Source organism: Maribacter sp. 4G9, from assembly GCF_002742265.1.
In the GTDB taxonomy this organism is placed as follows: domain Bacteria; phylum Bacteroidota; class Bacteroidia; order Flavobacteriales; family Flavobacteriaceae; genus Maribacter.
This window is the reverse complement of the sequence record NZ_MDGL01000020.1, coordinates 1-57,671: the sequence shown is the minus strand read 5'-3', so window position 1 is coordinate 57,671 and position 57,671 is coordinate 1. Positions and strand designations below refer to the sequence as shown.

Sequence of the window (57,671 nt, the reverse complement as noted above, 5' to 3'; positions counted from 1 at the left end):
TGGGAATGGGCATAGACGAAATCATTACACTTCATACGGAATCCGTTTATACGGTATATGGAATTGGATTTGTTCCAGGTTTTATGTATTTGGGAGGTGTGCCCCAAGAATTGGAAATTCCCAGAAAGGCGACCCCAAGATTAAAAGTGAAAAAAGGGGCCGTAGGTATTGCTGGAAAGCAAACCGGCATCTATCCGCAGGAATCCCCTGGTGGCTGGAACATCATTGGCAATTGCCCGATACCTTTGTTCGATAGGAACAAAAAAAATCCCTGTTTTGTGAATGTTGGTGACAAAATACAGTTTCAAAAAGTTTCCTTGGGCGAGTATGAACTCCATAAAATAGAGGCCGAGGTAGGAATTTACAAACCAGAAAAAATGTTATTGGATGCTTAAGGTATTAAAATCTGGATTTTTCACGAGTGTACAGGATTTGGGTCGGTTTCACCACAGGAAGAAAGGTGTACCCGTTTCTGGTTGCATGGACCAGCAATCGGTTTATAAGGTAAATACGTTGTTGGAGAACGACGATCGAAGCGCCGTTCTGGAGATTACCATGACAGGTCCCACCTTGGAATTTGAAAAGGAAACCTCTATTGTGCTGGGAGGGGCCTTGATATCCGTTACCTTGAACAATAAGCCTATTCAAAATTATAAGGTATACCAGGTGAAGGCCGGGGATATTTTGTCTTACGGAAGTTTTAAAAAAGGCTTCAGAGCCTATTTGGCGATTAAGGGAGGTTTCAGGTCAAAGGAAATTTTAGGTAGCCGATCTTTTTATGTCCCCATAACGGATAAGAATAGATTGGAGGCTGGTGACGAAGTACCCTATGAGGAACACCAGGGATTTACGCCCAAGATTTCAGAACTCAAAGTGGATAGTTTATTGGATGAAACGGTTTTGGAGGTGTATAAGGCCCCAGAATTCGAGTTGCTGACCGATAGACAATTGGAAAACCTGTTTTCAAGGGAATTTACGGTGTCCAAGGAAAATAACAGAATGGCATACCAATTATCCGAAACCTTGGAGGGGCATCAACATAGTATATTGACTTCAGCTACCTTGCCCGGGACCGTTCAATTCACTCCTGCAGGAAAATTGATAATTCTTATGAAGGACGGACAGACCACAGGGGGGTATCCAAGAATTCTACAACTTTCGGACAAATCCATTTCAGTGCTGGCCCAAAAAAGGGAGGGCAATACCATTTCCTTTAAGTTTATTTAATTTTTGATCTGTTTTTAAAACTATGTTTTTGCCTTGCAAAAAATTTACGTACTATTGCCCTATGATTACAAAAAGCATTATAGTCAGTGAAATCGTCATTATTTCCCACAGGGAATGATATAGATTTTTCATCGACGTAAAAACCTGTATCAGAGCCATCCGATACAGGTTTTTTTATACTATTACCTGTAATCCCAAAGTAATGAATATGGTATAAATACAAATACTAAGTTATTGAAATACAGTTTATTAAATCAATTTTGGTAAAATTGAATTTGAACCAAGATTACAGGATAAAAATTGAACGCATTTTAAACTTATATCTTTGATATGAGCCAACTTTAAATTTACGCAAGAAGACGAAAAAATGGAATTGAACAAGTACAGTAAAAGTGTAACCCAAGACCCAACATTACCAGCGGCACAGGCCATGTTACATGCCATTGGACTAACAGATAATGATTTAAAAAAGCCTTTGATCGGTATAGCCAGTACCGGTTACGAGGGAAATCCATGTAATATGCACTTGAATGATTTGGCCGTTCATGTAAAAAAGGGCGCGGACAATGCAGGATTGGTGGGCTTGATATTCAATACCATCGGCGTTAGTGACGGTATAGCCAATGGAACACCGGGTATGCGTTATTCGTTGGTCTCAAGGGATATCATCGCAGATTCCATGGAAACGGTCGTGGAAGCTATGGCCTATGACGGACTGATAACTGTGGTAGGTTGTGATAAGAATATGCCGGGTGCCCTTATGGCCATGTTGCGTTTGAACCGACCTTCTATATTGGTATATGGCGGAACTATCGCTTCAGGGTGCCATAATGGCAAAAAATTGGATATTATTTCCGCTTTTGAAGCCTACGGACAAAAAGTAGCCGGAAATATCGATGAGGAAGAATATAAGGAAGTCATACACAAGGCATGTCCCGGTGCGGGTGCTTGCGGCGGTATGTATACGGCCAATACCATGGCTTCGGCCATTGAGGCATTGGGAATGTCGTTGCCCTTCAATTCTTCCAATCCGGCCATAAGTGATGGCAACCTTAAGGAACAAGAATCCGTTAAGGCGGGAGAGGCTTTGCGACTGTTGTTGGAGAGAGATATAAAACCATCGGATATCGTTTCCAAAAAATCCTTGGAGAACGCTTTTAGATTGGTAACCGTTCTAGGAGGTTCTACGAATGCGGTGCTTCACTTCTTGGCGATTGCCAAGGCCGCCCAGATAGAATTCACTTTGGAGGACTTTAAGAAAATCAGTGACAACACACCGTTGTTGGCCGATTTAAAACCGAGCGGAAAATATTCCATGGAAGACCTACATGGAGTAGGTGGTATACCCGGGGTTTTAAAATACATGTTGGATAATAATATGTTGCACGGCGATTGTTTAACGGTTACCGGTAAAACGCTTGCAGAGAATTTGAAGGATGTTCCCAATTTGATAGAGGGACAGTCAATCGTACATACCTTGGACAAACCCATTAAGGAAACCGGACATATACGTATTTTGTTCGGAAACCTGGCCACGGAAGGTGCGGTCGCTAAGATTACAGGTAAGGAAGGTCTTTCCTTTAAGGGTACGGCCAATGTATTTGATAGCGAGACTGCGGTAAACGAAGGCATCAAGAACGGAAAGGTAAAGAAGGGCGATGTTGTGATCATTCGGTATGAAGGGCCCAAAGGGGCACCCGGAATGCCAGAAATGTTGAAACCAACCTCTTCCATCATGGGAGCGGGATTGGGCAAGGATGTTGCATTGATTACCGATGGCCGTTTTTCTGGCGGGTCCCACGGTTTTGTAGTGGGCCATGTTTCCCCGGAAGCCCAAGTGGGCGGGAATATCGCGTTGGTGGAGAATGGGGATATTATTTCCATTGATGCCGAAAATAATACCATTGATATTGAGATTTCCGATGCGGAATTGGAAGCGAGAAGATCAAAGTGGGTGGCTCCAGAATTAAAGGCCAAAAGAGGAATGTTATACAAATACGCCAAAAGTGTGTCGTCTGCAGCCAAAGGCTGTGTTACCGATGAATTTTAAGCTAAAGGGTATTTCTAATTGTTTGATATGGAAACATTGAAAGAAAAAAAGACAGTGCAGGAACAGCAAAAATCGGTTAAGATCAGTGGGGCGGAAGCCATTATCCATTGTTTGCTGGCCGAAGGGGTCGATTTAATCTACGGCTATCCTGGTGGGGCCATAATGCCTGTCTATGACGAACTATATAAGTTTCAGGATAAGCTTACGCATATCCTAACAAGACATGAGCAAGGAGCGACCCATGCCGCCCAAGGATATGCCCGTGTTTCCGGTAGGGTAGGTGTTGCCATTGCCACCTCGGGTCCGGGGGCGACCAATTTGGTCACCGGATTGGCAGATGCACAGATCGATTCTACGCCCTTGGTCTGTATTACGGGGCAGGTTCCTAGACATTTATTGGGCTCCGATGCCTTTCAGGAAACGGATATTATTGGTATTTCAACACCTGTCACAAAATGGAACTATCAAGTGACCAAGGCTTCCGAAATTCCTGAAATTATGGCCAAAGCGTTCTATATTGCAAAATCTGGCCGGCCAGGTCCAGTGTTGGTGGATATTACCAAAAACGCCCAGTTTGACGAATTGGATTTTAGCTATACCAAATGCACCGGGGTCCGCAGTTATAAGCCGGCACCCAAGCCGGATGCGGAAGCCTTAAAGCAGGCCGCCGATCTTATAAACAACGCAAAAAAGCCACTGATCGTATGGGGCCAGGGTGTTATTCTTGGCAAAGCAGAGGAGGAACTGAAGGCGTTGGTGGAGAAGGCGGGGATTCCTGCGGCATGGACCATTATGGGTGCTTCGGCACTGGATACAGACCATCCTTTAAACGTGGGTATGGTGGGAATGCACGGAAATTACGGTCCCAACATTTTGACGAATGAGTGCGATGTGTTGATTGCCATAGGAATGCGCTTTGACGATAGGGTCACAGGACGTTTGGAAGATTATGCAAAGCAGGCAAAAGTGATCCATTTTGAGATCGATCCTGCCGAAGTCAATAAGAATGTACATGCGGATGTTGCCGTACTTGGAAATTCCAAGGAAACCTTGAGCTTGATCTTATCTTTGATTAATCCAAACACCCATAAGGAGTGGCTTCAGTTGTTCGCGGAAAAGTACCAGATAGAATATGATACGGTCATTAAGAACGATATCCACCCTACCAAGGAAGGCCTTACCATGGGGGAGGTAATCGAGGAAATAAACCTGGCTTCTGATCAAAAGGCGGTTATCGTTACCGATGTGGGCCAGCACCAAATGATCGGCTGTCGCTATGCAAAATTTAAGCAATCCAAAAGTAATATTACTTCAGGCGGATTAGGAACTATGGGCTTTGCCCTTCCTGCGGCCATAGGTGCAAAAATGGGCGCCATGGATAGGGAAGTAGTCGCCATTATAGGCGATGGCGGTTACCAAATGACCATTCAGGAATTAGGGGTCATCTTCCAGCACAATGTTCCCGTAAAGATCGTGGTGCTTAACAATGACCATTTGGGAATGGTGCGCCAATGGCAGGAATTGTTCTTTGACCGCAGGTATGCCTCTACGGTAATGACCAATCCAGATTTTGTAAAAATCGCGGAAGGCTATCACATTGAAGCAAAAAGGGTAACCGAAAGAAAGGATTTAAAGAGTACCGTTCAAGAGATGATGGCTTCAAAAAATCCATATTTTTTGGAGGTAAAGGTAGAGAAGGAAGATAACGTTTTCCCAATGATACCATCCGGTGCGGCGGTATCCGAAATCAGATTGAAATAATCCATGGACCATTCCAACGTGCAGGATTTCCCAAAGGTGTATAACGCGATACAGAATAAATCAGACGAGATTGGGTTTACCATGCCCTCGGATGTATATGTTGGCACCTTGTTAAAAACCTTGGTCAGCTCCAAACCCAAAGGGAGGTTCTTGGAACTGGGAACGGGTATTGGGTTGAGTTTATCCTGGATGATCGATGGGTTGGATGCGAAATCAAAATTGATAACCGTAGACAATGATGCCGAATTAATTGAAATCGCAGCATCTTTCTTTGGCGCGGATGAACGGGTAGAGATTGTATGTAAGGACGGAGCGGAATGGATCAATAATTATGATGGTGAAAAGTTCGATTTGATTTTTGCCGATGCATGGCCAGGAAAATATGGCCAATTGGAAGAAACCTTGGCCTTGTTGAAAGTAGGTGGTTTTTATGTGATCGACGATATGTTGGCGCAACCAAATTGGCCCCAAGGACATGAAAAAAATGTAGCCGACCTGATGGAATTTTTGGAAAACAGGGAGGATTTGAATTTGACTAAAATGAACTGGTCAACGGGTATTGTGTTGGCCGCAAAAGTTGCATAAGGAAGGACCAAAAGTCCATTTTAACAATTAACCGCCACAAAAAGGTGGCTTAGAATTTAAGGGTTACGTAATGAAAAATGAATGGTTTACCATATCGGTGTATTCCGAAAACAATGTAGGTTTGCTCAATAGAATATCGGGTATATTCCTCAAAAGACATATCAATATAGAAAGTTTGAACGTGTCAAAATCGGAAATAGACCATGTATCCAAATTTACCATTGTTGTCAATACCACTGAAAAATGGGTGCACAATATTGTTGGGCAAATAGAAAAGCAGATAGAGGTCATAAAGGCCTTTTACCATACAGATGATGAAACGATTTATCAGGAATCGGCCCTATTTAAAATAGCGTCCAACCTTTTGTTCGATGAGCGTCAGATCCAGAACATCATCAAGGAAAGCAATTCGCAGATCGTTACGGTTTCAAGGGAGTTTTTTGTTTTGGCAAAAAGCGGCAGAAGGTTTGAGATCGATGAGATGTACGAACAATTGAAACCCTTTGGCATCATGCAGTTCGTGCGTTCTGGCCGAATTTCGGTTTCCAAGGACGAAATGCAGATATCTTCTCTATTGCGGGAGTTTCAGCATAATTAACACTTTAGACTACTTATTAACCAAATTCCTTCGGGAGTAATCTCACTTAAAAACTAAAAATAAAATGTCAAACTACTTTAATACGCTGTCGTTAAGAGACCAATTAACACAATTGGGAAAATGTAGATTTATGGATGCCACGGAATTTTCCGATGGTGTAACTGCGTTAAAAGGAAAGAAAATTGTAATTGTTGGTTGCGGGGCCCAAGGGTTGAACCAAGGGTTGAACATGAGGGATTCCGGATTGGATATCGCATATACCCTAAGGGATGCGGCCATAAAGGAAAAAAGACAATCATATCTCAACGCTTCCGAGAACGGGTTCACGGTAGGTACGTATGAGGAACTGATTCCTAGTGCGGATCTGGTCATCAACCTTACCCCGGACAAGCAACATACCCAAGTGGTAGGTGCAGTAATGCCCCTAATGAAAAAAGGAGCGACCTTGTCCTATTCGCACGGTTTCAATATTGTGGAAGAAGGAACGAAAATTAGGGAAGACCTTACCGTAATCATGGTGGCGCCCAAGAGTCCTGGTTCTGAGGTACGTGAGGAATATAAAAGAGGTTTTGGGGTTCCTACCTTGATTGCCGTTCATCCGGAGAACGATCCGGAAGGTAAAGGATTGGAGCAGGCAAAGGCCTATGCCGCGGCCACAGGTGGTCATAAGGCAGGGGTGTTGGAATCCTCGTTCGTTGCGGAGGTGAAATCGGACTTAATGGGCGAGCAGACCATTCTTTGTGGCTTGTTGCAAACAGGATCCATTCTTTGTTTCGACAAAATGATCGAAAAGGGCATTGAACCCGGTTATGCTTCCAAATTGATTCAGTATGGTTGGGAAACCATTACGGAAGGCATGAAATATGGTGGAATTACGAACATGATGGATCGTTTATCGAATCCCGCCAAAATAAAGGCCTTTGAACTTTCCGAAGAATTAAAGGACATCATGAGACCTTTGTTCCAAAAGCATATGGACGATATCATGACGGGACATTTCTCCAAGACCATGATGGAAGATTGGGCAAATGACGATAAGAATCTTTTGACCTGGAGGGCAGAAACCGGCGAAACGGCTTTTGAAAAAACACCTGCGGGGGACGTTTCAATCTCTGAACAGGAATATTATGACAATGGCGTTTTGATGGTGGCCATGGTGCGGGCCGGGGTCGAGCTTGCCTATGAGTCCATGACCGAATCTGGTATCATTGGTGAATCCGCGTATTACGAATCCCTGCATGAAACCCCGTTGATTGCCAACACCATCGCAAGAAAGAAACTGTTCGAGATGAACCGAGTTATTTCAGATACGGCGGAATATGGCTGTTACTTGTTCGATCATGCCTGTAAACCTTTGTTGGCCGACTTCATGAAGAAAATAGACACCGATGTGATTGGAAAACATTACGGTGAAAACAAGGGCAATGGAGTGGACAATGCGAAGCTTATCGCCGTGAACAAAAAATTACGGGAACACCCTGTGGAAGTGGTTGGAGCCAGACTAAGGGAGTCTATGACCGCTATGAAACCTATTGTTTAATACTTGATAAAACAAACCTTTACCGTTCATCGTATGGAGTATTTCCCAAAGGTAGAGGATATAGAAAAAGCGGCGTTGACCATTCGGCAAGTATCGGAGGTGACGCCGCTTACTCCTAGTATTCGTTTGTCCAAACAATTTGGTGCAAACATATATTTAAAAAGGGAAGACCTTCAGCGGGTTAGGTCTTACAAAATCAGGGGTGCCTATAACAAGATCAATTCACTATCCCAGGAAGAACGTAAAAATGGCGTAGTTTGTGCCAGTGCCGGCAACCATGCGCAAGGTGTGGCCTTTGCCTGTAAGCATTTAAAAATCGAGGCAACGATATACATGCCTTCCGTCACGCCCAGACAAAAGGTGGAACAAACACAGATGTTTGGGGAGGAATGGGTGACCGTGGTTTTGGAAGGCGATACCTTCGACGATTCCTTCAATGCTGCAATGAAATATAGCAAGGAGCGAAACAAAACATTTATACACCCTTTTGACGATCCCAAGGTTATCGAGGGCCAAGGCACGGTTGGTTTGGAACTCTTGGAACAGACCAAGAATCCGATCGATTACATTTTCGTTGCCATAGGGGGTGGCGGACTGGCATCGGGGCTTTCGGCTGTTTTCAAAAACCTTTCGCCACAGACCAAAATTATTGGCGTGGAGCCTTTGGGAGCACCTTCCATGAAAACATCGGTAGAGAACAATCGGAATACGGAACTTGAACATATCGATAAGTTCATTGATGGTGCCGCGGTAAAAAAGGTAGGGGATTTCACTTTTGCCATTTGCAGGGAACATCTTTACGATATCGTAACGGTTCATGAAGGGAAGGTTTGTCAAACTATATTAGATTTGTACAACAGGGACGCCATTGTTGTGGAACCAGCAGGAGCTTTGAGCATCGCGGCGTTGGACGCTTTTGCAGATCAAATCAAGGGAAAGAACGTGGTCTGTATCGTAAGCGGTAGCAATAACGATATTACAAGAACTGCGGAAATTAAGGAGCGTGCCCTTTTATATGGGAAATTAAAACACTACTTTATTGTCCGATTTCCCCAGCGCCCGGGAGCCCTTAAGCAGTTTGTAGCGGAAATTTTGGGACCTACGGATGACATTACACATTTTGAGTATTCCAAAAAATCCAGTAAGGAAAATGCACCCGCCGTAGTTGGGATAGAACTTAAAAAACCGGAAGATTTGCAGCCTTTAATGGATAGAATGAAGGCCAATAATTTTTTTGGGGATTATATTAATGACAAACCAGATTTATTTCAATATTTGGTATAAAATTGAAACTATGAGCAAAAAGAATAGCAACATACCTAAGGAATTTGCAATTGAACAACCTATACATCAGACCAAATATTTAATAGATGGAAAATTAACGGAGTGGTCAGGTCCTATGACCGATGTATATTCCACCATTTCATCCACCCAGGAATATAAACCCACTTTGTTGGGAAGTGTTCCGGATTTACAGGAACCGCAGGCCTTGGAAGCCTTAAATGCGGCTCTAACAGCCTATGATAGAGGTCAGGGTGTTTGGCCAACCATGCATGTGCGAGACCGAATCATCTGTATGGAGAATTTTGTGAAACAGATGAAAACCAAAAGGGATATCGTTGTAAAGTATCTTATGTGGGAAATTGGAAAATCCCTGCCCGATTCCCAAAAGGAGTTCGATAGAACAGTCGAATATGTGGAGGACACCATTGAGGACTATAAGAACCTGGATAGAAATGCGGCCAAATTCCAGAAACATGATGGGGTTTATGCACATATCAAGCGCGGACCTTTGGGCGTAGTGCTCTGTTTGGGGCCCTATAACTATCCTCTGAACGAGACATTTGCCCTACTGATTCCTGCCATTATTATGGGGAATACTACCATATTTAAGCCCGCTAAACATGGGGTTCTTTTGATTACCCCATTGTTGGAAGCTTTCCAAACCTGTTTTCCAAAAGGTGTAGTAAACATCCTTTTTGGAAGGGGACGTACGGTTGCCGCACCTATAATGCAAACAGGAAAAGTGGACGTTTTGGCATTGATTGGCAACAGTAAATCGGCAAATGCCCTACAAGATCAGCATCCCAAAAGCAACCGATTGAGATTGGTATTGGGGCTGGAAGCCAAAAACCCGGCTATCATTTTACCGGATGCCGATATGGACCTGACCATCAACGAATGTTTGGCAGGTACCCTATCTTTTAATGGTCAGCGATGTACGGCTTTAAAGGTTATATATGTGCATGAGGATGTACGGGAAAATTTCCTTAAGAAATTTGCCGAAGAAGTGGATAAATTGAAGTTTGGGAATCCATGGGACGATGGGGTAAAATTGACACCTTTGCCAGAACCAGGTAAGCCGGCGTATATTCAGGAACTCATTGATGATGCCGTTGCCAAGGGAGCCAAGATTCTGAACAAAAAAGGAGGAAAGCATTTTGACAATTATATTTGGCCAGCAGTTTTGTATCCAGTTACCAAGGAAATGCGGGTATACCAGGAAGAACAATTTGGACCAATAATTCCCGTATTGTCCTTTTCTGACATTGAACAGCCTTTGGATGATATGGCGGAAAGCAACTATGGTCAGCAAGTGAGTCTATTTGGTAAAGATGTATATACGCTTTCCCCATTGATCGATACTTTGGTCAATTTAGTGTGTAGGGTGAACCTGAACAGCTCTTGCCAGCGAGGACCCGATGTGTATCCGTTCACCGGAAGGAAGGACTCCGCACAGGCCACACTTAGTGTGCACGATGCCTTACGTTCATTTTCTATACGGACGTTTGTTGCCTTTAAGGACAATGATTTGAATACTGAAACGGTTCAACAATTGTTGGAGGCCAAAGTCTCCAATTTCGTGAGTACGGATTACATTCTTTAAGCGCCTTAAGAACCTATTTAGGCCGAAACCTATGTTTTCGGCCTTTTTTTATGGATGGCACCCCAAATATGTCATTTTATCAAAAATTAACACATTTTGAGCATATTGGGTTAATATTGAATATAAATTGGTTAATACTCTGATGAATTGCGGTGTGAATGTTCCGTAATTTTGTATTCAAATAGAAACGAAAACAATCGCCACATAAAATAGAATAAGCAGTATGAATGTCAATCCATCGAACAAAAAAGCACTTTTCTCATTGGCCATAGGGGGTTTTGGCATTGGGCTTACTGAGTTCGTGATCATGGGTATACTAACGGAAGTGTCCACGGCCCTGGACATTACAATTTCCCAGGCAGGGCATTTTATTGCGGCCTATGCCTTTGGTGTCGTAGTTGGAGCTCCTTTGTTGACAAGTTTAGGATCTAAATTGTCCCCAAAACGAATGCTGTTTCTATTAATGATATGGTTTACCGTATTCAATTCCCTATCCGGTCTAGCCTCCAATTATGGAATCCTGCTGACATTGCGATTTTTATCGGGGATACCCCATGGTGCATTTTTTGGGATTGGAGCTGTTGTAGCCATGAAATTGGCAAAAAAGGGAAAATCGGCACGAGCGATAGCCATAATGTTCTCAGGATTAACGGTGGCAAACGTCATCGGAGTTCCGGTAGGAACGTATATTGGTCAGGAATTTGGTTGGAGCACCTCTTTCTTTTTAGTGGGCATTATCGGTATATTGACGTTGACAACCTTGCAGTTTTGGATGCCCCGAATGGAGGCCTCTGGTAATTCTCCCCAAGTAAAGTTATCGGACGCTTTAAAAAATAAGCAGCTATGGGCCATGATTGCCCTTACAACCATTGGTACGGGAGGCTTTTTTGCATGGTACAGTTATATTGCGCCTTTGATTACTGATGTAGCCGGACTGGATGACCATTTTGTGGGGTATGCCATGATGCTCGCTGGATTGGGAATGGTGCTTGGAAATTTTGTGGGAGCGAAAATGGCCGAACTATTTTCTCCCTTAAAGGCCGTAATCATCAGTTTGTCCGTGATGTCCGTGGTATTGGTCATGAACATGTTTATTGCTGCCAATCCGTACATGCTTATGGCTTTTACCTTTTTAATCGGCGCCATTGCCTTTACGGTTTCCACTCCCATTCAAATGGCCATTATAAATACGGCCAAGGGTTCAGAAATGTTGGGTTCTTCCATGAACCAGAGCGCTTTTAACATGGGAAATGCATCGGGGGCCTACCTTGCTGGGTTACCCATGGTCTTTGGATTTGATGTAATATACTCTAGTTTGGTTGGGGGGATCTTGGCCGCTTCCGGAGTTATATTGGCAGTTGCCATTTTTCTATACCGAAAACAAAGACTAAGAAAATCAAATGCAGTGGCTTTAAGTTCCTAGTTGACATCGGAATTCAGTATTTTCACAACTTTACGATTTTGGCCGTAATGAATTTCTAATTTCTACGTTAGAAATAATATGTAAATCCTACTGAATAGTGCATCGATTTAAACTCATTGTTGGCGCCATATTATTGGTTGTCATTCTTGTCATATTTTCTGCGGCATCCCTTGATATTCAAACTGAGGAAGTTCCCAAAGTCGATTTTCCGAACCAATTGGCGATTCAAAAAGAAGCCAGAATCTATGAAACGAGAAAAAAGGCTTTGAAACTGGCTATCAATGAATACTTTAACGAGGCATTAATATTGGGGGAAATTGCAGGTGCCGGCGTGAGTATTGTCAAAGGAGATTCCATTATATTGGCAGAAGGATTTGGAAAACGCAATATTGATGAAGGTACTCCGGTTAATGCGGAAACTGTATTTCGTTTAGGGTCTTTATCCAAAGGATTTACGGGTGTTTTGGCTGCAAAATTAGTGGAGGAAGGTGCGTTTGATTTTATGGACAGGGTTACCGATTATCTACCGGAATTTGTTTTTGGGGATAGTACAAATACCAAGCGCATAAAAATCGCCCATTTACTCTCCCATACTTCCGGGGCTCCATATCATAGCTACACGAATTTGGTGGAAGCAGGTTTGGCCATGAACAAAATTGCCGTGCAATTTGGGGAAGTGGAACCGCTAAATGAACCAGGAGTTCAATATAGTTATCAAAATGCCTTGTTCGCGCTTTCGCAGGAAGTGATGTTCCGGGTAACAGGCCAAAATATCAATTCATTATTGATGCAACGTTTTTTCGGTCCTTTGGGGATGTCACGTACATCAATGGACCATGCGTCTTTTTTAAAAATGGGGAACATTGCAGAGCCCCATGTAAAAAGAGGCAATAGTTGGCGGATTTTACCGTTAAAGGACAATTATTACAACGCGGTGGCTGCGGGCGGCATCGATGCCAGTGCGGATGATATGGGTAAATGGATGCGCTTTTTATTGGGACATAATACTGCCGTTATGGCAAAAAGTACCTTGGAAAAAGCTTTTGAGCCTTTTATCGAATTGAATGAGAACAATAAGTATTATCAACGTTGGGAAGGACACTTAAAATCAGCTTATGCTTTTGGATGGAGGGTTCATACATTGCAAAATAGAACATCCAATATGGAGGAAACCATGGTACATCACGGAGGCAGTGTCAATAGTTACAGAAATGAAATTGCCCTATTCCCGGATGCCGATTTGGGAATTTGTGTACTTATGAACAACCATTCAAGTTTGGCGAAACATGTTATACCGGACCTTAGGGCCATTGTTAAACATATATACGAATTATCACCCGATGCTTTGGCGAGCTTATAATTGTGTAAGTGATATTCAAAAGAAAACCCTCAATGGATTCATTGAGGGTTTTTCATTTTTGAATTTGGGTTGTCTAGATATTTTTGGCCAACCAATCCCCAACCTCACTGGTTTTATAGGATGTACCTCCTTCGGCCAAATCTTCGGTCACAATACCCTCAGCGAGGGATTTATTGACAACCCTTCTGATTTCTTCGGCCTCCTTGGTCAATGCAAGATCCTCAAACAACATGGCTGCGGATAAAACCGTTGCCAAAGGGTTGGCGATATCCTTACCGGCGGCTTGCGGATAGGAACCATGAATTGGTTCGTACAAGGATACCTTGCTACCAACGGAAGAAGACGGCATTAATCCCATTGATCCAGAAATTACGGAAGCCTCATCGGTTAAGATATCCCCAAAAAGGTTCGCTGTGATAATTACATCATATCCCTTGGGCCATTGGATTAAACGCATGGCAGTAGCATCCACAAATTCATAGGAAACGGTTACTTCCGGAAAATCCTTTTCCATAGCTTGTACGGTCTCCCTCCACAATCTAGAGGATTCCAGAACATTGGCCTTATCTACACAACATAATTTTTTGGAACGCTTCATGGCCATTTCAAAACCTTTTCTAGCAAGACGCTCAATTTCGAACCTTTGATAGGTCATGGTGTCAAAGGCGGTATGATTATCATCCTTTCTTCCTCTTTCCCCAAAGTAAATACCTCCGGTGAGTTCACGGAGAATTATAAGGTCGGTACCTTCGATTCTATCTCTTTTCAAAGGGGATTTATCTATCAAGGAAGGAAAAGTAAATGTAGGACGCACATTGGCAAACAACCCTAATTTCTGTCTCATTTTTAAAAGCCCTTGTTCCGGGCGGACCTTTGCCGTAGGATCGTTGTCAAACCTTGGATGACCTATAGCACCAAAAAGAACGGCATCTGAACTGGCGCAGATTTCATGGGTCTCATCCGGATACGGTTCGCCAACTGCGTCAATGGCAGCTGCACCGGTCAATGCTGGTTTCCAGGTAATTTCATGATCGTATTTACTTGCTATGGCATCACACACTTTTACTGCTTGATCTATAACTTCCGGGCCTATTCCATCTCCCGCCAATAGTGCTATGTTTAGTTTCATTTTTGTTTTTAGTTTCTAGTTCTTAGTTTCTAGTTTTAAGTTGATTAAATCTAAAATCTTCTATCTCAAATCTTATATCTATAAACCAATAACTATATAAGATTTAACATCTTTTCAGTGGCCTTAATGGCGGATACGGTTTGGTCTGAGTCCAACCCACGTGACGTGAATTCCTTCCCGTCAATATCCCAACTAATGACCGTTTCACACAGGGCATCCGAAGCACTTCCTGGCGGTATTCTTACGGCATAGTCCGTCAATCTGGGCAATACCATATTTTGGGATTTGTATATTTTTCTCAAGGCATTCATGAAAGCGTCGTATTGACCATCCCCAGAGGCATTTTCCTCAAAAGTCTTTCCGTCAATTTCAAGGGATAGGGTAGTAGAAGGCTTCAATCCCTTTGAATGTGTCAGAACATAGGATTTTACAAAAACCTTTTGTTGGTAGTCCGAATCCAGAACGTCTGAAATAATGTAGGGTAAATCATCCTTGGTTACACGTTCCTTTTTATCCCCGAGTTCAATGATCCTGGCCGTCACCTTTTTCAGATCGTCATCGTTGAGGGTCAAACCAAGTTCTTGAAGGTTTTTCTGAATATTAGCCTTTCCGGACATTTTACCCAAGGCATACTTTCGTTTTCTGCCGAACCGCTCCGGCATCAAATCACTAAAGTAAAGATTTTTCTTACTATCCCCATCTGCATGAATACCAGCGGTTTGCGTAAAAACGTTATCCCCAACAATGGGTTTGTTCGCTGGTATGCTGATACCTGTAAACGCTGATACCAGTTTACTTACTTTGTAAAGTGCCTTCTCATTCAAATTTATTTTTACATCCGGTAGAAAATCATTGATAACGGCAATCGCACTCGCCATAGGGGCATTGCCTGCTCGTTCCCCCATACCATTGATGGTCAGGTGAAGTCCATGGCATCCCGCTTTGATGGCTTCCATAACATTGGCCACACCCAAATCGTAGTCGTTATGGCCATGAAAATCGATATGTAGCTGGGGATATTTATGAACGATTTGCGAAATAAATTCGGAAGTTTCGGTATGGGTGAGTATTCCCAACGTATCCGGCAACAACACACGTTTAATAGGTTGCGTGGTTAAGAAATCCAAAAATTGAAAAACATATTCCTTGGAATTGCGCATGCCATTACTCCAATCCTCTAGATAAATGTTATTGATAAAACCTCTTTTTGAAGCAGCCTGGAAAATCTTTGAGATTTCGTTAAAATGCTGTTCTGGTGTTTTTTTTAACTGATGTGTTAAGTGGTTTAGAGAGCCCTTTGTCAATAAATTTTGTGAAATAGCCCCCGCTTTTTCCATCCATTCCAAAGAGACCCCATCATCAACGAAAGTCAAAACCTCCACTTTATCCAAGTAATTATTAGGTTTTGCCCATTCCGTAATTTGTTGTACCGCCTGCAATTCACCATCCGAAACACGGGCAGAGGCCACCTCAATACGATCAACCTTGAGTTCTTCCAAAAGCAATTTGGCCAAGGTAAGTTTTTCGGAGGCGGAAAAGGATACTCCAGAGGTTTGTTCACCATCCCTTAGGGTGGTATCCATAATTTCCAACATTCTTTTCATGTGTTTTTTCTATTGATTTTCAATGGTCACATGTAACCTTTGATGTTAAAAATAATTTTAGCCTCGTCAATCTGAATATTATTTTGAACATATCGGTTTCATCCTAGTGTCCTGGAGTATAACTAGAGCGGTGTGTTGGCAGCGAACGTCTCAATGTCCTTTTTAATATTCAACAAGTAATCGATATCATCAAATCCGTTCATCATGTTGTTCTTTTTGTATCCGTTAATGTCAAAGCTTTCGCTTTCACCTGTCGGCAACAAGGTTATTTTTTGCTCTGGTAAACTAACTTCTAATTGGGTATTGGGGTCAGCTTCAACGGCATCAAATATTTTTTGCAAGAATTCCGCACTTACCTGAACAGGCAGTACCCCAATATTTAAACAGTTATTTCTAAAGATATCGGCAAAAAAACTGGATACTACGCAACGAAATCCGTAATCGTAAACGGCCCATGCCGCATGCTCACGGGATGATCCCGAGCCAAAGTTTTTACCTCCTACCAATATTTTACCACTGTAGGTTGGGTCGTTCAGTACAAAATCCTTTTTAGGACTATTGTCCTGATTGTATCTCCAATCCCTAAAAAGGTTGTCTCCAAAACCTTTTCTTTCCGTCGCCTTTAAGAATCGGGCTGGGATAATTTGGTCCGTATCCACATTCTCTATGGGTAACGGAACTGCTGTTGATGTTAATATGTTGAATTTATCGTAAGCCATTTTATAATAGTTGTTAGTGTGTTAGTTAGTGAACTAGTGTATAGCAACCTCCTCCATGAGTTCACGAGGATCCGTGACCTTGCCAGTAACAGCTGCTGCCGCGGCAACCAGCGGACTTGCAAGAATGGTTCTGGCACCTGGGCCTTGTCTTCCTTCAAAATTTCGATTGGAAGTACTTACGGCCAATTTACCTGCCGGAATTTTATCCTCGTTCATGGCCAAACATGCGGAACACCCAGGTTCCCTTAGTTCAAATCCAGCTTCGGTCAATATATCCAACAAACCTTCTTCCTTAATGGCTGCTTCTACCTTATGTGAGCCTGGCACCAACCACGCCGTGACGTTGTCCGCCTTTTTTCTACCCTTGACCAAAGAAGTGAATGCCCTAAAGTCCTCTATTCTTCCGTTCGTACAACTCCCCAAGAACACATAATCGATGGTTTTACCCATCATGCTTTCTCCTTCGTTGAACTTCATATACTCCAAGGACTTTTTATAGCTGCTGGCCCCACCTTGGGTGGCCGTAGCCAATGGAATGTCTTTTGATATGCCCATGCCCATGCCTGGGTTGGTACCGTATGTTATCATAGGTTCTATAAGTGAACCGTCAAAAGTCAATTCCTTGTCAAAGATGGCATCTTTATCGGTGTAAAGGGTTTCCCAGTAGGCCATGGCCTTGTCCCAGTCCGCACCTGTTGGCGTAAATTCACGTCCCTTTATATATTCGAAGGTTTTTTCATCCGGAGCGATCATTCCCCCACGGGCACCCATTTCAATACTTAAGTTACACACGGTCATTCTACCTTCCATACTCATATTTCGGAAGATATCCCCTGCATATTCCACAAAATATCCAGTGGCTCCTGAGGTCGTTAATTGACTAATTATAAACAATGCGACATCTTTTGGCGTCACCCCTTTACTAAGTTCACCGTTGATATTGATACGCATTCTTTTTGGTTTGGGCTGCATGATACACTGGGTGGCCAAAACCATTTCCACCTCAGAGGTACCAATACCAAACGCAATAGCGCCAAAGGCACCATGGGTAGATGTATGGGAATCCCCACATACAATGGTAGCCCCGGGTTGTGTAATTCCGTATTCCGGTCCAACAACATGGACAATTCCATTTTTTTCGTGGCCCAATCCCCAATAGGAAATACCGTGTTCATTGGCGTTCTCTTCCAACATTTTCAATTGGTTTGCGGAAAGAGGGTCCGCTACAGGCAGGTGTTGGTTGATTGTTGGGGTATTGTGATCGGCTGTTGCAAAAGTTCTTTCATTATATAAAACCCCGATACCTCTGTTTTTAAGGCCAAGAAAGGCTACCGGGCTCGTTACTTCATGAATCATGTGACGGTCGATGAACAGGACATCTGGACCGTTCTCAATTTTATGTACTACGTGGGAATCCCACACCTTATCAAATAACGTTTTTGTTGCGCTCATAATCTTTATAATGTAAGAGTGTAAAAGTATTAAAAACAAGGATTTTTAGGAAATCGGGACCTGTTTAAATTACGATGTTCAAAATTGAAATCTGTTAAAAATGGCCATCAACTAATATAATTCCAAATGTTTTTGAACCTTACCAATTCAGCATAAAAATGTCTAATTACTAGATGCTCCGGTTTTTCTAAAGAAGGGTCGTCCTTTAATAATTGCATGGCGTAATATCTGGCTGATTTTAAAATAGCATTGTCCTTTACGATATCGGCAATTTTCAAGTTTAGCATGCCACTTTGTTGGGTTCCCATGATATCTCCCGGACCACGCAGTTTTAAATCTACCTCTGCTATCTCAAAACCATCATTGGTTTGTACCATCGTTTCCAATCGGGTCTTGGCCTCTGAGCTTAGCTTGTAGCTTGTCATTAGAATACAAAAACTTTGGTCGGCTCCTCTACCCACTCTACCACGCAATTGATGCAGCTGTGAAAGCCCAAACCGTTCTGCGCTTTCTATGATCATTACCGAGGCATTGGGAACGTTTACGCCGACCTCAATGACCGTGGTAGCAACCATAATTTGGGTTTCTCCTTTTACAAAGCGCTCCATTTCGTAATCTTTATCCTCAGGTTTCATTTGCCCATGAACAATGGAAATTTGATATTCAGGTTGTGGAAAATCACGAACAATACTTTCATAACCATCCATCAGGTCCTTGTAATCCAACGCTTCGGATTCCTGGATTAAAGGGTAGACCACATACACTTGTCGTCCTTTTCTAATTTCATCCCGAATGAACTGAAAAACTTTTAAACGGTTAGAGTCATATCGGTGTACCGTTTTTACGGGTTTTCTTCCCGGCGGTAATTCATCAATGACCGAAATATCCAAATCCCCATAAAGGCTCATGGCCAATGTTCGTGGAATGGGTGTTGCCGTCATAACTAGAATATGTGGGGGAATTTGGTTTTTATGCCATAACTTGGACCGTTGCGCTACCCCAAACCGATGCTGTTCATCAATTATCGCCAAACCTAGATTCTTGAATATTACCTTGTCCTCGAGTACGGCATGGGTCCCGATAAGAATATCGAGCTCTCCATTTTCCAGTTGTTCATGGATAGGTTTTCGGACGGATTTTTTCACCGAGCCGGTCAAAAGCTCACAATTAACCCCGGTTCCTGCTAACAATTCCTTGATTCCGTTGTAATGCTGATTGGCCAGGATTTCCGTAGGAGCCACCAAACAGGCCTGAAAGCCGTTGTCGATGGCCAAGAGCATGGTCATGACGGCTACAATGGTTTTTCCAGAACCTACATCGCCCTGTAACAATCGGTTCATTTGAGCATTGCTACCTAAATCCGCCCTAATCTCCTTGATGACCCTTTTCTGGGCATCGGTAAGTTCAAAGGGCAAATGGTTGGCATAAAAATCATTGAACAAGGTACCCACTTGATCAAAATTGAATCCTTTGATTTTTTGTTTGTGCAACATGTTTTTAGCAATCAGTTGCATCTGTAAGTAAAAAAGCTCCTCGAATTTCAGTCTGAATTGAGCTTTTGCCAATAATTCTTGATTCTTGGGAAAATGGATATTAAAAAGTGCCTCGCTCTTCGGAATCAGTTTTAAATCATATAAAATTTTATCCGATAAGGTTTCTGAAAATTTTCCCTTTGTTTCCACAAAAAGCTGCTGTACCAGTTTACCCAATACGCGATTGGTAATACCCTTATTGCTCAATTTTTCGGTTGAAGGATATACCGGTTGCATGTGGATTCTAAGACTCTTTTCGTGTTCTGTAAGAAACTCCATCTCCGGGTGGGGTATAGAAAACATACCGTTAAACCAGTTGCACTTGCCAAAAATCACATACGGTGTATTCAGCTTTAGATTTTCCCTGATCCATTTTTGTCCCCGAAACCAAACTAGTTCTATTTCGCCCGTATCGTCCACAAATTTGGCAACCAATCGATTGCCCCGTTTTTGCTCTACTGTTTTGATATGGACAATTTTTCCAACAATCTGTACCTCCGAATTACTTTTTTGGAGCTGCCCTATTTTATAGTATTGGGTCTTGTCTATATACCTATTGGGAAAGAGGTTCAATAGATCTTGGTAGACATGAATACCCAACTCGGACTGTAAGGTTTCGGCCCTGTTGGGGCCTACACCTTTAAGATACACAATGGGCGTTTGAAGGAATCCCGCATTCATCCGACTAAATTAGGGCTTACCATCTGTAACTGCAATACAGGAAAAGCCTTAATTTGGTGCAAGAATTGGTTGTTTATGGTAATGAATCGGGTTTTGTTTTTATTTATGTTCCTTGGTCTGTCCGCTTTTTCCCAGCATCAAGACAAGGTAGATTTTATAAAGGCGACGGTAGTAATCACTCCTGACTTGTCCGAAGAAAGCATTGCCGGAAAGGTCATTTATAATTTTCACATTTTTCAAAATGTGGACTCTGTATGGCTAGATGCCAAAAATATGGATTTCGAAAAAGTGAGATTAGATGATAAAAAAGTCAAATGGAATTATGATGGAAAAAGATTGGTTATTAAAATGAAGTTTGAAAAAGACATAAACCATGAACTTTTTATTCAATATTCATGTATACCTAAACAGACGGTTTATTTTATAGGACTTGATGACGAAAATGCCGACAATGACCAAGTCTGGACTCAGGGCCAAGGAAAATATACGAGTTATTGGTTACCCAGTTTTGACGATATGGAGGAGAAGGTAGCGTTCGATATGTCTATCAGCGCCGATGTTGATTTTGAAGTAATTGCGAATGGGAGGTTGCTAGAAAAAACGGGTAGCGAATGGAAGTTCGATATGCAAAAACCCATGAGCAGCTATTTATTGGCCTTTGCCATTGGAAAATATAATAAACAGAAGATGACATCTGAAAGTGGTATTCCCATCGAAAATTATTTCTATCCGAAGGATAGTTTAAAGGTCGAACCTACCTACCGATACACGAGGGAGATTTTTGATTTTTTCGAAAAGGAAATCGGCGTAGCCTATCCTTGGCAGAATTACAAACAAATTCCGGTGCATGATTTTCTCTATGCGGGAATGGAAAATACGAGTGCTACTATTTTTTCCGATGCCTATGTCATAGATTCCACGGCATTTATTGATCGTAATTATGTTAATATCAATGCCCATGAAATGGCCCACCATTGGTTTGGAAACCTGGTTACCGAAAAGGATGGTAACCACCATTGGTTGCATGAGGGTTTTGCTACGTATTATGCCTACCTGGCCGAAAAGCAATTATTCGGTGATGATTATTTTTATTGGAAACTGTATGATACCGCAGAACAATTAAAGGAAATTTCGGAGGATGGTAAAGGGGAAAGTCTATTGGATCCCAAAGCAAGTAGCCTTACTTTTTACGAAAAAGGAGCATGGGCTTTGGTGCTATTGAGGGAGCAAATAGGGGAGGAAGCTTTTAAAAAAGGAGTCAAATCCTACCTAGAAAAGTATGCCTATAAAAATGCAACCGTGGATGATTTTTTAAAAGAAATGGAAGAGGCATCTCATCAAAATTTAGATGATTATAAATCCAGATGGTTGGTTTCAACCGAATTTTATTGGGACGACGCAAAGGCATATTTGGTAAGGAAAAATAAAAGTTTGAATAACTACTTTTTTTTACAAGATCAAATGGATTCGTCAACTGTTTTGGACAATGAAAAATTAAAGTGGATGTGGAATAAGGAGACACCGGCACCATTGAAATCGCATTTAATTTCTGAATACCATAGCCAAATTCCGGATTCAACGCTTCAAAGAATTTTTCAAAATGAATCCTCCTTTGAAGTAAGACGGGCGTTGGCCATGTCCATTCCAAAAGTTACACAGGAATTTAAAACGAATTTCGAATCGTTTTTACAGGATAAAAGTTACGTTACCCAAGAATATGCCCTTTTTAAGTTATGGGAGGCTTTTCCCGAAAATCGGGTTGGATATTTGAATAAACTTGAAGATGTAGTAGGTCTGCCCAATAAAAATGTCCGTCTTTTATGGCTGACCTTGGCTTTGGTGACTCCCGATTATAAAACGGCGGAAAAGGCAAATTATCTGGACGAATTGATTTCTTATACTCATGAAATCTATAATCCGGAAATCCGGCAAAGTGCCTTTCAATATTTATATCAAATAAATGCTGTTAATGGGGAAGTTTTAAGGCAATTGATTTTGGCAACGGATCATCATTCTTGGCAGTTTAGAATGTTTGTAAGAAATTTACTGGACGAAATGCTTACGAACGAAAACCTAAAACAACAGATTGTCTCTGTAGCCATGCAACTAAAACCATCGGATCTACGTTATTTAAAAACCAAAATAGAATTACCATGAGGGCATTGGTCATTTCAGGAGGAGGTAGCAAGGGGGCTTTTGCCGGTGGCGTAGCCCAATTCCTTATTCAGGATGCGGGAAAAACCTATGATATTTTTGTGGGCACTTCCACGGGTAGTTTATTGATTTCCCATTTGGCTTTGGGTAAATTAAATAAGATCAAACGTATTTATTCCAATGTAACCCAAAGTAGTATTTTCAATAATTGTCCTTTTGTTATCAAGAAAGTACATGGGAGCGATGAAATTGGTATTAACCACTGGAATGTAATTCGGAATTTCATAAAGGGTAAAAAAACCTTTGGAGAAAGTGAAAACCTTCGGAAACTTATCAGTGATAGCCTAACGAAAACCGAATTCAATAAGTTAAAGCAAGGTATGTCCGATGTGGTCATTACGGTCAGTAATCTTTCCCTGAACCAAGTCGAATACAAATCGATAAAAGATTGTTCCTACGAGGATTTTTGTGATTGGATATGGATTTCGGCCAATTATACGCCTTTCATGAGTTTGGTTCGAAAGGAAGGCTGTGAATATGCCGATGGCGGATTAGGGAGTATCGTACCCATCGAAGAGGCTATAAAACGTGGTGCCACCGAAGTGGATGTGGTAGTTCTCCACACGGAGATAAATTATTTAAATCGCATGCCTTCCAGAAACCCCTTTGAACTTTTGACGTCCATGATGAGCTTTGTCTTTGATAGGATTGAAAACCAAAACATACGAATTGGAAAATTTGTGGCCAATCAGAACAATGCCATCATTAACCTTTATTACACGCCCACAATATTAACCACCAATTCTTTGATTTTCGATAAGAAGAAAATGACCCTTTGGTGGAAACGTGGTTATCTCTATGCGAAAAATAAGAATGAGGAAACCAACCCTATTGAGCCCAATGAGAATGAATAACTTCGCTAGAAGCTAGACGTTATTCGCTGGACGCTTTTTAGTTTCAAATTAGAAGTTTCAGGTTTCAGGTTCAAAGTTTCCGGTTCAAAGTTACCGGTTCAGGATTTTGATTTTTACGGACTACTTTATAACTTCTACCAACAACCAACAACCAACAACCAACAACCAACAACCAACAACCAACAACCAACAACCAACAACCAACAACCAACAACCAACAACCAACTACCACAATTCCCCAATTTCCTTTTTCACAAAGGATAGGGCGGTAGCGGATGGGGAGGCCTTTTCCATGGTATCGTTCAAAATATCCTCACGAAGTTTATCTGCGGTTTCAGATTGGCTCATGGCCGCTTTTCGTATCATTTGAACAGTAGCGTTTTTGGCAGCCTTAATAATGTTCCAACATTCGTCCGTCATATAGATTTGTTGGGTAAGATTGTGATCGAATTCCGTTTCAATGCTTTTGATCAATAAATTTTCATAGGCATCCTTATCCTGACTTTTTGGAGCTACACGAACCACCAAACTTGGTATGGCAATCCGCTCCAAAAACAGTGCCATACGTTCATAGGCCTGCAAACGAATGGGTAATGTATCCTTCTGGGAATCCTTATGCAATAAAAAACGTCTTCTTCCTTCTTCATTGTTGGTATGCATCCTAAAAAAATAGAAAGCAATGGCACCGGTTACGATCGATGGCAATAAATAAGCAAAAAGTTGAAAAATTTGATCTGAAGTCATTCTTATAATTTTAAACTGGTTAGTTCACGATTCATGACTCTTTAACGACCAGTTTTCTCAATTAGTATATGACTTGATCGATGAAATGCAATTTTAATTTTTCACATCGTCTTTAGCGGTTGCATAGAAGGATTTGTAGTCCGGATGGATCTCAATTTGCAGAGATTCCCGTAGTCCTCCATCCATTCCTTTGGCACTAACCTTGGCACCTTCTATACCGTAATCCTTTATGAGGATCTGTGCTACGGAAGAGGCTTGTGCTAGTGCTATATCCAATTCGCCGGTCATACTCAATCCGGATACGGTAATGGCCGATTTTGGATTGGTGGCTATGATTTTCGAAATTTTTTCCAACCAGGGTTTGGCCGATTCTTGAACCTTGGAACCCAATCCATCGGCAAAATAGAAATCCAATTTTTCGGAGATAATCACGGAACCATTGCCCACTTGTACCTTGGCATTCTCGCCCAATGTTTGCTTGGCATTTGTCAATATCACAATGGCCGTGGAGTCATTGCTGGCCACACCGTCTACAATGCCTCTTAGTTGAGCCTCCTTGCGCTCCAAGGTGGCCAAGGTCTTGTTTATATTTTCTGAATTTTGGCTGGATAGGGCCGCAAAACTGTTCAGGTTTTTGAGCAAGGTAGCGTTCGCATCCTGTAATTCGGTCACTTGTGCCTGCAAGTCCTCTGCTATGATTTCACTTCTTTTTTGACTCGACTGTGCCGTTGAAATTAGCCGCGTTATGGAATCCAAACGATATTTTAATTCCTGGTTCTGCTCAATAAGCTCACTTTTTTTCTGGGCATTCATCATACCGATAAAACAAAAAGTAACGATCAAAAGGGGTAAAATTTTCTTCATGGAAACTTGCATTTTATTTGCCGCCAAGATACGAACAGTCTTTCAATTCCTGAACACCATTAAAGGGTACTTTGGGTTTATTATATCCGTATGCATAGGCAAGGCTCTTGTTCAATTCGTTGTCATCTAGGTTTACTTGCACGTCGTCCATGGTAAATTGACAGGGATGTTCGTATCCCGACGCATGGGTAATTTCCAAAAATTCCTTTCGGAAGGTCTTGAAATATTGGGCCAATCTATCCGACTTTAATGGGATGTCAATACCATTCTGTAGCCATTTGTTCTGTGTGGCGATACCCGTGGGACATCTGTTGGTGTGACATACCTGGGCCTGGATGCAACCAATGCTCATCATGGCCTCACGCGCAACATTGATACAATCTATTCCCATAGCAAAGGCCATGGCCGCTTTGGCGGGGAAGCCTAGTTTGCCACTTCCTATGAAAAGGATCCTGTCCGTCAATTTTCGATCAAGAAAAACCTTGTATACACTGGAGAAGCCGTATACCCATGGTAGGGATACATGATCTGCGAAGGATGGAGGGGCAGCACCCGTACCACCTTCCCCACCATCTACGGTAATAAAATCCGGCCCTTTTCCAGTTTTTAGCATCAGGTTGGCCAATTCTTCCCATTGGTCCAGTTTTCCAATGGCCGCCTTAATACCAACAGGCAATCCGGTTTTATCCGCAATTTGCTCTATGAGCTCCATAAGTTCTGGTACTGAGGAGAATGCCTTATGGGTTGCCGGGGATAGAACATCCTTTCCCACTTCAACCCCTCTGATCTCCGCCAATTCATAGGTAATTTTCGCTCCGGGCAAAACACCTCCCTTTCCCGGTTTAGCGCCTTGGGACAGTTTTATTTCAATTGCTTTTATGCAGGGATTATCATCAACAAGCTTTTTCATTTTTTCCATGGAAAAATTTCCATCCGGAGTTCTAACACCGAAATATCCCGTACCGAAATGGAAAATTACATCACCACCTTGCTTGTGATACGGGGAAAGTCCGCCTTCACCCGTATTATGGTAGGCGCCACATTTTTTAACGCCAATGTTCATGGCCTCTACGGCTGCTGCCGATAATGATCCAAAGCTCATGGCCGATACATTGATGACGCTCGCTGGCCTGTAAGGCCTTTTTCTCTTATGGAAAGCTCCCATAACTTTTGCGCATGGAATAAAAGTGGGGTCCAGTTCGTTGGGGTGGCCCTGGGGAACCTTATAGGCCATCATGCTATTTTTGATAAAAACATGTTGATGGGCATAAATGTCTCGATCCGTACCAAAACCCTCGTAATTGTTCTCTTTTTTGGCCGATGCATAGATCCAACCACGTTCAATCCTATTAAAGGGCAGCTCCTCACGGTTATTTGCCACAAAATATTGGCGCATTTCCGGGCCGATACTTTCCAGCCAATATCTTAAATGCCCTACAATGGGATAATTGTGTTTAATGGTATGTTTCCTCTGAATGAAAATATCCCAAATGGCCACCAAGGCCAAGAAGATAATAATCCATACCCACCATGGAATAATGGCAAGTAATACAATCTGGTAAGCCATTGAAAATTATCCTTTTGGTTGATTTTCCAATCTTGGGGTTTTATCACTGTTCAGGTAATCCAGACTCATGGCAGTAAGGGTTTTTACGCCCAATAACAAACCACTGTCATCAATCCTGAAATCTGGGGTGTGATGTGGAAAGGATTCCGTGGTTCCTGGGGTCATGCCGCCCAAAAAGAAAAAGAAGCCGGGCACTTTCTCTTGATAGAACGAGAAGTCCTCCGCACCCGTAACGGCCTTGGCGACCACTACGTTTTCCTTTCCTGCAACGGCTTCCATGGTCGGTATCATTTGGGTAACCAATTCTGGATTGTTATAGGTGATGGCCGTTCCTGATGCAATCTCCGTAGTGGCCTCCCCACGATAGGCCTCTGCGATGGACTGTACCATTTCCTTCATTCTTCGGTTCAGTTGTTTTTGCATATCATAGTCCAAGGTCCGGATGGTACCAACGATTTCCGCACTTTCTGGAATGATGTTGTTTCTAACGCCTGAGGTAATTTTGCCTACAGTAATTACGGCAGCCTCGTTGGTAAGGTTCATTTCCCGGCTGATGATTGTTTGTAGGCCATCAATGATTTTGGCGCTAATTAAAATGGGATCTACACCGGACCAAGGTTGTGAGCCGTGGCTCTGCTTTCCTTTTACATTGATTACGAACCGTTGTGCGGCCGCCAAGGTACCTCCCGACTTATATCTGATCATCCCCACAGGGGTTTGGGAATTGATGTGCAATCCAAAAATGGCGTCCACATCTGGACTCTGTAAAACACCTTCCTTGATCATCAAAGCGGCACCACCTTCCTCTCCTGGGGGCGCTCCTTCCTCTGCGGGTTGAAATATGAATTTAACGGTACCTTTGATCTTATCCTTGTTCTTTGATAATACTTCGGCTACGCCCATAAGAATGGCAATATGTGTATCGTGTCCACACGCGTGCATGACACCCACTTCGGTTCCCAAATATTCTGATTTTACGTTGCTTTTAAAAGGAAGGTCATTTCGCTCGGTTACGGGCAAGGCATCTATATCGGCTCTAAGTGCCACCACCTTCCCAGGTTTGTTTCCTTTTAAAATGCCCACCACACCGGTATGGGCCACACCGGTCTGTACCTCAATTCCAAGGCTTTTCAAATGATCTGCTATTTTTTCAGCTGTTTCAAATTCCCTATTGGACAATTCCGGGTGTTCATGGAAATACCTTCTCCATTCGATAACCTTGTCCTCAATGGCGCTAAAATCCTTTTCCATGGATTTTTGGGCGAAAACCGTCATTCCGCAGCATAGAAAAGTAAGTAATCCAAGTTTTTTCATTTGATAATTTTTATTGTTAGTAAAAGGCCATGCTTCGGTTTTTATCGGCATGGGTTTGCAATTCGCCACGGATTATCTTGCTGATTTTCAAGAGTTTTTATGGCTCATTGCATCATGTAGGTTTAAAATTTGATCAGTCTATAATTATCGTCCTGTAATTGTATCAATGCGGTCATGGCACTTAAGGACAGTTGTACGCCGTCTATTAATTCTTCTTTTGGGAATTCCCTGGATACGGAGGATTGTCCACAGAAAATGACTTCCGCATTGGCGGCCATTAGTGCTTTTAACAATGCTTCATTGGGGTTTTTGGTCCCGAATTTTTTCTGATATGCTTCGGTTGAGATAACATCTTTGGAAGCCTTATTGTGAATGACCAAGGCTACTTTTAATTGATCCAACGGTATCCCGTTCTGGCCGTGCATGTTCAAAAATCTGGCTGCTGTCTCTATGGAAGGGTTTACTTGGTCCAAGTCATCGGGTGAGGTCATAATATCGAATACGGCCTTGAACGTTTTTGAAGTATCCAAGGGGTAATCCTGGTTTTCAATTTTCCAGACCTCGCCATAGTCTTCAATGATTGGCCCAGGTTCCTTTTCTTGGGCCGTGGCAGAATGAAATGAAATTTGGATGAGGAGCAGAAGGCCTACGGATTTTTGAAAATTATTCATATCAAAATAAATGATTGGCTAAATATATTTAAAAAGGAACAAACGACTTGCCACATTGTTTATAAATCTAAAAAACATCATTTTCGGTATCGTGCAATTATGGCTAAATTCACACCTTAAAAAAAGAATTACGTTGAGGTCTTTTATTGATGAGTTAAATGAAGCCCAAAAGGCCCCTGTTCTGCATAAGGATGGGCCTCTTATGGTCATTGCCGGCGCTGGATCGGGAAAAACCAGGGTGCTTACATACCGTATTGCCTATTTGATGGATCAGGGGGTGGACGCCTTTAATATCTTGGCATTGACATTTACCAACAAGGCAGCCCGTGAGATGAAAAAACGGATTTCAGAAATCGTAGGGGTTTCAGAAACCAAAAACCTATGGATGGGTACTTTTCATTCCGTATTTGCCAAATTATTGCGGTATGATGGGGACAAGTTGGGCTTTCCAAGCAATTTTACCATTTATGATACCCAGGACTCGCAACGATTAATAGCCTCAATCATTAAGGAAATGGGGTTGGACAAGGATATCTATAAGTATAAACAGGTCCAAAATCGTATTTCTTCCTTTAAGAACAGTCTCATTACGGTAAAGGCCTACTTTAATAATCCTGAACTTATGGAGGCCGATGCCATGGCAAAAAGACCAAGGATTGGGGATATTTACCAGAATTATGTAGAGCGCTGTTTTAAGGCCGGGGCCATGGATTTTGATGACCTGCTTTTAAGGACCAACGAATTGCTGACCCGTTTTCCCGATGTACTCTTAAAATACCAAGATCGTTTCCGGTATATTCTGGTGGATGAGTATCAGGATACCAATCACTCCCAATATTTGATCGTACGCGCTCTGGCGGACCGTTTTCAGAATATTTGTGTAGTAGGTGACGACGCCCAGAGTATTTATTCCTTTAGGGGTGCCAACATTAGTAATATACTGAATTTTCAACGGGACTATGACAATGTGGGCATGTATCGCTTGGAACAGAATTATCGATCCACAAAAAATATCGTGAATGCTGCCAATTCCATCATTGCCAAGAACAAAAATCAACTGGAGAAAAACGTCTGGACGGCCAACGATGACGGTGCGGCCATAAAAATCCATAGAAGCATTAACGATGCGGAGGAAGGTCGCTTTGTGGCCAATTCCATTTGGGACCATAAAATGCAGCACCAAATGTCCAACGGGGAATTTGCCGTTTTGTACCGTACTAACTCCCAATCCAGGGCCATTGAGGATGCCTTGCGTAAAAGGGACATTCCTTATAGGATCTTCGGCGGACTTTCCTTTTATCAACGCAAGGAGATCAAGGATGTGCTTTCATATCTCAGGTTGGTCATTAACCCAAAGGACGAGGAAGCCTTAAAACGGGTCATCAATTTTCCTGCGCGTGGCATAGGACAAACAACTATCGATAAGTTGGTGGTTGCCGCAAATCATTACGGACGTTCCATATTTGAGGTCATAGAAAACATTTCCAAAATTGACTTGAAAATAAATTCGGGTACCAAAAGGAAATTGGAGGATTTTGTTACCATGGTCAAAAGCTTTCAAATCATGAACGAGGGAACCGATGCCTTTACCCTGGCGGAGCATGTAGCCAAGAAAACCGGACTCTTATTGGAATTTAAAAAGGACGGTACCCCAGAAGGTATTGCCCGTATGGAAAATATAGAGGAGTTGCTCAACGGTATCAAGGACTTTGTGGAAGGGCAAAAGGAAATTGCGGATGCGACGGGAGGGCTCAGTGAATTTTTGGAGGACGTGGCCTTGGCAACGGATTTGGATAACGATACCGGGGATGATGACCGTGTGGCCCTTATGACCATTCACCTTGCCAAAGGGCTGGAGTTTCCATATGTATATATCGTTGGGATGGAGGAAGATCTTTTCCCTTCAGGGATGAGCATGAATACGAGAAGTGAGTTGGAGGAGGAGCGAAGGCTTTTTTATGTGGCCTTGACCCGTGCGGAAAAACAGGCGTACTTGACCTATACCCAAAACCGATATCGATGGGGAAAATTGATAGATGCGGAACCTAGCCGGTTTTTAGAAGAAATCGATGAGCAGTACGTAGAGAACCTAACTCCTTTGGATGGTGGATATCGTTACAAGTCCATGATTGATGCCGATATTTTTGGCGAGGTGGACAAAAGTAGGTTACGACAAACAAAGCCTGTAAGAGGAACTCCTCCTAGTATAGATCGACCGAACATAAGCCAACTTAAAAAATTAAGGAAGATCAAACCTGAACTTTCACAACCTGTAGGAAACACCAATAGGATAGATCCAGGCCTGGAAGAGGGAGTCTTGGTGAACCACTCCAGATTCGGTAGGGGCAAAGTACTCAAGATAGAAGGGGTAGGAAATGATCGAAAGGCGGAAATCAAGTTTGATCAAGGCGATGTAAAAAAACTACTGCTTAGGTTTGCAAAATTGGAGGTCCTATAACGGTTAAGGCTTAAATCACTAAATTGGTATAAATTTCTTTACCGATGATAAAATATAGATTGTCCATTCTGTTTATCGCCTTTTCTTTTTTGATGGCATCTTGTCAAAGTTCTTCCGTAGCAGAAGAGCCATTGGAAAGCGTTCTTCCTGAAAATTTTGAGACTCCCCCTACCGGGGAAGATGTCTTTGCTCCCGATTATTGGGACGATGCACAATTGGTTTGGAGCGATGAATTCGATGGTACGACACTTTCCACTGAAAACTGGAAGCTTGAAACGGGGAATCACGGTTGGGGAAACAATGAACTTCAAAATTATATCAGCGAGGGCAATGTGGAAGTTGGCGATGGCACTTTAAAGATCATTGCCAAAAAAGAGATCTTTGATGGGAGTAATTATACCTCCGCTAGATTAAATAGCAAGAAAGAGTTCAGATATGGCAAAATTGAGATTCGCGCTAAAATTCCCGAGTATAAAGGAAAGGGAATTTGGCCGGCCCTTTGGATGTTGGGCAACGATATAAATTCCGTTGGATGGCCCGCTTGTGGCGAAATTGATATTATGGAATATGTGAGCTACAGCCCAAACGAGGTCCATTTTTCTATTCATAGTACAGCGAACAATCATGTCAAGGGCACCCAGATTACTTCCGGACCCGTGCCTTTGGAAACTATAGAGGAAGAATTTCACACCTATGGCGTTCTTTGGACGGATAAATATATGAGGTTTTACATAGACACTGCGGAAAATGTGCAACTGAACTTCATAAGACCGGCGAATTCCAGTTCGGATAATTGGCCCTTTTCAAAGCCTTTTTATTTTTTGATTAATATTGCCGTTGGTGGAAATTGGGGCGGACTTGAAGGTGTGGACAACACTATTTTTCCAGCGGTTATGGAAGTAGATTATGTAAGGGTGTATCAGAAATAATAGAATTACATGGCCGAACTTATTAGAATATACGAAGAGAACCCCAATCCAAAGGAGATAGCCAAAGTGGCACAGGTATTGCGAAAAGGGGGACTGGTTATATATCCTACGGATACGGTCTACGGTCTGGGATGTGATATTACCAATTCAAGGGCCCTTGAAAAAATTGCCAGGATCAAGGGCATTAAATTAGAAAAAGCAAATTGGTCCTTCATTTGTGCCGATTTAAGCAACCTTTCTGATTATGCCAGACAAATAGATACCGCTACGTTTAAAATCCTAAAAAGGGCCTTGCCAGGACCCTATACTTTTATTTTGCCTGGGAACAATAACTTGCCTAAGGATTTTAAAAAGAAGAAGACCGTGGGAATACGGGTGCCGGACAATAACATTGCCAGAGCCTTGGTACAGGGACTGGGCAATCCCATTGTGTCGACCTCCATTAGGGATGATGACGATGTTTTGGAGTATACCACGGACCCAGAACTGATTTATGAAAAATGGGATAATTTGGTGGATATTGTGATTGATGGGGGATATGGGGGCAATGTGGCCTCTACCATCATAGACCTGTCCACAGGTTTTCCAGAGGTCATAAGGGAAGGCAAGGGGGATATCGATATCATTTAAAAGTTATAGCATTTCCTATCTTTATTGGCACCGCCAAAGGGTTTAATACTCCGAGGCTTGCCTTGAAATTAAAAATTTGTTTCCTGCGAATGCCTAGTGGGCTTGCCCCGAGGTAGTTTACTTTGAATCCGAAGACCTAATACGTTGTCGGTTCGAGTGATTTTGTGGTCTGCAAAATCGTATCGAGAAAAAACCAAATAAAAATTCCACTTCTCAATTCCAACTTTCTTATTTTATTCTATAAACCACTTGGAGACATACAATGTTTAAAAATACACGATGGGTTTTTATTCAAAAACTATATTAATTTTTATGATTACTAATGATGCGTTAAAATTTTTAATATTGGAATAGTGGATTATTTTAACAGCTCCCCGCTTCAGATGAAGTGGGGTGGCCCGCTTGCGGGACGGGGAGTTTAACCTGACCCAAAATTTGGGAGCTATCCCTGTGCTTTTGGTCCTATCATTGTGATCCGTGCTTTCTAACCCCCGGCGCGACTTAGGTCGCGCCACCTCCCTTTATCAAAAGGGAGGAGCCCATAATCCTATCCAAAATCAAATGAAACCCTCATCGAGGGATTTGTTATGGTAGGTTAAATACCTCTATAAAAGGAAATGCTTAAAAATCAAGCTATTGACCTAATTTTAAACGTATGAAAAACTAAAAACAAGAGACAATTACCTTATATTCAATAACTTGTTCAATAGTTCCGAAAATTAATGTATAATCAATATTTAATGATAGATAAATGAGAAAGACAATACTAATTATAGGAATGGCTATCGCTGTGGTAACGATTGTCTATAGCTTTTTCGGTATGGGCGATACGGGACAATTTTTTGGATTAGAAATGAATATCTGGGTTTATCGTTTAATTTGGTTGGTCTTGTTCTTATTGGTTTTAAGGGATTATCTAAAAATGTCCGGAAAATTGGAATAAAAAAAGCGGCTCCATTGGAGCCGCCTTTTAAATATATTTTGAAGGGAGTAATTATCGTCCACCATTGATGGCAGGATCTTTCATTCCCTCTTCAATCATGCTATAGAACTGATCGATTTTTGGAAGTACAACGATTCTTGTTCTTCTGTTCTTGGATTTCTCAGTTTGGGAAACAGGAACATATTCAGCCCTACCCGCAGCGGTCATACGCTTGGGATCAACACCAAAATCGTTTTGCAATATTCTAACTACCGCAGTAGCTCTTTTCACACTTAGGTCCCAGTTGTCCAACAATACGCCACTTCTGTAAGGTACATTATCGGTATGGCCTTCTACCATAAACTCAAAATCGGGCTTGTTGTTAACTACTTTGGCTACTTTCCCAAGAACTTCTTTAGCTCTATTGGTTACGTTGTAGCTTCCGCTGCTAAATAATAGTTTATCGGAAATAGATACGAAAACAACACCTTTCTCTACGCTGATTTCAATATCCTCGTCATCCAAATTGCCCAAAACGCCTTTTAAGCTCTGTACCAAGGAAAGGTTTACGGAGTCCCTTCTGGTAATCGCATCGTTCAGCTTACGGATCGTTAGATCTTTCTCTTTTAAACTCTCTAAGGATTTCTCTAAGTTCTCGGCACCTTTGGTGGTTAAGGTCGTTAGGTTGCCCATGTTATTGATCAACTCCTGATTATTGGCTTTCAAAAAGGCATTTTGATCTTCCAAGGTTTGAAGCCTTGATGAGGCCGTGGCCTTTTCTTCCAAACAATCGTTCAACTTCACGGTTGCCGAATTCAATAAATCTTGGGTCTCTTTTTGTTTTGCCTCAAGATCGGCATATTTCTTCTGTGAAACACAGGAAGACAATAATAGCGTTACTCCAAGACAGCCTAAAACGATTTTTTTCATAATTGCTTACTATATTAATGTTTGTTATTTACTTATTTACTTAAACGGAATCAAAATTATAGTTTTTGACAAACGTTTATAGTGGTTCTTAGTTAATCTTTTACTAAAATGTTAAAATTCTTTACTCCATTTACGAAGTAAGACCATACGATGGATTTTACAATATAATATTTTAATATGAATTTAGCTTTTTCACGCTTTTTATACATACCCCTAAACTTACGATAAAAACTTAGATGTGCCCGTAATATGGCCCAACAATGTCTAAACCTAAATTGAATGATAAAGCGCACCGCAGCAATGCCATCCAATAAAAGCCGAACGGCAATAATAATTAGGGCCTTTCTTCTTGGAAGGTTCTTGGTAATCGAAAAAAGTGAATTCCTAAAGTTAAGGTAGGTTTTTTTTGGGTTCATATTGCTCAATGTAGATCCACCAAGATGGTACACCTTGGAAGCACCCAAATAAAACACCTTGTACCCTTGGTTTTTGGCCCTCCAGCAAAAATCTACCTCCTCCTGATGCGCGAAATAATCGGGGTCAAATCCTTCCAATTCCCAATATACCTTGGAACGCACAAACATACAGGCACCGGTGGCCCAAAAGATTTCTCTTACATCATCGTACTGCCCTTGGTCTTTTTCAAGACTTTGGAAGATCCTTCCCCTACAAAACGGATATCCCAATTGGTCTATAAAACCTCCGGCCGCTCCCGCATACTCAAAATAATCCCTTTTTAATAAATCTAAAATTTTTGGTTGGACAATGGCGGCATCGGAACGTTCAATGAAAAATTCGATAACAGGCGTAAGCCAGTCTTTTGAGACCTCTACATCGGAATTCAATAGACAGTAGATATCGGCCTGTACATTTCTTAAGGCATCGTTATAGCCTTTGGCGAATCCACCGTTCGCACTGTTTTGAACTATATGGATGTTCGGATAATGCTGTTTAAGAAATTCGATGGAACCGTCAGTAGACGCATTATCGGCAACATAAATATCCGCAATTCCTTCGGAATATTTTACGACCGATGGCAAATAGCGTTCCAGGAGCACCTCCCCGTTCCAATTAAGTATGACAATGGCAATCTTCAAAACGATTGCAAATTAACGGCTAAATTCAGGAATCTCCTTTAAAAACTTATATTTTTCATCTTGGAAATTCATTTGGCACATGTAATGTTCCAATCCATTCGTAACCATTAAATAGGAGGCATTTAGCTTAAAATTATATTGGGCAATTTGATCAAAGGTGGTTTGGGAAATGTTGATGTGTGGCGCCTTGCACTCGACCAATAAATGGATGGTGCCGTTTGGGTTAAAGATGACGATATCATACCTTTTTCGTAATCCGTTATAGACGATCTGTTTTTCAACGTTTATATGGCTTAACGGATATTTTTTTTCCAGGGTAAGAAACGTAAGTACATGCTGCCTAACCCATTCTTCCGGTGTGAGCACCACAAACTTTTTGCGGACCATGTCAAAAATAAGGGCCGAATTTTGACTACTTTTGAACCTAAAGTCATACTTGGGAAAGTTAAGCGGCTGCATGGTACAAAATTGATGATTTTTTCCGAATGGACGAAGCACTACAAATCGTAAATGACATAAAGCAGGGAAATATAAAACCCATTTATTTCCTATTTGGTGAGGAAGCCTACTTTATTGACAAGATAGCATCCTATATAGCTGACAAGGTCTTAACGGAAGAGGAAAAGGGTTTCAACCAAATGGTCTTGTACGGAAGGGACGTTTCCATAGAGGATATCGTTGGAAATGCAAAACGGTTCCCCATGATGGCCGAAAGACAAGTCGTCATTGTCAAAGAGGCCCAACATTTGTCCAGAACCATCGAAAATCTTAGCCCCTATGCCCAAAATCCCCAAATGAGCACAGTGCTGGTTTTCTGCTATAAATACAAGAAACTCGACAAAAAAAAAACCCTTTATAAGCACATAAAGAAAAACGGCGTCGTTTTTGAGAGCAACAAACTTTATGAGAACCAAGTTTCTGAATGGTTACGAAAAACCTTGGTTTCCGGTGGTTACTCCATTTCCCATAAGGCCGCCATTATGTTGGTTGAATATTTGGGCACGGATTTGGGAAGAATACACAATGAACTGGAAAAGCTTAAATTGGCCATTCCCCAAAAAAAGGAAATTACACCGGACGATATTGAACAATACATTGGAATAAGCAAGGATTACAACAATTTTGAACTTAAAAAGGCCATTGGTGAACGTAACATATTGAAGGCGACTAAAATAGTCAACTACTTTGCCCAAAACCCCAAGGACAATCCCTTTGTGCTTACGATAACACTATTGCATAGCTTTTTCGCACAATTATTGCAATACCATGGTCTTAATGACCACTCTCCCAAAAATGTGGCCAGTGTACTAAAAATTAATCCCTATTTTGTGGGTGAATATCAAACAGCGGCAAGAAATTTCCCTATGAAAAGGGTGAGTCAGATCATAGGCAGCCTGCGGGAGCTTGATCTTAAGGGAAAGGGCGTGAATGCCTCTAATATAGACCAAGCGGACCTCTTAAAGGAACTTTTGTATAAGATCCTTTGATTACTTCTTATCAATACTGAATTTCCCGGGTCCCAACAAGGCGATGGTAATGAACGCTACCAGGTATAACAAGGCTTTTTCCTTTGTGCCAAAAGAATCTGCGGCATGTGCTATAAAACCTGCAACGGCCATAGTGATAGCCGTGGGTATCGCCGCAAAACGGGTCTTAAAACCAATAATTACCAGGATGGGACAGATGAACTCTCCAATGACCGCAAGGAACAACGATGGGGCAGCACCAATTCCAATGGGGTCACCAAACTCAAAGTTACCGGATATCAATTTTTGAAATTTAGGAAGACCATGGGTGATCATCATGGCGGAAACGGCAATTCTGAAAAAGGCAAGACCTATATCTTTCATTTGGGGGGAAATATTTTATTTATTTGATTAGTCCCTCTAAAGGTAGATAAATTATTTTTTCTGTAAAAGCATTTCCATTTGGCTTATCAGCATATTGCAATTATCCCTGTTAAAATATAAGGGAGGCTTTATCTTCAAGACATTGTCCTGTGGGCCATCCGTTCCAATGAGTATATTGTTATTTCTCAATCCATTTTTTAGATATTGGGCGTGTTTTTTATCAGGTTGGTTGTTTTCGTCCGTAATTTCCACGCCTAGGAACAGACCTTCGCCCCGCACATCGGCCAGCTCTGGAAACCGTTTGCCTAAGTCTACCAAAAGATCTTTTAAATAGGATCCTGTTTGTTGGGCTTGGGCATCCAATTGCTCTTCCTGGATGACATCCAATACGGCCTCTCCAATAGCGCAGGATACGGGATTGCCCCCAAATGAACTAAAAAACTCCAATCCGTTTTCAAAGCTTTGGGCAATTTCATTGGTGGTGATGACTGCGCCTATGGGATGCCCATTTCCCATGGGTTTTCCTAGTATGACAATATCGGGAACGACATCGTACATTTGATAGCCCCAAAAGTACTTGCCCAGCCTCCCGAAGCCTACTTGGACTTCATCGCTAATGCACACCCCGCCCTGTGCCCGTATTTTTGGATAGATGTGCCTTAGGTAGTCTTTGGGTAGCGGTACCTGCCCTCCACACCCAATAATAGGTTCTGCAATGAACGCACCAATTTCCGATTTGTATTTTTCAATTTCTGACTGTGTTTTCCCAGCATAATAGGTACAGGCATCTGCTTCGGTATCAAAGCCAGATCCAAAAATCTTGGGCATGGGTGCTTCCAGGATATATTCCTTTTTTCCCGTACCTCCTTGGTGTTCGTATTTATAATGGCTGATATCGACACCCATGCGGGTATTGCCATGGTACCCGTGTTCCATGACCATTATCTTGTTTTTTTGGGTATGCGTTTGGGCCAAGCGGATGGCCAGATCGCTTGCGGCACTTCCAGAATTCACAAAAAAGATCTTGTTCAGGGAATCTGGGAATTTTGACAACAGTTTCTCGCTATAGGACTGGAGCTCGTCATACACATAGCGGGTGTTGGTGTTCAGCCTGGCGAATGTGCGCTGTCCGGCCTCTACGACTTTTGGATGGCAGTGACCCACCAGCATGATATTGTTATAGGCATCCAAAATGGTGTTTCCTTTGTCATCGTACATATACTGGAACGCCGATCGCACCATATGTATGGGTTCCTTGTAACTTAGCGATAAGGAACTACTAATGAATTTTTTTCTAAGTTCCAGCTCCTTTTTTAGGGTGTTCGTTGGTATCGATGGAAAACCGGCGGCCTTTCTAAAGGCATTGTTCGCCGCTATAGGATGTATGGTGAGCCAAAGGTGCAATAGTTTCCAAGCCGGTTTCTCGCTGACGATGATGTATGCTGAATTGGGGTTTTGCTTTTTGGCATACGCCGAATTACAGACACTGGTACACAAACGGGCGGCTATCAAATAATAAAGAACGTCCAACTCTATTGTCTCAAGCGGCCTAATGGAGTGGTAGCCTTTGATAAGCGCCACGGCATACTCCAAGGGATCTTCCTTTTCCATCATGTAGTAGGTGAGTGCCACGGCCAGTTCATTGATGGTCCAAGTGTAGCACATATCCCCAAAGTCTATAATGCCCGATATGGAATTGTTTCTGGTCAACACGTTCCATTCATTAGCATCGTTATGAACGATACCCATTCGTAATCGCCCTTGCTGCGGAATTACCTTTTCTTTGAACTGCATAAAGAAATATTCAACCAAACTCCGATGCTTGGGGTCTGGAATATATGCTATGAACTTTTCATTTTTATAGAAATGCCGAAGATCCCAAGCCGTCTGCTTTGCCATGGTAGGAGCGTCGTACATAGGGATGGTTATGGTGTCTATTTCCGCCAAAAAAACCCCCAATGCATGGGCCAAGGTTTTACTACGGGAAATGTCACCTAAAAATTCACCCTCAACATATGTTAGCAATCGGTATAGGGTATCATTTTCTTGTATCCAATAGGTACCATTTTTCGATTTGAGGGGCAAGGGAAAATCGTACCGATGCAATTCTTGGAGCTGCATTAAATTGTTCGATTCCCCATCGATTTCAGCTTTATTGGAGGGGGTAGCTTCGTAGACTTTCAGGACATACGAATTTTCTTGGGATACAATTTTAAAATTTCGGCTTTCATATCCTTCCATGCCGGATATAGAAGGTTTGGAAATATCAAAATGATGTTGAAGAACCTTTGCTATCGATTTTTGCCACTCCTCCATTTTGTACTGTTTAGATTGTCCTTTATTATATTCCGATTGGAAAGATACTAAAGAATAGAGCGATTTTTAGATGGAGTTGCCATAATGGTATGACGGGGTGGCCGTTTTGGAAACGGACCATGGCATGAAGAAATACTGTAATTATAAATTTATCGCAACGGTGGGAAATCCTGGGGGTTCGCTTCGTTCATAATAGCATATACCTTTTCAAAAACGTCCTCCACATTGGGTTTGCTAAAATAATCGCCATCGCTGCCGTACGCAGGTCTGTGAGCCTTGGCGGTAAGGGTCTGGGGGGCACTGTCAAGATACCTGTAAGCTCCCTGTTTTTCGATGATTTCCGTCAATAGGTACGAGGAACAGCCGCCGGGTACATCTTCATCGATGACCAATAATCGGTTTGTTTTTTGTACACTTTTTACCGTATCCGCATGAATATCAAATGGTAGCAACGTTTGGGCATCAATAATCTCGGCATCGATACCTACTTCCAATAATTCCTTGGCAGCTTGCTCTACAATGCGCAGGGTGGAACCATAGGATACTATTGTAATGTCCGTACCTTCCTTCACTTTTTCCACAACACCAATGGGTGTGCAGAATTCACCCAAGTTCGTAGGTTTACGTTCCTTCAAACGATATCCGTTAAGGCTTTCAATTACCAAGGCGGGTTCATCGCTTTTCATAAGGGTGTTATAGAAGCCTGCCGCCTGGGTCATATTCCTTGGGGCCAAGATGTATATGCCCCGTAAAACATGGATCAATCCGCCCATTTCCGATCCTGAATGCCAAATTCCTTCCAAACGATGACCACGGGTTCTAATGATGAGGGGAGCCTTTTGCTTTCCAAAGGTTCTATACAAAAGACTTGCCAGATCGTCCGTTAAAGTGGCAAGGGCATAAAATATGTAGTCCAGATATTGAATTTCCGCGATAGGACGTAAGCCTCTCAAGGCCATTCCTATACCCTGACCGATAATCGTGGTCTCCCTGATACCTGTATCGGCCACGCGGATTTTCCCATATTTGGCCTGTAACCCTTCCAGTCCCTGGTTCACGTCGCCAATGGCACCTGTGTCCTCCCCAAAGACCAGCGCATGGGGATACTTCTCAAATAATTTATCAAAATTATCCCGTAAAAGCACCCTACCATCTATTTTCTCTTCCTTTGAGGAATCATAGGAAGGCGGTATCGCGGTTACTTTGGTGGCCCTGTTGTCATTTTCACTGTAAAGATGGGAACTGAATTTGGGCTGCGATTCCAAAATGAAATTGTTGAGCCAATTTGCCAAATTTTGGCGTTCCTTGCAATTTTCACCCAAGAGATACCGTAAGGCTTTTCGGGCGGCTACGGCCAAATCCTTTTTAACGGGCTCGTCAATGGCAATTAGGTCATTCTTGATTTTTGAAATAAAATTCTTGTTGGAACTTGAATTTGAGGCATCATTGAGCAACTGGACCAGCGTCTTTTTCAAAGCTAGATGTTCCTGCAGATATTCCGTCCAAGCTTCTTTTTTGGCTTCACGAACGGTTCTTTTTATTTGCTTTTCCAGATTGGAAAGTTCTTCCTCATCGGCAATGCCAGATTCCAATATCCACTCCCTAAACCTTTTGTTACAATCGTTTTCACGCTCCCAGGTCAGGCGTTCATCATCCTTATATCTTTCGTGGGATCCCGATGTGGAATGCCCCTGTGGTTGCGTAAGTTCCGTTACATGGATGATGACGGGAACGTGTTCCTGCCTGGCAATATCGGCAGCATTTTCATAGGTGTGCATCAAGGCGGTGTAGTCCCATCCTTTGACCTTGAGGATCTCGACACCTTTGTTGTTGTCGTCCCTTTGGAATCCGGATAGCACCTTTGAAATATCCTCTTTTGTGGTGTGGTATTTCGCCGGAACGGAAATCCCGTACTCATCGTCCCAGATACTCAGGACCATGGGAACCTGTAATACCCCGGCTGCATTGATGGTTTCCCAGAACATACCTTCACTGGTACTGGCATTGCCAATGGTGCCCCAGGCAACCTCGTTACCATTGTCTGAAAATTTGGAGCTATCGAGACCTTCCAGTTCCCTATACACTTTGGAGGCCTGCGCCAATCCTAACAACCTGGGCATCTGACCAGCGGTGCATGAAATGTCTGCGCTACTGTTTTTCTGTTTTGTAAGGTCTTTCCAACTTCCGTCCTCGTTAAGGCTATACGTTCCAAAGTGTCCACCCATCTGCCTGCCAGCGCTCATGGGCTCTTTTTGGATATCTGTAGTGGCATAGAGTCCGTGAAAAAAGTCCTTGGGTTTTAGGAGGCCTATGGCCATCATAAAGGTTTGGTCCCGGTAATATCCGCTTCTAAAGTCACCATTTTGAAAAGATTTTGCCATGGCCAATTGGGGCAGTTCCTTTCCATCCCCAAAGATTCCGAATTTGGCCTTGCCCGTAAGCACCTCTTTTCTCCCAAGTAGGCTACAGGTCCTACTTAAAAAAGCAATTTTATAGTCATTTATAATCTGTTCCTTAAAATCTTCAAATGATATATCAGTGCTAGTTTTGGACGAAACCTTCATGTATTTTTCGAATTTTCACAAAAATACCGAATTGAAATCGTTTTAGCAATCCGGTTTATGCATTATCCGTTGCAAAAATGTTATTTGAAATTAAATATTTTGTGAAATTCTCAGTAGAATAAGGATAGGAGGGCAATTCATTGAAAATTCCAAAATCAAAACCATTTTCTTGTAAATAGGCCCGTCAGGGTTTTTGGACTTACCGTAATGATAAAGCGTATTTTTTCACCGTAATCCGGTTGTGAAATTTCCCACCCGTTATTGGAATACAAGGGAAAGTAGAGTTCAAAATAATCCGTGACCAAATTAAGGCGCACGCCAGAATCATACACAAACTTTTCACTGAGGCCATTGTTTTTGACCAATCCTGCGTCGCCATACAATTCTATCCATTTCCACAGATTAAAGCTGGTATTTACGGTGGCCATCCAATTATCCGAAAAACGATATCGCTCGTCCAAAAAGGATTTGAAACCTCCCTCCGCGATTATTATTTGTTGGCTATAGATGCCGGTGTCTTCTGAACGGCCCAAATAACTGTAATCGAACAAGTAATCCGTTGGTCGGTCTAGGGCAAAGCTGAAAAAATTGGAATTGGTATTATTGCTTAAGAACTTTCCGGCAAAAAATCTAAAATTAAATTGCCTGTTGCTCTCGAATAATTTTCTGTATTCGTATTCAAAGGAAAGTTTACTGAACTTTCCGGCCAATTGAAAGTCGAGGAACCACGATTTATAATCAAGAATATCGTTGTCCCTATTCAGGTATCGGATATTGAATACGCTGTAATCCGGGTTTTCAGGGTCGTTGGCCAAATCGATCAGACTTTCGTCAAAGTCCCTTAGAATGTTCACAAACCGAAATGATAAAACCTGTCTTTTATTGGAAATAAGGTCCTCGGGCCGCCATCCAAAACTCAACGCGGGCGTTATGGAAGTATACCTGGAATTTACATTGAAGTGCGATGTGGAACCGCCCAAGGAATAATTGGCCACGTATAGTCCGCTCTTGCTCAGGTATTTACGATAACTGAACTTTCCGTACCCTACAAAGGCGTTTTCCCTAAAAGAGTAGGAGGGGGCAAAATCATAAATAAATGGGCGTTCCAACAGGGTTTTGTTGTAAAGCCGCATGCCCGGTACCCAACCATCGTAAACGTTGAAATTTAGGACGGGCACATAAAAAACCTGATTGTAATACGGGTTTTCCGAATCCTTGAAAAAAGTGAACTTCAATTTCTTGTTACTGGATAAAAAACCTTTCAGGGATTTCCAATTGTCCCGTTGGTTGAATTCCGGTATCTTTTGATCGTAATTCAGGACCAACCGATCTTCCTGGTTGTTGGGTATGGTAAAGGTTTCCAAGGCCTCAATATCCTTGAACCAGTATTTGGAAACCACGGTGTCGTTTTTTAACCCAAACATACTTATGGGCACATTCGTTCCCTCCTTGTTCTTTATGGTTACGTCCAAGGAGTCTTGGGATTTATCAACTTTTTTAATCTTGAAATCTATCTTTCTGTCCGTTGATACGTATTCACTAAAAAACCAATTGATATCCTTATCGGTAGATCTTTTTAGGATGGATTCAAAATCAAGGATCTTTACTTTATTTAATTGGTAATACTCAAAAAATGTCTTTATGCTCTGGTCTACCTTTTCCTTTCCAATATAATTTGCTAAATAGGCCAATCCCAGTCCGGCCTTATATTTATTGGCAATTTTCTGGTTGAATTTGATCAGGGAATCGTTAGGGGTGGTGAGCGCTTGGTCCAAATTTTTCCGTGCCGTTAAATTGTACAGAAATGGATATTGTTCATTAAATTCCATTTTGGCCAAATTGAAACTTCTAACACCCCAGATACGCGAAAGGTTGCCCAACAATTTTTGATCCGGATAAAATTCCTCAACATACTCGATCATGAGGTAATTGGCAATGGCACTGTTGAGCCACTGTTCCTTTCTGGGGTCCAAAAACAGCGTTTCCTTAAGAATGCCGTTCAGGGCGGTTTTTAAGAATTTCATTTCAAACTGAAACTTTTGTTCGTACGGTCTGATAAATGAAGGTAGCTGATTGATGCCGTAAAGAGGGTCTTTATTGTAGTCCAATTCACTCACCAATAGTTTTTCATGGGGATACTTTCCTAGTTTTCTCTCAATGAAATCCGTAATCCTGTTAATTGAAATTCCTTGTTCTATAGGATCATATCTGGGTGCGGAAATGCTCGTCACCACTTTCATTTCCGGGGTAATGTGGGTCGTAAAGAGATTTTGCACGGTTAGAAAGATTTCAGCGCTTTTTTGATTTTCGCCAATGAGCACTACACGCTGACTATTGCCCATTTCCGTTCTATTGGCTTCCTTGAAATTGGAATTTAAAAAACGACCTTTTGGAAATGTAAAATCAATGGTGGTTTTGGTCATGTTGGTATACAGGTCTTCCAAATTCTTATTGGAGTACAAATGCCATTTTCCATCGTATACGGCGGGGGTAAGGTACCAATCCTTGAGGTAGTAATTGCCCTGGTTGTCATACCCATAGTCCGTATACTTGTTAGGCGGAAGCTGGACCTTATAAGTAATGATTATTTTTACCGATTCCCCAGGCGGTAAAGGTTTGTTCAACCTGAATTTTATGATGTCATACTCTTCTGTCCTTTCCCATTCCAGCCCTTCATATTCCCCATCTACGGCACTGATGATGGTCGTATAGCCCCGTTCACTTTTTTTTGCAAAGTGCAGGCTTCTTTTGAATTCTTGGGCAAACCTTTTTGCCAGCCCCGTATTTTTGTTTGAATAGGCATGTGCCCAATCATTAAAATAAATGATTCCCAGGTTATAGTTGGAGTCGTTGTAGTAGTTGAACTCCTGTTTGATGTCCAACTCCTTGGTAAAATCATTTAGCTTGACGGTTAGATTCGTTTCGTATTGTGCATAGGCTGCCCAGTTCGCCACACAACATAGCAAGGTGAGCATTGATGTTTTTATACGTGATGTCCCTTTCAATTTCAAACTAAAAATTGGGGCTTAGGGTATGGCCTTTGTAGAAGGCATCGATAATTTCCACGACCTCATCCTCGGTATCCACTATTTTAATCAGATCTAGGTCTTCCGCACTTATATTCCCAAAGGATAGCATCGTGTTTTTTATCCAATCGAACAGACCCGACCAAAAATCACTGCCTACCAAAATGATTGGAAATTTACCTATTTTGTTCGTTTGGATCAAGGTGATGGCCTCGAACAATTCATCCAAGGTGCCAAAACCTCCCGGCATGACCACAAATCCTTGGGAATATTTGACGAACATGACCTTTCGTACAAAGAAATAGTCAAAATCCAAGCTTTTGTCCTCATCGATATACGGATTGTCATGTTGTTCAAACGGAAGGTCTATGTTGAGCCCTACGGAGGTGCCGCCTGCCAAATGCGCTCCCCGGTTACCGGCCTCCATAATGCCAGGGCCGCCTCCGGTAATAACACCGTAGCCGGCTTCCGCTATTTTTTTGGAAACGCTTACGGCAAGTTGATAGTATTTATTATCGTCCTTGGTCCTTGCCGATCCAAATATGGATACGCACGGTCCTATTTTGCTCATTTTTTCAAAACCGTTCACGAATTCGCCCATAATCTTGAATATGGCCCAAGAATCGTTCGTCTTGATCTCGTTCCACCCCTTGTGGTGTTTTTCGTTTCTCATGTGTATGCCTTATAATTTTAATTCTTTCCTCAAAAACTCTGCCGTATAACTGCCTTCGACCTTACAAATTTCTTCCGGGGTGCCTGCTGCAATTAATTGACCGCCCGTTCGACCACCCTCGTATCCTATATCAATAACGTGGTCTACCATTTTTATTACATCCAGGTTATGCTCAATTACCAAAACGGTATTTCCCTTATTTACAAGTTTGTCCAAAACTTCCATTAAAACCCTAATGTCCTCAAAGTGAAGGCCCGTAGTGGGTTCGTCCAAAATATAAAATGTATTTCCCGTATCCCTTTTGGAAAGTTCGGTTGCCAATTTTATGCGTTGCGCTTCTCCTCCGGATAATGTCGTGGATTGTTGGCCCAGGGAAATATAGCCCAATCCTACATTTTGGATGGTTTTAAGTTTTCTATGGATCTTGGGGATTGCCTCAAAGAAATCGACAGCTTCGTTTATGGTCATTTCCAAAACATCTGAAATGGACTTGCCCTTGTACCTGATCTCCAACGTCTCCCTATTAAAACGTTTGCCATTACATGTCTCACATTCCACATAAACGTCTGGCAGGAAATTCATCTCGATGACCCGTAGGCCTCCCCCTTGACAGGTTTCGCACCTTCCTCCCTTCACGTTGAAACTAAACCTACCTGGTTTGTAACCTCGTATGGAGGCTTCCGGGGTTTTTGTGAACAGCGAACGAATTTCGCTGAATACACCCGTGTAGGTAGCGGGATTGGACCTTGGCGTTCTGCCGATAGGGGATTGGTTTATATCGATTACCTTGTCTATGTGCTCGAGTCCCTTGATTTTTTTATACGGCATGGGTTTTTTGACCCCATTAAAATAATGGGCGTTCATAATGGGGTAAAGTGTCTCGTTGATCAAGGTGGATTTGCCACTTCCCGATACCCCTGTGACCCCGATCATTTTTCCCAAGGGAAATTCCACCGTGATGTTTTTTAGATTGTTGCCCGTACAGCACGATAGTACAATTTTCTCACCGTTGCCCTTTCTTCGTTTTTTGGGCACCTTTATTTCCTTTACGCCCGTAATGTAATCGGCTGTAAGCGTATGATATTTTTTGAGGTCTTTTGGGTCGCCTTGTGAAATAATTTCCCCGCCATGCTTACCGGCTTTGGGGCCTATGTCGATCACATGATCCGCCCGTTCGATCATATCCCTATCGTGTTCCACCACAATGACGGAGTTTCCTATGTCCCTTAAGGATTCCAGGGATTTTATCAATCGGGCATTGTCCCGTTGGTGAAGGCCAATACTGGGTTCGTCCAAAATATACAGTACACCTACCAATTGGGAGCCTATTTGGGTGGCCAACCGAATCCTTTGTGCCTCGCCTCCGGACAGTGATTTTGAGCTACGGTTCAGGGAAAGGTAGTCCAGGCCTACATCCAAAAGAAAGCGGATCCGGGTCCGGATTTCCTTGATAATTTCCTCAGCAATCTTCAATTGGTTACCTTCCAGGGTCTTTTCCAGACCTTCAAAAAAAGTGGCCAACTCCGCAATATCCATATTGGCAAGTTCCGCAATGTTCCTTGCATCGATTTTAAAATACAGGGATTCCTTTTTTAGCCTTGCGCCCTCGCAGGTAGGACATTCGATTTTATCCATGTAATCTTTGGCCCATCTTTTTATGGAGGTCGATTCCGCTTGCTCGAACTGGTTCTTTATAAAGTTGGAAATACCTTCGTAGTCGATTTTATAGGTCCTTTTTACGCCCAAGGTCTTGGAGTCCACCTCAAAACTTTCATTGCCGCCATTGAGCAAAATAGCAATGGCCTCCTTGGGTATTTTTTCCACGGGGTCCGTCAATTCAAAATTAAATCGCTGCGCAATGGTCTCTATTTGCTTGAAGGCCCATGATTTTTTGTACTCGCCAAGCGGTGCTATGGCACCATTTTTAATGGATAGTTTTTTATTCGGAAATATTTTGTCCTCGTTTACCTCATAGATATGTCCAAGCCCGTTACAATTGGGGCACATTCCCTTTGGGGAGTTGAACGAAAATGTATTGGGTTCTGGCGTAGGGTAGGAGATACCGGTGGTTGGGCACATTAAATCCCTACTAAAATATCGTGGCACTTGCGAGCCCTCCTCAAGGACCATTAAAACATTATCCCCGCTATACATGGCCGTATTGATGGTTTCCGCCAATCGTTTCTGTAAATCCTCGCTTTGTTGGACCTTAAGCCTGTCTATCACTATTTCAATGTCATGGGTCTTGTATCGGTCTACCTTCATACCCTTTACGATGTCCTTGATTTCACCGTCCACACGTACCTTTACAAAGCCCTGTTTTGCGATTTGCTCGAACAATTCCCTGTAATGTCCCTTTCTGGACTTTATGATAGGAGCGAGGATGTTGATTTTCTTTCCATCAAAGGCATCCATGATGAGCGATCTTATTTGGTCATCACTGTAACTCACCATCTTTTCCCCGGTATTGTAACTATGGGCGTCACTGGCACGGGCAAAAAGCAATCGCAGGAAATCGTAGACTTCCGTTATCGTCCCAACGGTAGACCTGGGGGATTTGGAGGTGGTTTTCTGTTCTATGGCGATTACGGGAGAGAGACCGTCTATCTTGTCAACATCCGGCCGTTCCAGGCCACCTAAAAACTGCCGGGCATAGGCTGAAAAGGTTTCGATATACCTGCGTTGTCCTTCGGCATAGATCGTATCAAAGGCCAGTGAGGATTTTCCGCTTCCCGAAAGACCGGTGATGACGACCAGCTTTTCCCTGGGAATGGTAACATCGATGTTTTTGAGATTATGGACGCGCGCGCCCTTTACCTCAATATTCTCTTCGTAGTGGATCATAGCAATTGGCAAAGTTGCGAAATTACGATTTTGATACCGAAACAAGAACCGGTCGCCATTTATATTTAGTCAAATCAAGATTTAAATATCGGTATTTTCCGATTGAACAGAACTAATAAAAGAATGGTGCCGAAAATTGCTATGGAGGTGCAACTAGGACTTGGAAACTTTTATCATATTCAGGACCCGTCTCCAAAAAACGGTGCTGCTAATGCTTACATTTTCATTGCCAAGAATACCGGAAGTATCCAAATTTAAATTGATGGTCCTGTTTTTGAATGTATGGTCCAACGCATCCTTATCCGAAAGTAGCGCCATGCTCCAATTTGGAAAAAAGCGGTGGGCATTGAATTTTCTCGTAAGAATTTCCAAATCGTAGTGCCTTGGATCATTTTTGATCTTATCATAGACACGAAGGACATTGGATTTAGGGCCTTCCAAGAGCTGAAAAAAAATATTGTTCTGGCAAACCAGGCACCCGGTGATGTTATGTTCCAAATTGGTTTTGGTAGCCTCTTCAATGATCTCTTCAATATCCGAAATTTGAAGGTCATGGGCCATGGCGGATTTGTACGTAAGTTCATAGATGAAATCCTCCGTGGATAGGCTGCTTTTGAATTTACTTGGTAATTGTCCAAACCTTTCGGAAAATGATTTTGAGAAATAACTTCTGCTAGAAAAACCAATTTTATAGCATACCTCGGAAATTGTCAGGTCCGTATGCTGTAACAGCTCCTTTCCCTTTTCCAGTCGCAAATGTGTAATAAAATTGCCCAGGCTTTCCCCAAATAGATGCCCAAAACCGGCCTGAAGTTTTTTTGGCGACAAACTGAACAACTTTGAAAGATGGTCAATATTCAAGGATCGGTCAATGTGTTCCGCAATATGTTCGGCCACTTCAGATATCTTGAGGATTTCGGTATTGGAGAGCGGGAACCCAGTTTGCACGTCATCCTTGTCCGCGTCATGATGCTCCACCTGTGATGCCAAGGTATTTAGTACGGCGCCTTCTACCAACAATTTGCCTACGGCATCCATTCGATTGTTTTCAATAAGAATGTTGGCGTATTTTGAAGTTAGCGGACTAATTTCCCCATAATAGCTAAAGGGCTTGTCCTTTCGTATAAAACTTGTAATCTCCTCCAAAGCCGATTCCAAAATCGTTTTTCTTCTGGAATTTGCGACACCAACTTTTTCCCTAACAAATATGGCACTGAGCTTTAAGTGGACCTTGGCCGGGAAGGTGACAATATTGGGAGTCTCTGCGGCACTGGAAAATATCACATTTTGTCTTGGGTGGATTTTATTGGGGTTTTCCTGGCCTTCAAATCTGTGAAAAAAATGTCCTTTTACACAATATAGAAAGTAGATGATGGAGGGGTCTTGCTCCATTTTGGATATTTTAAGGTCGTCATTAAAGGTTATGTCGTAAATTCTTACGTTCAGTCCTTCAAAGACACTATAGGTAGTGACATGGCCCTTGCCCAAAGCATTGTCCAAGGTTAAAACAGCTGAATCCTGATATTCCTTAAAATCCGCACCAAGGTTGAGTGCCAATTTCCGCAATTGATCAAAAGGATGTTCAAAATTTATGTGGAGCATAGAGGTTTTTAATAGGTCACCGTAAAATGTTAAAATTAAAAATATTTTTTGTTATTCACGCTATTAAATATTTCTTAAGTCCCGATATCGTTAACCTCGCAAGGTTTTAAACGGACATGGATATTGGATAGGCCATGCTGGACCCTAAATGACCAATTCACTCGGATTCGTATAAAAATCCCATATGAGCTAAAGATTTTTTAGGTATGAAATAAAAGGGAAGTCCAACGCGTAAACTTGGATATGAGTGCTACTTTTCGAACCTGTTCAGTCTTCTGCGAAGTTTTAGCACTTCCTCCTGAAGATCTTAAACTTGACCCAGCAAATGGTCTATGGCTTGTAGTCCTTGCGGGTTTATTTCCAATTCCTGGTGGAGACGTACCATTTTTTCCAGTTTTGGCAGTTCGTTTAACTCGATGACTTCCTTATTTTCCGTTTTTTCAATGCTAAGTATTTCGAGCTCCACAAGCTGATGAACCAACGAAACCTCTATGTTATGGTGGGTGCAGAATTCTTCGATATGTATGAATGTTGCTTTCATGATGGTATTTATTTAAGGCCCGATTTTTCAAGTTCCCTAAAAAGGTTTTCCTGTTCCGTAGTCAGGTTTTCCGGTATCTTAGGGCTAAAGGAAATGAATAAGTCGCCAAATCCATCTTTTTTATATTTTGGAAACCCTTTTCCTTTGAGTTTGACGGTAGCACCATTTTGGGTGCCCCGCTTTACGTTTAATTTTACCTTTCCCGTTAAGGTTTCAACCACTATTTCTCCGCCTAATACGGCTTTTGACAGGGGTATTTCAATGGTTTTATACAGGTTGTCACCCTCTCTTTTGAAGGACGTGTCGTTTAAAATGGCGAATGTAATGTAAAGGTCTCCTTTGGGGCCGCCACTTATTCCGTCACCTCCATAGCCCTTTATTTTAATCGTTTGTCCGTCTTCAATTCCTGCGGGAATCGTAATGCGAATGTTCCTGCCGTTTACTGTTAACGTACGCTTATGGGTTTCTATGACCTCTGAAAGATTCAGACGGAGCTCTGCGTTATAATCCTGTCCCCTGTACTTTGCCCTGCCTTGCTGTCTTCCAAATCCGCCACCACCACCAAACATCGATTCAAAGAAGTCTGAAAAATCACTGTCCTGGCCGCTAGTGTAGGTATATTCATTGTAACCGCCACCGGAAGGTCTTCCCTGCCTTTGGGATTTGGCTTTCTCAAACTCCTCCGCATGTTGCCAATCCTTTCCGTATTGGTCGTATTTTTTTCTTTTCTCGGGATCGCTTAAAACTTCATGGGCCTCGTTGATCTTCTTGAACTTTTCTTCGGCTTCCGTATTGTTGGGGTTTAGGTCCGGATGATGTTTTCGGGCCAGTTTCCTGTAGGCCGACTTTATTTCCTTCTCGGTCGCAGATTTGTCCAATCCTAAAACCTCGTAATAATCTATAAAATTCATATGCTAGGTACCTGGTCTTTTCCTCTGTTCAAGTTACTCAAATTGTACGAATCGCGAGTGCCTATAACCGTTTTTTGTGAGAAGGGCTAAGCGTGTTATTTTACGTGTCATGCAATCGAATGTTCAGGAACATCCTAGGGAAGCGTGGGCACGTAAAAAAAGGGAGGTTTAGCGAGCAAATTTTGAACATCAATGAAAATTTAGTCACTTCTAAGACATAGCTTGGCAAGCTTATTGAAGCACTGAAAGGTTATTAATGTAGTGTTTCCATGCGATTATTCAATCCTTTTAGGTTTTTGAACTCCAATGCCAGACCTTTGGCCGAACTGGACGATATATATGGCAAGGCCATATCAAAATTGCCCATTGCTACACGATTGGAGTATTGCCGTAGAATGCTACATAGATGTAAATTCGATTTGCACGGTGTTGATTGTAAAATTAAAAAGCAGCAATTGAAAACCTTGTTAAAATCTACCGTAACGGAAATTTCTAAATTGGAGGAGCAGGCAGAATTAAAGTAAATCCTTTAAAGTTTTTAATCGTAAAATACCTTTACCTGCGCTACTGTTGATTTTTATTGAATCCGTTCAATTTTCCCAAAGGTTTTATTGTAATTTTTTATTCACTAGCAAAAAGGTCCACAGCTGGCCATTCAGTTCTGGTATCAATCTCGTTGTTAATGACGGATTGAATGGCATTTAAGATCGCCTCATAATTCATGCTACGTTTATTCATAACCCGGTGTAGTTGAAGGTGTCGTTATGTCTGCTCATGATGGAGGAGGTTCCAGGAAGAGATCCCGTATGCACCCAATTGAAGAAGTTAAAATACGGCCTATTGAGTCTGTTTGTAGGTAGTATATCCGGAACATTAGGTCTACGGTCAATATGTACCATAAATCTTGCCAAATCCGTTGCGGAAGCGATCCAGCCACCATGGGCATCCATTCGGGTTACGTTCATGTCGTAGGGGCTAAAGGCACCTTCCGTACTTGGATAGTACACTACCTCGTTTTCAAGTCGTTCGGCCAATGTGTTCCCGCCAATTTTCATTTCGGTTATGCCCATGGGCTTTAGAATGTTTTCCTGAACATAGGCTTCATAGGATACATTGCTTACCTTTTCAATAACCCTGCCCAAAACGGCATATCCAAAATTTAGGTAGTAGTAGTTTGGTGTCTCGTCAATCCTGCGGTTATCGATCATTTCAGAAAAAAGCTCCTGGTAGGATAGGCTGGGGTCGTCGAACATGATGTCGTACGGGTCGTTGGTCCAACCGGACCTGTGCTCAATAAGGTCGTTTACGGAAATTACCAGTACGCCTTGGGAGTAGGGGAGTGTCCCGTATTCCGTACCCAATAGGGCCGATTCCCCAAATACCTTCGCGCCCAGGGATACTTGATCCTCCTCACTGAGTTTGAGCATGCTGATAAAGGTGATAGGTTTTGAGATACTCGCAACCCTAAACAGGGAATTGTCCGCAACCAGGATTTGATTTTCTATGTCTGCAAGCCCGAAGGACTTAACGTACACCAATTGTTCGTCCATGGTGATGGCGACCTGGAGCCCGGGAACATCATAGGTTGCCATAAAGGCGGTGATATTGGCTTCAAAATCTGCAAAACTGATGGGTTCTTCCTCTTCCGTTTCTTCTTCTGTTACGGGTTCTTCCTCAGGTTCCTCGGTTACGGTATCCGTTGGGGTACCGGGGGTTTCTGTTTGGGTGGTTGGGGTGTCCTTGGTTTCTGAAGTTTTACTACAGCCTAGTAGTAACATTAAACACCCTACTAAGACAAGGTTTTTCATATGCTCTTTTTAGTTGATTAGGTCTTCGCTACTCCAGATGATACAAACTGGATGGGTATAAAAGTGGGGGAAGCCCAAAAATAACGAAAATTTAGGTCTATGAAGGAGTTATGGTTTATTTCGGTAAGGATGGATTTGGGTCTTTTTTACATTAAGAGACATTACATTGTAAATCCAAACTTCTTTTTTGATGTCAGGCTGAGCGAGGTTTTAAACTTTTAACCGTATCACTTTTTTGTTTACTGCGATGTGTGTAGTTGAACAGATTTGACTGATTCATGGGGTAGTGAGGTTGTGGAATATTAACAGGTATCTTACTCATAAATAATGTGTTATAAAAAAATACCGCATATCGCGATATGCGATATTTCCTGTTTTTAAAATTGGTTGAGCGGAGTTTTAAACATTGAAGCGTATCGCTTTTTTTAGTTCGAGTTGTGTAATTAAACCAATCGAATTGAATTGCTAGGTAGTGGGGGATGCGGCTTCTTCGAAGGGCTTGGTTTCGCAAGCCTTCAGGTTATGGCAATTGAGCATTGGTATTTTCTAGGTAGCTGTCAATTCTTTCACAATCATTTCGGCTTGTTTCAATACCGTTTCTGTCGCCAGTTTTTGCATATCTGGTGGATAGCCGTATTGTCTTAAAGTCCGTTTGATGATTACTTTCAATTTCGCTCTTACACTTTCCTTAATTGTCCAGTCGATGGATGCATTTTGCTTTACTCGTTCGGTCAATATTACAGCAAGCTCTCTCAGCTTGTCCTGCTGCATGAGTTGTTTGGCGGAATCGTTGTTGGAAACAGCCGTGTAGAAAGCATATTCAAAGTCAGTCAGGCCAAGTTTTTTGGCTTCACTGTCCATGTTCACGATTTCTTTACTCAACTTGATGAGTTCGTCCATCACTTCGGCTGCCGTCAAAATCTTGTTGTGGTATTTCTTGATAGAATTCTCCAACATTTCCTTGAGCGACTTACTCTTGACCAAGTTCTTTTTGGAACGTGCTTTTATTTCATCGTTCAGCAGTTTCTTCAAAACTTCCAGCGCCACATTTTTATGTTCCATTCCTTTGAGTTCCATCAGGAAGTCTTCGGAAAGAATGGAAATGTCAGGTTTCTTAATACCTGCGGCATCAAAGACATCAATTACTTGTTCAGAAACCAAGGCTTGGTCAATGACTTGACGAATGGTTGTCTCAATTTCTTCATCGGTTCTGCCTGATCCTGTTCCGTCAAACTTGGCTAAGCGTGCTTTTACCGCTTGGAAAAACGAAACTTCATCTTTTACGTCCATTGCTTGCTCATGCGGAACGGCAATCGCGAAGGCTTTGGACAATGCGGTTACTTCATTGATGTATCGTTTCTTTCCGTCCTCCAGTCCGAGAATGTGTTCTTCAGCTGCCAGAATCATAGAAAGTTTTTGACCCGTTTCGGCTTGGAAATAGTCTTCATACGGGAAGCCGCTGTACATCTGTGAAACCACTTCCAGTTTTTCCAACATCAATTCAACTGCTTGGTCTTGGGCAATGGTTGGGTCGCCTTTTCCGCCGGCATCTGAATAGAACGAAAGTGCTTTTTTCAAATCAGAAGCAATACCCAAGTAATCCACTACCAAACCGCCAGGCTTGTCTTTGTAAACTCGGTTTACTCTTGCAATGGCTTGCATCAGGTTGTGGCCTTTCATCGGTTTGTCGATGTAAAGCGTATGCATACTCGGTGCATCAAAGCCAGTCAGCCACATATCCCGAACTATCACCAGTTTCAATTCATCGTCTGGGTCTTTCATTCGGTCGGCAAGCGTTCTTCGCTGTTGCTTGGTCGTATGATGTTTGGCGATTTTCGGTCCATCCGAAGATGATGAAGTCATTACGACTTTAATGTCACCTTTGTCCAAATCATCTGAATGCCATTCGGGTTTGAGTTTGATTATTTCGGCATACAAGTTAGCGGCAATCCTTCTTGACATGGCGACAATCATTCCTTTGCCTTCAAATACTTCTTGTCGTTGACCAAAATGCTGAATGATGTCGTTGGCTACATTCTTAATTCTGTTTTCACTACCGATTAAGGCTTCCAACTGTGTCCATTTGGCTTTGGCTTTCTGGGTTTCGGTTAGTTCTTCTCCATCCAACTCATCATCCAGTTCCTCAACAAGTTTTTTACCTTCTTCGTTAAGATTCACTTTTGCCAAACGACTTTCGTAATAAATACGAACGGTTGCCCCATCTTCTACCGCCTGGGCAATGTCATAGACGTCAATGTAGTTTCCAAAAACGGCAGGGGTGTTTACATCGGTGTTTTCAATGGGTGTTCCTGTAAAACCGATATAGGTAGCATTGGGCAAAGCATCACGCATGTACTTGGCAAAACCGTACACCGTTTTCTTTCCAATCACATTGCCATGCTCGTCTTTGTCATCTACGGTTTTGGCTTTGAAACCGTATTGCGTTCGGTGGGCTTCATCGGCAATCACTACTATGTTTTCACGTGCTGAAAGTGTTTCATACACATTTCCTTCTTCGGGTGAGAATTTTTGAATGGTGGTGAATATCACACCACCAGAAGCCACTTTCAGTTTTTCCTTTAAATCGTTTCGGTTTTCAATCTGTTTTGGTTCCTGCCTTAGCAACTGAGTGGAAGAAGCAAAGGTGTCAAAGAGTTGGTCGTCCAAATCGTTACGGTCGGTGATAACTACAACGGTAGGATTGTCTAAAGCCAATACGATTTTACCCGTGAAGAACACCATGGAAAGGGATTTGCCACTTCCCTGCGTATGCCAAACCACACCACCTTTTCGGTCGCCTTTGGGTTGTGATTTTACACCTGCCACACCATAACTTTCAGGCGATTCCATCACCATACTGGTTGGCGTTTCTCTTTCTACTGTGTAACCTGTCGCTCTCATGGCAGATTCCACCGCACGGTTTACGGCATAGTATTGATGATAAGCCGCTAATTTTTTGACGGTTGAAATGGTAGTTACACCTGTTTTAGCATCTTCCTTTTTCGACTTTTCAAACACAATGAAATGGCGAACCAAATCCAGCAAGGTTTCTTTCTTGAGCATGCCATTGATAAGTGTTTCCATTTGGCTCACCAAGTGTGACGCTTCTTCTTTGCCGTCTGCCGATTTCCAAGCCATAAAACGGCTCATGCCCGATGAAAGCGTTCCTGCTCTTGCTTCCAAGCCGTCTGTAATAATCGTGAACGCATTATAAGTAAACAGACTTGGAATAACCGCTTTATAGGTTTCTATTTGGCGGAAAGCGGATTTGATGGTCGCGTTTTCATCCGCTGCATTTTTTAGTTCAATAACCACCAGAGGAATGCCGTTGACAAATAGAATCACGTCAGGGCGTTTGTTTACGCCATCTTCCACCACCGTAAACTGGTTGGCAACAATAAAATCGTTGTTCTCGGGTGTGTTAAAGTCGATTAGCCATACTAAATCGCCTCTTTGCTTTCCAACTTGATGTAGTATTAAATCAAACTTAGCCAGTTAAATAGCCAATAATCTTAAGGTATCTTAAGAACCCCCTTGAGCTAAGTTGAGAGTTCTCATTAATTAGGGTAATACCCTTAAAAAGGCCTAAAACTTTTGTGGTGTTTCGATTGTATAATTCCCCCCAAAAATAGGACAGTAAGTTAAGTTTAATTTTTAATCTAAATTTACTGTATTATGACACGCAGGAAACACACATCGAAATTCAAGTTCAAGGTGGTGCTGGAGGCGCTATCGGAACGTTTTACCATCCAAGAGCTGGGCAGGAAGTACGAGATCCACCCTACGCAGATAAC

General features: G+C 42.2%; 43 protein-coding genes (1 of these 43 running past the window's edge). 19 read left to right on the top strand and 24 right to left on the bottom strand.

What is annotated here, in order from left to right:
* The 11 genes from pxpB to BFP75_RS02115 all read left to right on the top strand — a co-directional run.
* A protein-coding gene (gene pxpB, locus BFP75_RS02170) for a 5-oxoprolinase subunit PxpB (RefSeq protein ID WP_099543033.1) crosses the window boundary here: on the top strand, positions 1-395 show its 3' portion. Its footprint begins 343 nt before the window's first position; only the last 395 of its 738 coding nucleotides appear in the window; the start codon falls outside the window, past its left edge; its stop codon occupies positions 393-395.
* On the top strand, positions 388-1,227 hold the full coding sequence (locus BFP75_RS02165) for a biotin-dependent carboxyltransferase family protein (protein WP_099543032.1): 840 nt from the start codon (positions 388-390) through the stop codon (positions 1,225-1,227). The genes pxpB and BFP75_RS02165 overlap by 8 nt, the downstream gene beginning before the upstream one ends.
* A 367-nt stretch (positions 1,228-1,594) precedes the next feature.
* Positions 1,595-3,277 carry a dihydroxy-acid dehydratase gene (gene ilvD, locus BFP75_RS02155; RefSeq protein WP_099543030.1) on the top strand — a complete coding sequence of 561 codons (1,683 nt, stop codon included), beginning with the start codon at positions 1,595-1,597 and terminating at the stop codon, positions 3,275-3,277.
* Positions 3,278-3,304: 27 nt separating this feature from the next.
* Positions 3,305-5,038: a biosynthetic-type acetolactate synthase large subunit gene (ilvB, locus tag BFP75_RS02150; protein ID WP_099543029.1), complete on the top strand. Its 1,734-nt coding sequence runs from the start codon at positions 3,305-3,307 to the stop codon at positions 5,036-5,038.
* Between the two features lie 3 nt (positions 5,039-5,041).
* On the top strand, positions 5,042-5,623 hold the full coding sequence (locus BFP75_RS02145; protein WP_099543028.1) for an O-methyltransferase: 582 nt from the start codon (positions 5,042-5,044) through the stop codon (positions 5,621-5,623).
* 70 nt (positions 5,624-5,693) lie between these two features.
* The gene (gene ilvN, locus BFP75_RS02140) at positions 5,694-6,221 is read left to right on the top strand and encodes an acetolactate synthase small subunit (protein ID WP_099543027.1); all 528 of its coding nucleotides are present in this window, start codon (positions 5,694-5,696) and stop codon (positions 6,219-6,221) included.
* Between the two features lie 64 nt (positions 6,222-6,285).
* The gene (ilvC, locus tag BFP75_RS02135; protein ID WP_099543026.1) at positions 6,286-7,761 is read left to right on the top strand and encodes a ketol-acid reductoisomerase; all 1,476 of its coding nucleotides are present in this window, start codon (positions 6,286-6,288) and stop codon (positions 7,759-7,761) included.
* A 33-nt stretch (positions 7,762-7,794) separates the two neighbouring features.
* Entirely contained in the window at positions 7,795-9,045 is a 1,251-nt protein-coding gene (ilvA, locus tag BFP75_RS02130) for a threonine ammonia-lyase IlvA (RefSeq protein WP_099543025.1), read from the top strand.
* A gap of 10 nt (positions 9,046-9,055) precedes the next feature.
* On the top strand, positions 9,056-10,648 hold the full coding sequence (locus BFP75_RS02125) for an NADP-dependent glyceraldehyde-3-phosphate dehydrogenase (protein ID WP_099543052.1): 1,593 nt from the start codon (positions 9,056-9,058) through the stop codon (positions 10,646-10,648).
* A gap of 223 nt (positions 10,649-10,871) precedes the next feature.
* A complete protein-coding gene (locus BFP75_RS02120) occupies positions 10,872-12,071 on the top strand; it encodes an MFS transporter (RefSeq protein ID WP_099543024.1) in 1,200 nt (399 codons plus the stop codon).
* A gap of 97 nt (positions 12,072-12,168) precedes the next feature.
* Positions 12,169-13,431: a serine hydrolase domain-containing protein gene (locus BFP75_RS02115; protein WP_240531669.1), complete on the top strand. Its 1,263-nt coding sequence runs from the start codon at positions 12,169-12,171 to the stop codon at positions 13,429-13,431.
* 73 nt (positions 13,432-13,504) lie between these two features.
* Here BFP75_RS02115 and leuB read toward each other — a convergent pair whose 3' ends face one another.
* The 5 genes from leuB to recG form a co-directional block, all read right to left on the bottom strand.
* Positions 13,505-14,560, bottom strand: coding sequence for a 3-isopropylmalate dehydrogenase (gene leuB / locus BFP75_RS02110; RefSeq protein WP_099543023.1), 1,056 nt, complete (start codon positions 14,558-14,560; stop codon positions 13,505-13,507).
* 92 nt (positions 14,561-14,652) lie between these two features.
* Positions 14,653-16,164 carry an alpha-isopropylmalate synthase regulatory domain-containing protein gene (locus BFP75_RS02105; protein WP_099543022.1) on the bottom strand — a complete coding sequence of 504 codons (1,512 nt, stop codon included), beginning with the start codon at positions 16,162-16,164 and terminating at the stop codon, positions 14,653-14,655.
* Positions 16,165-16,286: 122 nt separating this feature from the next.
* Positions 16,287-16,883: a 3-isopropylmalate dehydratase small subunit gene (gene leuD, locus BFP75_RS02100; RefSeq protein ID WP_099543021.1), complete on the bottom strand. Its 597-nt coding sequence runs from the start codon at positions 16,881-16,883 to the stop codon at positions 16,287-16,289.
* Positions 16,884-16,916: 33 nt separating this feature from the next.
* The gene (leuC, locus tag BFP75_RS02095; protein ID WP_099543020.1) at positions 16,917-18,335 is read right to left on the bottom strand and encodes a 3-isopropylmalate dehydratase large subunit; all 1,419 of its coding nucleotides are present in this window, start codon (positions 18,333-18,335) and stop codon (positions 16,917-16,919) included.
* Positions 18,336-18,442: 107 nt separating this feature from the next.
* Positions 18,443-20,548 (bottom strand): ATP-dependent DNA helicase RecG, encoded by a 2,106-nt coding sequence (recG, locus tag BFP75_RS02090; RefSeq protein ID WP_099543019.1) that lies wholly within the window; start codon positions 20,546-20,548, stop codon positions 18,443-18,445.
* A 75-nt stretch (positions 20,549-20,623) separates the two neighbouring features.
* Between recG and BFP75_RS02085 the strand changes: the two genes are divergently transcribed.
* Together BFP75_RS02085 and BFP75_RS02080 are read left to right on the top strand one after the other, a co-directional pair.
* A complete protein-coding gene (locus BFP75_RS02085) occupies positions 20,624-22,705 on the top strand; it encodes a M1 family metallopeptidase (protein WP_240531668.1) in 2,082 nt (693 codons plus the stop codon).
* Complete coding sequence (locus tag BFP75_RS02080) at positions 22,702-23,616, top strand: patatin family protein (protein ID WP_099543018.1); 915 nt, start codon at positions 22,702-22,704, stop codon at positions 23,614-23,616. The genes BFP75_RS02085 and BFP75_RS02080 overlap by 4 nt, the downstream gene beginning before the upstream one ends.
* A gap of 225 nt (positions 23,617-23,841) precedes the next feature.
* On the opposite strand, the gene BFP75_RS02075 is transcribed toward BFP75_RS02080, so the two are convergent.
* The 5 genes from BFP75_RS02075 to BFP75_RS02055 form a co-directional block, all read right to left on the bottom strand.
* The gene (locus BFP75_RS02075; protein WP_099543017.1) at positions 23,842-24,360 is read right to left on the bottom strand and encodes a hypothetical protein; all 519 of its coding nucleotides are present in this window, start codon (positions 24,358-24,360) and stop codon (positions 23,842-23,844) included.
* A 93-nt stretch (positions 24,361-24,453) separates the two neighbouring features.
* Entirely contained in the window at positions 24,454-25,224 is a 771-nt protein-coding gene (locus BFP75_RS02070) for a hypothetical protein (RefSeq protein WP_123803293.1), read from the bottom strand.
* 13 nt (positions 25,225-25,237) lie between these two features.
* The gene (locus BFP75_RS02065) at positions 25,238-26,791 is read right to left on the bottom strand and encodes an FMN-binding glutamate synthase family protein (protein WP_099543015.1); all 1,554 of its coding nucleotides are present in this window, start codon (positions 26,789-26,791) and stop codon (positions 25,238-25,240) included.
* 6 nt (positions 26,792-26,797) lie between these two features.
* Positions 26,798-28,105, bottom strand: coding sequence for an amidohydrolase (locus tag BFP75_RS02060; protein WP_099543049.1), 1,308 nt, complete (start codon positions 28,103-28,105; stop codon positions 26,798-26,800).
* 122 nt (positions 28,106-28,227) lie between these two features.
* The gene (locus tag BFP75_RS02055) at positions 28,228-28,776 is read right to left on the bottom strand and encodes a DsrE family protein (RefSeq protein WP_099543014.1); all 549 of its coding nucleotides are present in this window, start codon (positions 28,774-28,776) and stop codon (positions 28,228-28,230) included.
* 133 nt (positions 28,777-28,909) lie between these two features.
* Here BFP75_RS02055 and BFP75_RS02050 point away from each other — a divergent pair, with 133 nt between their 5' ends.
* The 4 genes from BFP75_RS02050 to BFP75_RS02035 all read left to right on the top strand — a co-directional run bounded on the left by BFP75_RS02050 (position 28,910) and on the right by BFP75_RS02035 (position 33,736).
* Complete coding sequence (locus BFP75_RS02050) at positions 28,910-31,234, top strand: ATP-dependent helicase (RefSeq protein ID WP_099543048.1); 2,325 nt, start codon at positions 28,910-28,912, stop codon at positions 31,232-31,234.
* Between the two features lie 44 nt (positions 31,235-31,278).
* Positions 31,279-32,163: a family 16 glycosylhydrolase gene (locus tag BFP75_RS02045; protein WP_099543013.1), complete on the top strand. Its 885-nt coding sequence runs from the start codon at positions 31,279-31,281 to the stop codon at positions 32,161-32,163.
* Between the two features lie 9 nt (positions 32,164-32,172).
* The gene (locus BFP75_RS02040) at positions 32,173-32,793 is read left to right on the top strand and encodes an L-threonylcarbamoyladenylate synthase (protein ID WP_099543012.1); all 621 of its coding nucleotides are present in this window, start codon (positions 32,173-32,175) and stop codon (positions 32,791-32,793) included.
* 751 nt (positions 32,794-33,544) lie between these two features.
* On the top strand, positions 33,545-33,736 hold the full coding sequence (locus BFP75_RS02035) for a hypothetical protein (protein WP_099543011.1): 192 nt from the start codon (positions 33,545-33,547) through the stop codon (positions 33,734-33,736).
* A 51-nt stretch (positions 33,737-33,787) separates the two neighbouring features.
* Here BFP75_RS02035 and BFP75_RS02030 read toward each other — a convergent pair whose 3' ends face one another.
* The 3 genes from BFP75_RS02030 to BFP75_RS02020 all read right to left on the bottom strand — a co-directional run bounded on the left by BFP75_RS02030 (position 33,788) and on the right by BFP75_RS02020 (position 36,201).
* A complete protein-coding gene (locus BFP75_RS02030) occupies positions 33,788-34,645 on the bottom strand; it encodes an OmpA family protein (protein ID WP_099543010.1) in 858 nt (285 codons plus the stop codon).
* A 92-nt stretch (positions 34,646-34,737) separates the two neighbouring features.
* Positions 34,738-35,742: a glycosyltransferase family 2 protein gene (locus BFP75_RS02025; RefSeq protein ID WP_099543009.1), complete on the bottom strand. Its 1,005-nt coding sequence runs from the start codon at positions 35,740-35,742 to the stop codon at positions 34,738-34,740.
* A 12-nt stretch (positions 35,743-35,754) separates the two neighbouring features.
* Positions 35,755-36,201 (bottom strand): type I restriction enzyme HsdR N-terminal domain-containing protein, encoded by a 447-nt coding sequence (locus BFP75_RS02020; protein WP_099543008.1) that lies wholly within the window; start codon positions 36,199-36,201, stop codon positions 35,755-35,757.
* Between the two features lie 26 nt (positions 36,202-36,227).
* On the opposite strand from BFP75_RS02020, the gene holA reads away from it, so the two are divergent.
* The gene (holA, locus tag BFP75_RS02015) at positions 36,228-37,229 is read left to right on the top strand and encodes a DNA polymerase III subunit delta (protein WP_099543007.1); all 1,002 of its coding nucleotides are present in this window, start codon (positions 36,228-36,230) and stop codon (positions 37,227-37,229) included.
* Here the strand turns inward: holA and BFP75_RS02010 are convergent, their stop codons facing one another.
* The 9 genes from BFP75_RS02010 to BFP75_RS01970 form a co-directional block, all read right to left on the bottom strand.
* Positions 37,230-37,592: a DoxX family protein gene (locus BFP75_RS02010; RefSeq protein WP_099543006.1), complete on the bottom strand. Its 363-nt coding sequence runs from the start codon at positions 37,590-37,592 to the stop codon at positions 37,230-37,232.
* Between the two features lie 51 nt (positions 37,593-37,643).
* Positions 37,644-39,908 (bottom strand): aminotransferase class III-fold pyridoxal phosphate-dependent enzyme, encoded by a 2,265-nt coding sequence (locus BFP75_RS02005; RefSeq protein WP_099543005.1) that lies wholly within the window; start codon positions 39,906-39,908, stop codon positions 37,644-37,646.
* A gap of 149 nt (positions 39,909-40,057) precedes the next feature.
* Complete coding sequence (locus BFP75_RS02000; RefSeq protein ID WP_099543004.1) at positions 40,058-42,472, bottom strand: thiamine pyrophosphate-dependent enzyme; 2,415 nt, start codon at positions 42,470-42,472, stop codon at positions 40,058-40,060.
* A gap of 155 nt (positions 42,473-42,627) precedes the next feature.
* The gene (locus BFP75_RS01995; protein WP_240531667.1) at positions 42,628-45,447 is read right to left on the bottom strand and encodes a metalloprotease; all 2,820 of its coding nucleotides are present in this window, start codon (positions 45,445-45,447) and stop codon (positions 42,628-42,630) included.
* Between the two features lie 37 nt (positions 45,448-45,484).
* The gene (locus BFP75_RS01990; RefSeq protein WP_099543003.1) at positions 45,485-46,171 is read right to left on the bottom strand and encodes a TIGR00730 family Rossman fold protein; all 687 of its coding nucleotides are present in this window, start codon (positions 46,169-46,171) and stop codon (positions 45,485-45,487) included.
* A 9-nt stretch (positions 46,172-46,180) separates the two neighbouring features.
* Positions 46,181-49,015: an excinuclease ABC subunit UvrA gene (uvrA, locus tag BFP75_RS01985; protein ID WP_099543002.1), complete on the bottom strand. Its 2,835-nt coding sequence runs from the start codon at positions 49,013-49,015 to the stop codon at positions 46,181-46,183.
* A gap of 153 nt (positions 49,016-49,168) precedes the next feature.
* Entirely contained in the window at positions 49,169-50,617 is a 1,449-nt protein-coding gene (locus BFP75_RS01980; protein ID WP_099543001.1) for a BLUF domain-containing protein, read from the bottom strand.
* A 307-nt stretch (positions 50,618-50,924) separates the two neighbouring features.
* Positions 50,925-51,158: a chaperone modulator CbpM gene (locus BFP75_RS01975; RefSeq protein ID WP_099543000.1), complete on the bottom strand. Its 234-nt coding sequence runs from the start codon at positions 51,156-51,158 to the stop codon at positions 50,925-50,927.
* A gap of 8 nt (positions 51,159-51,166) precedes the next feature.
* The gene (locus BFP75_RS01970) at positions 51,167-52,069 is read right to left on the bottom strand and encodes a DnaJ C-terminal domain-containing protein (RefSeq protein ID WP_099542999.1); all 903 of its coding nucleotides are present in this window, start codon (positions 52,067-52,069) and stop codon (positions 51,167-51,169) included.
* Between the two features lie 269 nt (positions 52,070-52,338).
* Here BFP75_RS01970 and BFP75_RS01965 point away from each other — a divergent pair, with 269 nt between their 5' ends.
* Positions 52,339-52,593: a hypothetical protein gene (locus BFP75_RS01965; protein ID WP_099542998.1), complete on the top strand. Its 255-nt coding sequence runs from the start codon at positions 52,339-52,341 to the stop codon at positions 52,591-52,593.
* Positions 52,594-52,803: 210 nt separating this feature from the next.
* Here BFP75_RS01965 and BFP75_RS01960 read toward each other — a convergent pair whose 3' ends face one another.
* Together BFP75_RS01960 and BFP75_RS01955 are read right to left on the bottom strand one after the other, a co-directional pair.
* Positions 52,804-53,877 (bottom strand): serine hydrolase domain-containing protein, encoded by a 1,074-nt coding sequence (locus tag BFP75_RS01960; protein ID WP_099542997.1) that lies wholly within the window; start codon positions 53,875-53,877, stop codon positions 52,804-52,806.
* Positions 53,878-54,423: 546 nt separating this feature from the next.
* Entirely contained in the window at positions 54,424-57,354 is a 2,931-nt protein-coding gene (locus BFP75_RS01955; protein ID WP_262497591.1) for a type I restriction endonuclease subunit R, read from the bottom strand.
* Positions 57,355-57,671: the final 317 nt, after the last annotated feature.

What these genes read in the sequence shown, in the direction of transcription:
- BFP75_RS02165 (WP_099543032.1), top strand. Translation starts at nt 388, where the DNA reads ATGCTTAAGGTATTAAAATCTGGATTTTTCACGAGTGTACAGGATTTG.
- ilvD (WP_099543030.1), top strand. Translation starts at nt 1,595, where the DNA reads ATGGAATTGAACAAGTACAGTAAAAGTGTAACCCAAGACCCAACATTA.
- ilvB (WP_099543029.1), top strand. Translation starts at nt 3,305, where the DNA reads ATGGAAACATTGAAAGAAAAAAAGACAGTGCAGGAACAGCAAAAATCG.
- BFP75_RS02145 (WP_099543028.1), top strand. Translation starts at nt 5,042, where the DNA reads ATGGACCATTCCAACGTGCAGGATTTCCCAAAGGTGTATAACGCGATA.
- ilvN (WP_099543027.1), top strand. Translation starts at nt 5,694, where the DNA reads ATGAAAAATGAATGGTTTACCATATCGGTGTATTCCGAAAACAATGTA.
- ilvC (WP_099543026.1), top strand. Translation starts at nt 6,286, where the DNA reads ATGTCAAACTACTTTAATACGCTGTCGTTAAGAGACCAATTAACACAA.
- ilvA (WP_099543025.1), top strand. Translation starts at nt 7,795, where the DNA reads ATGGAGTATTTCCCAAAGGTAGAGGATATAGAAAAAGCGGCGTTGACC.
- BFP75_RS02125 (WP_099543052.1), top strand. Translation starts at nt 9,056, where the DNA reads ATGAGCAAAAAGAATAGCAACATACCTAAGGAATTTGCAATTGAACAA.
- BFP75_RS02120 (WP_099543024.1), top strand. Translation starts at nt 10,872, where the DNA reads ATGAATGTCAATCCATCGAACAAAAAAGCACTTTTCTCATTGGCCATA.
- leuB (WP_099543023.1), bottom strand. Translation starts at nt 14,560, where the DNA reads ATGAAACTAAACATAGCACTATTGGCGGGAGATGGAATAGGCCCGGAA.
- BFP75_RS02105 (WP_099543022.1), bottom strand. Translation starts at nt 16,164, where the DNA reads ATGAAAAGAATGTTGGAAATTATGGATACCACCCTAAGGGATGGTGAA.
- leuD (WP_099543021.1), bottom strand. Translation starts at nt 16,883, where the DNA reads ATGGCTTACGATAAATTCAACATATTAACATCAACAGCAGTTCCGTTA.
- leuC (WP_099543020.1), bottom strand. Translation starts at nt 18,335, where the DNA reads ATGAGCGCAACAAAAACGTTATTTGATAAGGTGTGGGATTCCCACGTA.
- recG (WP_099543019.1), bottom strand. Translation starts at nt 20,548, where the DNA reads ATGAATGCGGGATTCCTTCAAACGCCCATTGTGTATCTTAAAGGTGTA.
- BFP75_RS02085 (WP_240531668.1), top strand. Translation starts at nt 20,624, where the DNA reads ATGGTAATGAATCGGGTTTTGTTTTTATTTATGTTCCTTGGTCTGTCC.
- BFP75_RS02080 (WP_099543018.1), top strand. Translation starts at nt 22,702, where the DNA reads ATGAGGGCATTGGTCATTTCAGGAGGAGGTAGCAAGGGGGCTTTTGCC.
- BFP75_RS02075 (WP_099543017.1), bottom strand. Translation starts at nt 24,360, where the DNA reads ATGACTTCAGATCAAATTTTTCAACTTTTTGCTTATTTATTGCCATCG.
- BFP75_RS02070 (WP_123803293.1), bottom strand. Translation starts at nt 25,224, where the DNA reads ATGAAGAAAATTTTACCCCTTTTGATCGTTACTTTTTGTTTTATCGGT.
- BFP75_RS02065 (WP_099543015.1), bottom strand. Translation starts at nt 26,791, where the DNA reads ATGGCTTACCAGATTGTATTACTTGCCATTATTCCATGGTGGGTATGG.
- BFP75_RS02060 (WP_099543049.1), bottom strand. Translation starts at nt 28,105, where the DNA reads ATGAAAAAACTTGGATTACTTACTTTTCTATGCTGCGGAATGACGGTT.
- BFP75_RS02055 (WP_099543014.1), bottom strand. Translation starts at nt 28,776, where the DNA reads ATGAATAATTTTCAAAAATCCGTAGGCCTTCTGCTCCTCATCCAAATT.
- BFP75_RS02045 (WP_099543013.1), top strand. Translation starts at nt 31,279, where the DNA reads ATGATAAAATATAGATTGTCCATTCTGTTTATCGCCTTTTCTTTTTTG.
- BFP75_RS02040 (WP_099543012.1), top strand. Translation starts at nt 32,173, where the DNA reads ATGGCCGAACTTATTAGAATATACGAAGAGAACCCCAATCCAAAGGAG.
- BFP75_RS02035 (WP_099543011.1), top strand. Translation starts at nt 33,545, where the DNA reads ATGAGAAAGACAATACTAATTATAGGAATGGCTATCGCTGTGGTAACG.
- BFP75_RS02030 (WP_099543010.1), bottom strand. Translation starts at nt 34,645, where the DNA reads ATGAAAAAAATCGTTTTAGGCTGTCTTGGAGTAACGCTATTATTGTCT.
- BFP75_RS02020 (WP_099543008.1), bottom strand. Translation starts at nt 36,201, where the DNA reads ATGCAGCCGCTTAACTTTCCCAAGTATGACTTTAGGTTCAAAAGTAGT.
- holA (WP_099543007.1), top strand. Translation starts at nt 36,228, where the DNA reads ATGGACGAAGCACTACAAATCGTAAATGACATAAAGCAGGGAAATATA.
- BFP75_RS02010 (WP_099543006.1), bottom strand. Translation starts at nt 37,592, where the DNA reads ATGAAAGATATAGGTCTTGCCTTTTTCAGAATTGCCGTTTCCGCCATG.
- BFP75_RS02005 (WP_099543005.1), bottom strand. Translation starts at nt 39,908, where the DNA reads ATGGAGGAGTGGCAAAAATCGATAGCAAAGGTTCTTCAACATCATTTT.
- BFP75_RS02000 (WP_099543004.1), bottom strand. Translation starts at nt 42,472, where the DNA reads ATGAAGGTTTCGTCCAAAACTAGCACTGATATATCATTTGAAGATTTT.
- BFP75_RS01995 (WP_240531667.1), bottom strand. Translation starts at nt 45,447, where the DNA reads ATGCTCACCTTGCTATGTTGTGTGGCGAACTGGGCAGCCTATGCACAA.
- BFP75_RS01990 (WP_099543003.1), bottom strand. Translation starts at nt 46,171, where the DNA reads ATGAGAAACGAAAAACACCACAAGGGGTGGAACGAGATCAAGACGAAC.
- uvrA (WP_099543002.1), bottom strand. Translation starts at nt 49,015, where the DNA reads ATGATCCACTACGAAGAGAATATTGAGGTAAAGGGCGCGCGCGTCCAT.
- BFP75_RS01980 (WP_099543001.1), bottom strand. Translation starts at nt 50,617, where the DNA reads ATGCTCCACATAAATTTTGAACATCCTTTTGATCAATTGCGGAAATTG.
- BFP75_RS01975 (WP_099543000.1), bottom strand. Translation starts at nt 51,158, where the DNA reads ATGAAAGCAACATTCATACATATCGAAGAATTCTGCACCCACCATAAC.
- BFP75_RS01970 (WP_099542999.1), bottom strand. Translation starts at nt 52,069, where the DNA reads ATGAATTTTATAGATTATTACGAGGTTTTAGGATTGGACAAATCTGCG.
- BFP75_RS01965 (WP_099542998.1), top strand. Translation starts at nt 52,339, where the DNA reads ATGCGATTATTCAATCCTTTTAGGTTTTTGAACTCCAATGCCAGACCT.
- BFP75_RS01960 (WP_099542997.1), bottom strand. Translation starts at nt 53,877, where the DNA reads ATGAAAAACCTTGTCTTAGTAGGGTGTTTAATGTTACTACTAGGCTGT.